Source organism: Myceligenerans cantabricum, from assembly GCF_054777735.1.
In genome coordinates this window covers 383,081-433,955 of the sequence record NZ_BAAHAJ010000008.1, presented here as the reverse complement: position 1 = coordinate 433,955, position 50,875 = coordinate 383,081, and the positions used below count along the sequence as shown (strand labels likewise).

Here is a 50,875-nt window from a genome sequence, read left to right as displayed (position 1 = left end):
TCTCAAACAACCGACGCACACATCCGAACCAACCGAAATCCCGGCGGCCCGCTCAGGGCGACTCGTCAAACTTACCAGATTCTCGTTGGCCTTTCCAAATCCGCTCCGGCCTCATCGGCCGAAGGAATCCGTACAGAATTCCACGATTTCTGGCACCCGATTTCAGGCAGCACAGGAATGACAACTCCTGAGATATCTGAAGGGGATTGGCTGCCTTCGGAACCGGCCGGCGTCACCACTTTCGTGACGCTGTCCGTGTCTCCCGAGAGACAACTTCCATAACCTACCAGCCTGGCAGCCCGTGCGCAAGTTCCCTGTTCAGGGCACAACTCACGACCCGCAGATCGATGGGCCCCACCAGTCTTCGAGGCGCACGAGGCTCCTGCTGAATCCTGAGTGAGTTTCCGCCCCGGGACCGGCCAGCCGCGTGCTCCGCGGTTCCTGTCCGTATCTCCCTGCCGGGCGAACGACGTGAACACTACACACACAGAGCCCGGCGCACAACTCCGGCCGACATGGTCCGGCGCACGCCGCCCCGTCACCGGCCAGTTGACCCGTCCGCGAGCGCGCCGGGGCCAGTGAACCGCCCCTATTCCACCGTCACGGACTTGGCCAGGTTCCGCGGCCGGTCGACGTCGTGCCCCAGCTTCAGGGCCGCGTGATAGGCCACCATCTGCAACGGGATGGTGAGCAGCAGCGGATCCAGCTCCCGCTCGTTGCGTGGCACGTCGATCCGTTCCGCGACCAGCTCACCCAGGTCCACGCCGTCGTGCGTCACCACGACGAGGGGGCCGCCGCGCGCCGCGATCTCGTGCAGGGCGCCGACGTTGCGGTCGGTGAGCTCGTCGTCGGGCACGATGGCCACGGTCGGTACGTCCGGCGAGATCAGTGCGAGCGGGCCGTGCTTCAGCTCGGACATCTGGTATGCCTCGGCGTGCCGGTAGCTGATCTCCTTGAGCTTCTGGGCGCCCTCGCGTGCGACCGGGTACCCGCGCACCCGGCCCACGAAGAACATGCTCTCCGCCTGGGCGAGCGACGCGGCGACGCCCACCAGCCGGTCCTCCCCGGCCAGCACCTCCTGGATCTGCCCCGGCAGCCGCTGCAGGCCGGCGACCAGCCGCTTGCCGTGGGCCACAGACAGGTCGCGCACCCGGCCCAGCTGCAGTGCGAGGAGCGCGAACCCGACGAACATCGTCGTCACGGCCTTGGTGGACGCGACCGCCGTCTCCGGCCCGGCGTGCAGGTAGATCCCGCCGTCGCACGCGCGCGCGATCGCCGAACCGACCACGTTCACCAGCCCGACCACGCGACCGCCCTTGCGCCGGATCTCCTCGACGGCGAGCAGCGTGTCGACCGTCTCCCCGGACTGGCTCACAGCCACGTACAGCGTGTCGGGGTCGATCACCGCGGCGCGATAGCGGAACTCGCTCGCCGCCTCGGCGTCGGCCGGCACGCGGGCCAGCTCCTCGATCAGCTGCGCGCCCATCTGGCCCGCGTAGTAGGCGGAACCACAGCCCAGGACCTTGACGCGCTGCACCGCGCGCAGCTCGCGCGCGTCCATCCCTAGCCCGCCGAGGTGCGCGGTGCCGAACCGCTCGTCGAGCCGGCCGCGGAGGGTCCGCTCCACGCTCGCGGGCTGCTCGAGCATCTCGGTGTACATCCGCGGCTCGTTCCCGGTCGCCCCGTGCTCGTAGGCGCTGGGGTCGACGTCGATCTCCCGGGCGGCCGTCTCGGTGCGCGACAGGTCCGCCCGGAACGTCGTGAAGCCCGCAGCCGTGATCGTCGCCAGCTCACCGTCGTTCAGGTGGGCGACCGTCGTGGTGTGCCGGACGAGCGCCGCCAGGTCCGAGGCGACGAACATCTCCTTCTCCCCCACGCCCACGAGCAGCGGGCTGCCGTTGCGCGCGACGACGACGCGGTCCGGGAAGTCCGCGTGCACCACGGCGAGCCCGTACGTGCCCTCGACCACCGCGAGCGCATCGACCACCTTGCCCTCGAGCGTCTCCGCCCCGGACCGTCCCACCAGGTGCGCGATCACCTCGGTGTCGGTGTCGCTGGCCAGCTCGACCCCGGCGTCCTCGAGGCGCCGGCGCAGGGTGGCGGCGTTGTCGAGGATCCCGTTGTGCACGACCGCGACCGTCCCGTCCGAGTCGGCGTGGGGGTGGGCGTTCGCGTCCGACGCCGGGCCGTGGGTGGCCCACCGCGTGTGCCCGATCCCGACGCGGCCGGTGAGGCGCTTCGGCATGGCCGAGACCAGGTCGTCGACCCGGCCGGCGCGCTTGACGACGCGCAGCCTGGAGCCGACGACCGCGACCCCGGCCGAGTCGTACCCACGATGCTCGAGGCGCGCGAGGCCCTCCGTGAGCAGCGGCGCAGCCTGCTGCTCGCCGACGTATCCGACGATTCCGCACATGGTTCTGCTCCTGACGTCTCTTCAGTCTCCGGGACGACCGGCGGTTCGGCACCCGGGCCTGGTGCCCGCGTCCGGCCCGCCGGCGCCGCCTTCCGCTCGCCCGTCTCAGCCGTAGATCGTGCGGCGCAGCTGGCGCTCGCTCAGTTCCGGCGCCGCCACGACGCGTCGCGACAGCTCGTCGGCGATCCGGGCGAAGATCTCGGGGTTCTTCGCGCCGTAGGTCCTGAGCTCGGCGTGCCGGCGTCGGATCAGGTCCTCCACCGGTTCGGCGTAGTACGCGACGACGTCGCCGATCACGCGGCCCGCCTCGGCGGGGGTCAGTCCGGTGGTCGCCGCCACGTGGGCGACGAGATCGGAAGGCGGCTCCATGTCGAAGACTCTGGCACCGAAGCTCGCGAGGCGCCAGTTCCTGCCCGATTTCGGGCAGGAACTGGCGCCTCGTACGGCGAGGCATGGCTACTTCGGGTCGTAGTGACCCGCCACGATGTCGTCGAGGAGCGTCGGGCCCTCCGGCTTCCAACCGAGGAGCTCGCGCGTGAGCTCGTTCGCGGCGGGGATGTCGGCACCGAGGAATCCCCCGACGAACGGGATCTCCTCGGCGAGCCGTTCGGCCGTGACGGACTCCGTCGGCAGCCCGAGGCGGCTCGCCAGCGCCTCGGCGATGTCCCGCACCAGCACGCCCTCCTCATCAACGGCGTGCAGGACCGATCCGGCGGGCGCGCTCTCCAGGCCGAGCCGCACCAGGCGGGCGGCGTCGGACCGGTGCACGGCGGGCCAGCGGTTCCGGCCGTCGCCGGGGTACGCGGCCGTGCCCCGCCGCTGGTAGGCGGCGGCGATGATCGCCACGAAGCCGTGGTCGCCCGCGGCGTGCACGCTCGGCGCGAACCGGGCGCTGACGACCCGTACGCCGCGCTCGGCATAGCCGAGCGCGAGGTTCTCGGCGCCGCCGCGGGGCGAGTCCAGCCCGGTGTCGGGGCTGGGGTCGCGCTCGGTCGAGGGCCGGTCCCGCGCGAGGCCGGCGACGCCGGAGGCGAGCACGAACGGCCGGTCCGACCCGGACAGCACCTCGCTGAAGGCCTGGACGGCGTCCCGCTCGGCCTGGGCCATGGCCCGCAGGTTCCCCCAGTCGTGCTTGTTGGCGAGGTGGACGACGCCGTCGGCGGCGTCGGCGGCCTCGCGAAGACCGCGGAGGTCGTCGAGGTCGCCGCGGCGGGCGGTGGCCCCGAGGCGTTCGACGGCGGCGGCCGAGCGGTCGGAGCGCGCGAGGCCGACGACGTCGTGCCCCGCGGAGACGAGTTCCGGGACGACAGCGCTGCCGATGAACCCGGAGGCCCCGGTGACGAAGACGCGCATGATGGTTTCCCTCTCTGAGCGGTGGGGGCCGGCGGGTGCACCGGCCGGGATGTCAGAGGCTGACATCATGACGCTAGCACTCATGTCAGCGACTGTCATCACAGTCCGGCCGGTTACGATGCCGCACATGGGACGCTGGAAGCCGGGCTCGGCCGATCGCCTGCAGCAGGCAGCGATCGACCTGTTCACCGAGAAGGGCTTCGACGCGACCACCGTCGCCGGGATCGCCGAGCGCGCCGGCGTCACCGAGCGGACGTTCTTCCGGCACTTCGCCGACAAGCGCGAGGTGCTGTTCGCCGGTCAGGAGCACCTGCAGCACGTCTTCGTGGAGGCCGTCACCGACGCTCCCGCCGACACGCCGGCCATGAGCCTCGCGGCGCGGGCGCTCGACGCCGGGGCCGCGGCCCTGCAGGAGACGCGCGGTCAGGACTACCCCCGCGCCCGGAACGCGATCATCACCGCCAACCGCGCCCTGCGGGAGCGCGAGCTGCTCAAGATGGCCGCGCTCTCGCGCGCGGTGACCGAGGCGATGGCCGCCCGGGGGATCGCGGACCTGTCCGCACGGCTCGCGGGCGACCTGGTCGCCTCCGTCTTCGCCGCGGCCTTCGAGCGCTGGGTCGCCCCCGGGGAGACCCGTGACCTCGCCACCCTCCAGCGCGCGAGCCTCGACGAGCTCTCGAGGCTCGCGCAGGACGGCTGACACGGCCGCTCGTGGCGGACCGTCGCCGGCCCGCCACGAGCGGCCGTCACTCCGCGGCGGCGACCGCCAGGGTCTTCTTGCCGCGGCGCAGCACGGCGTACCTGCCGTACAGGAGGTCCTCGGCCGCCAGCGCCTGGTCCTCGGCGGTGATCTTGACGTTGTTCACGTACGCACCACCCTCCTTCACCGCGCGGCGCGCCTCACCCTTGGAGGCGACGACCCCCGAGCCCGCGAGCAGGTCGGTGACCAGGTCTCCGGCCTTCGCGGTGACACGGGGCAGCTCGGCCACGGCGCCTGCGAGCGTCCGCTCGTCCAGGCCCGCCAGCTCGCCCCGTCCGAACAGCGCCTGGCTGGCCTCGATCACGGCGTCGGTCGCGGCCTTCCCGTGCACCAGGGTGGTGACGTCGCTCGCGAGCGTCTTCTGCGCCTCGCGCTTGAACGGCCGCTCCGCCACCTCCGCCTCCAGCGCCTCGATCTCTTCCCGGGACCGGAACGTGAACACCCTGAGGTAGTTCACGACGTCGGCGTCGGCCTGGTTGAGCCAGAACTGGTAGAAGGCGTACGGGCTGGTCATCTCCGGGTCGAGCCAGACGGAACCGCCCTCGGACTTGCCGAACTTGGTGCCGTCCGCCTTGGTGATCAGCGGCGTCGTCAACGCGTGGGCCGCGACGCCCTCCGCCTTGCGCAGGAGCTCCACGCCGGCCAGCAGGTTGCCCCACTGGTCGCTGCCGCCGAGCTGGAGCGTGACCCCGTGCCGCTGGTACAGCTCGCGGAAGTCCAGGCCCTGCAGCACCTGGTAGCTGAACTCGGTGTAGCTGATGCCCTCCTCGGAGCCCAGGCGCCGCGCGACGATCTCCTTGGACAGCATGGTGCCCATCCGGAAGTGCTTGCCGATGTCCCGCAGGAGCTCGATGGCGGTCATCGGCGCGGTCCAGTCCAGGTTGTTCACCATGGTGGCGCCGTCGTCGCCGTCGAAGTCGAGGAACGGCTCGATCTGCGAGCGGATCTTGTCGACCCAGCCGGCGACGACGTCGGGCGAGTTGAGGGTGCGTTCCCCGGAGTCCCGGGGGTCGCCGATGAGGCCGGTGGCGCCGCCGACGAGCAGGTGGGCCCGGTGCCCGGCGTCCTGCAGGCGCCGGGCGGTGAGGATCTGCACGAGGTTGCCGATGTGCAGGCTCGGGGCCGTGGGATCGAAGCCCACGTAGTAGGCGACCGGCCCCTCGGACAGCGCAGCTCGCAGCGCGGCCTCGTCGGTGACGTGCGATACCAGGCCTCGCCAGTGCAGCTCGTCGAGCACGTCGGTCACTTCTTGCTCCTTGATCGCGTTCGCGCGGCCCGGGCGGACCGCGCGTACATAGTCTGCCTGACGGCGCCCGGGTGCCGGCGCCCAGGTACCGGCCTCCACGGGGCGACAGGCCGTGGTCAGGTGCCGAGGACGAGACCGGCGGCGACGGTGAGCATGATGACGGCGATCGCGCCGTCGAGGACGCGCCAGGCGGCCGGGCGGGCGAGCACGTGGGACAGGCGGGCCGCGCCGAGGCCGATCGCGGCGAACCAGGCCCAGCTGGCGGCGATCGCGCCGGCCGCGAACCACCAGCGCAGGTCGCCGTAGGTGGAGCCGACGCCGCCCATGAGGACGAGCGTGTCGAGGTACACGTGGGGGTTCAGCCAGGTCAGGGCCAGCGTGGTGCCGGTGACGGCGAGCCGGCGGCTGGTGGACCGCGTCCGGACGGTGGTGGCCTGCGACGCCGTGGCGGGCGCCGGTCCGGGGCTCGCGGGGGGCTGCGCGTCGTCGTCGGGCAGGGTGAGGGCTTCCGTGCCGCGCAGCGCCCGGACGGCGGCCAGCAGCCCGTAGCCGAGGACGACGGCGGCGCCGAGCCAGCGCATGACCTCGACCAGCCACGGGACGGCCTGGATCGCGCCGCCCATGCCGCCGACCCCAGCGGCGATCAGCAGCATGTCGGACGTCGCGCACAGCACGATGACGAGCCCGACGCGGTCGCGCAGCGCGCCCTGGCGCAGGACGTACGCGTTCTGCGGGCCCACGGCGACGATGAGCGAGAGGCCGAACCCGAGTCCGGCCAGGAGTGCTGTGGTCATGGTGCCCAGCAGACCGCGAGCACGCGATGAAGTCCAGCGAATGTTTCTGCACCTGGTGTAGCAACGCTTAGGATCGAGGTCATGCGCTGGGATTCCGCACAGCTCGAGGCGCTGGCCGCCGTCGTCGGCGAGGGGTCGTTCGACGGCGCGGCCCGGGCGCTGCACGTGACGCCGTCGGCGGTGAGCCAGCGCATCCGCGCCCTGGAGAACGCCGCGGGCGGGGTGCTGGTGCGGCGGGCGCGACCGGTGACGCCGACCGAGCCCGGCGAGACGCTGCTGCGGCTGGCCCGGCAGACGGGCCTGCTCGCCGCCGAGGCGGCGGCCGAGCTGCACGCTGCCGGTCTGGGACCCGCTCCGGACCAGGTGGCGCCCGCCCGGGAAGGGGCCGGCCCCACCCCCGCCGCCCGGGTCGCGCCCCGGCCCGTCAGCGTGCCGGTCGCGGTCAACTCGGACTCCCTCGCCACCTGGGTGATGCCCGCGCTGGCGCGGGTGCCGGGCGTGGTGCTGGACATCTTCCGCGAGGACCAGGAGCGCACGGTCGACCTGCTGCCGCAGGGGCTCGTCATGGCGGCGATCACCGCCCAGGCCGAGCCGGTGCAGGGCTGCACGTCGCGGCCGCTCGGCGTGATGCCGTACCGGGCGATGGCGACGCGCGAGGTGATGCGGCGCTGGTTCTCGGACGGCGTGACGGCCGACGCGTTGTCGGGCGCTCCGATGCTCGTGTTCAACCGGCACGACGACCTGCAGGACCGGTGGCTGCGCGAGCACGCAGCCCGCACCGGCACGGCCGTCCCCGCTCCCCCGCGCACCTACGTCCCCAGCACGCCGGAGTACCTGCAGGCGATCCGCCTCGGGATGGGCTGGGGCATGGTGCAGGACCTGCGGTCCGGGCCCGTGCTGCGGGACGACGACGTCGTCCCCCTGGACCCGGACGCGCCGTCGGTGGACGTGCGCCTGCACCTGCAGCAGTGGCGGCTGCGCTCCACCACGCTCGACGCCGTCGCGGACGCGCTGCTCACGGCGGCGCGACGGGAGCTCGTGCAGGAGGTCGCCCCGGGGACGACCTAGCCCCGGGCGGGTGGTGGCCCACCCGGGGTGGCGGGTCAGCCCACCGCGGCGGCGCCCAGGTCCGGGTGGTCCGTGAAGAAGCCGTCCATGCCGGCGTCGAGGAAGGCGCCGATCTCGGCGGCCAGGTCGCCGTGCTCGGTCGGGTCGTCGGACGAGCGCAGGTCCGTGGGCAGGAACTGGTTCTCCGCGCGGAACGTCCAGCCGTGCACGTCGAGCCCGGCGGCGTGGGCGTCGGCGATCACCGGCGTCGGCGCGGCGAGGCGGCCCTCGTCGTCCCGCGGGATCAGGACGGCCTTGGCGGCGCCGATGCCGTCGGCGTACTCGGCGACGTCCGCGAGGCCCTCCGGGGTGACCAGGTCCGCGTAGGTGCGGTCGTCGCCACCGGCGGCCAGGTCGTACGGGGCGCCCGAGTCGGCGACGAGCTGCGCGAGCGGGACGTCGGACATGCCGGACAGCTCGATCAGGTTCCCGACCTCGAACGACTGGACGACGACCGGGGCGCCCGCGTGCGCGAAGCCGTTGCGGCGCAGCCCGGCCAACAGGGGCTCCTCGAGGGACAGGCCCACGGAGTCGAAGTACGTGGGGTGCTTCGTCTCCGGGTACACGCCCACCGGGGCGCCGTCGCAGGTGCGGCTGTTGCGGGCCAGGTCGAGCACCTCGTCGAACGTCGGGACCTGGTACAGGCCGTCGAAGGCCGTGCTGCCCGGGCGGTCCCGCGGCAGGCGCTCCGTGGCGCGGAGCGTGCGCAGCTCGGCGAGCGTGAGGTCCTCCGTGAACCAGCCCGTGACCTCGCGGCCGTCGATCACCTTGGTGGTGCGCCGGTCGGCGAGCTCGGGGTGGTCCGCGACGTCGGTGGTACCGCCGATCTCGTTCTCGTGGCGGGCCACCAGCACGCCGTCGGACGTCGCGACGAGGTCCGGCTCGATGTAGTCCGCGCATCGCAGGATCGCCTGCTCGTAGGACGCGAGCGTGTGCTCCGGCCGGTAGCCCGACGCCCCGCGGTGCCCGACGACGGTGACGTCGTCGCCCCCGACACGCCGGCGCTCCAGGTCCACGAGCACCATCTCGGTGTCGTCCGGCTCGCCCGCCACGCGCGAGTCGTTGAACGGGTAGTTGTTGTCGTTGCCGATCAGCAGGGTGTCGTCGTCGACGAACAGGACCGTCTCGAACGACTGCACCGGGAGGCTGAACGTCTCGCCCAGCCCGTACCCCTCGCCGGCGTCGATGCCACGCGGGTTGGCCACCTTCAGCGCGTCCAGCACGAGCTCCTTGCGCACGAAGCCCTCGGCGTCGGACCGGCGCAGGTCGATCTCGTAGACACGCTTGACGACCGACTCGGCACCCTGGAAGTCGTCGCGCTCGACGACGAGCATCGTGTGCCTCCCCGTCATGAAGGAGTCGCCGATCACGTCGGCCTCACGGTCCGTCTCGTACGCCCAGCGGCGGCCGGTGTACTCGCCGGTGCGGGTGTCGAACTGGTGGATCCAGCGACGGCGCGGCTCGTCGTCGTCCACCAGGGCGCCCTCGACCACCGGGTAGAGGTAGCGGCCGTGCTTGCCGGCCGTCATCGCCTCGAAGCCGCGCGACGCGGGGACGTTCGGCGCCTCGCCGTCCTCCAGGTACGGGCTCTGCGGAGAGCGTCCGCCCGGAAACTCGACGGGCGGCTCCAGCAGCGTGCCGTCCGCGGCGAAGTGCAGCAGGAACGGGCCGAACTCCTCACCCACCCAGAGGGTGCCGTCCGCGGCGCGGACCACGGACTCGATGTCGAGGTCCGCGCCGGTGAGCAGGCGGTCCCGGGTGCCCTCGGCGACGATCTCGAAGTCCAGGACCTCGCGCGCGTCGTTGTAGGAGATGTGGTCCAGCACCTCGATCTCTCCGGTGCCCGCGCCGTCGGGCCCCGTGTCCCAGTCCGGCCGCACCAGGTAGCTGCGCAGCAGGAAGTCGGACGAGTTGGCCTTCGAGCCGAACCCGTTGTCCGGCTGGGCCCAGAAGGTGCCGTCCCCGTTGTCGATCATCGCGGAGAAGCCGGGGATCACCTGGCCGTCCCACGGGCCCTGGCGGCCGTTCGCCGCGCCGGCCGCGGCGCCGGACGGCGGTCCGTCGGCCAGGTGGTCGGCCGGGAGCGTGGCCCGGCCCGCGAGCGTGGGCGCCAGGAAGGTCTTCGTCGCGCCCGGCCTGCCGTGGCCGCCGCCCGGACCGCCGTGGCCGCTCGGCGTGCCCGCGTGGGCCGCGGTCGCGACGGGCAGCAGGAGCGCGGCGGCCGCGACGACCACCCCCGTCCGCGTGAGTACAGGTCGCCTCGTGGTCCTCATGCCAGCGAGCCAAGAGGAAGCAGCCTAAATCGCCGTGTACCAGGTGCGACGGCGTCATGAACTCTCAACGAGCGGCACGGTAGTCACTCACCGTCGGCTCGCCGTCGAGCCAGAAGCGCCACGGGTACCGGTCCCCACGGCCGCCGTCGCCGGAGACACCGACCCGCGGGCCCGTCCGGACCGTGTCCGACGACGGGCCACCGCGCAGCTCGACGGTGACGCGGCCTCCGGGCAGGGTGACGTCGCTGCCGTCGTCGGACCCGTCGATGCCCAGCGCGACCGTGAGACGGGCCGGGCCGCGAGCAAGGTCGGTGTCGGTGCGGGCGACACCCCGGGCCGTGCGGCGCTCGCGGGCGAGGCCGGCGCCGCGGGTCACCTCGGCCGCGCGCAGGAGCACGCCGGACGGCTTCCCCTCCGGGCCGCACACCAGGTTGGCGCAGTGGTGCAGGCCCAGGTGGCGGTACACGTACAGGTGGCCGGGCGGGCCGAACATCGTGCCGTTGCGGACGGTGCGGCCGCGGTAGGCGTGGGAGCCGGGGTCGGCCGCGCCGTCGTAGGCCTCGACCTCGGTGAGCCGCACGGTGACGGCACCGCTCGGGGCGCGGACGGTGAGTCGCGCCCCGAGCAGGTCCCGGGCGACGTCGAGCACGGGCCGGTCGAAGAAGTCACGCACAGAGAGGATTCTCTCGCGCGGCGCCGTGCCGCCGGGGACGCGTCAGGCGAAACCGAACAGCGGAGGGAAGGCCAGCACGACGACCGCCGCCCAGAGGCCGTAGACCGGCAGGTAGCGCGTCTGCCAGCGTTCCGTGGCCGCGAAGGTCCTGCTGCCGCGGACGAAGCCGAGGGTGAGGCGGCCCGCCCAGGCCAGGTGCACCAGCAGGATGAGGTTCAGGCCCAGGGCCGCGACCTTGTTCGCGGTGAACCCGAACTCCGCGATGCGCACCAGCATCGCGGTCAGGGCGACGGCGTCGACGGCGAGCGCCGCTGCGACGAGCACGAGCTGGAGCCAGTCGAAGATGCCGGGCGGGGCGAGCGGGTCGCGGGCGGAGATCGAGTAGAGCAGGAGAAACAGCACCAGCAGCAGCACGGCGTCCATGAGGATGAGCAGCTCGCGGTCGACGGAGTCGAAGGGGTCGCCGGCCACGAGGGCGACGAGCATGGCGACGAGCATGAGGGCCGCGAGCGGTGTGAAGACGCGGGCGAGGACGGGTGCGATGTTCTCCACGACGCTCTTCTTCGCCTCGACGAGCCAGGCGGCGACCAGGAGGGCGCCGGGGAGGGCGAACGGCAGGAGCCAGTGCTCCACGAAGGGGTCGAAGTTGACGCCGACGAGGCCGAGCACGCCGAACGTGAGGCCGATCAGGAGCATGCCGCCGAGCTGGATGAGCGCGAGGTAGACGAGGAGCTCGCCGGTGAAGCGGACGTAGTCCATGCGGCGGGCGTCGGACCGCCAGGAGCCGCCCGCGTAGACGACGCCGACCAGCAGCCACAGCACGATGGGGGCGTGCAGGGCGGCGAGCATGGCGGTCATGCCCGGTTCGGGGTACGGGTCGTTCGGGTCGCCGAGGTCGAACGGGTAGAGGTTGACGGCCAGGGCGAGCGCGCCGGCGGCGGCGACCAGGACCGCGGCGGTGGGCAGCGGGAGGGTGCGCTTCCAGGCGAAGTAGCCGGCGAGGAACGGCAGGACGACGAACGGCCCGTTCAGGAGCAGGATCGTTTCGTCCTCGACGCCGGTGAGCAGGAGCTTCAGCGCGATGCCGGCACCGATGGCCAGGGACAGGAGCAGGCCGAGCTCGCGGAACCGGCCGAACCGGGAGGGGGTGCCGTCGTCGGAGGGGTCGTCCGGCAGGAGCACGAGCTGCTTCCAGAGTCGGTCGGAGTGCTCGCGGGCGAACTCCCGGGAGACGTCGTCGAGGTTGCCCATGCGCTTGACGGCGACGAGGAACGCCTCGTCGTCGTCGAGGCCGCCCGCGTTGAGGTCGGTGACCTGTTCGCGCAGGTGGTCCTCCATCTCCTCGACGTCGGGCGAGACGATGGCGCGGCGGCGGCGGACGAAGCCGCGCCACTGGTCGATCTGGTCCTCGAGGCCGCTGCGGGCGGGGGCGTGCTGGGGGGTGTCGTTCATCATGCCCACCCTTCCGCGGTCCGGGGGCCGGCGAGGCCGGGGTGCCCGGTCACGCCGTCGGACAGGTCCTGCCACACCTGCTTGAGCGCGTCGGCGACGACGCTCCACTGTTCCTGGCGCTCGGCGAGCGCGTCGCGGCCTGCCTGGGTGATGGCGTAGTGCTTGCGGCGGCGGCCGTTGTCGGCGGTCCCCCAGGACGCCTCGATGAGGTCCTGCCGCTCGAGGCGGTGCAGGAGGGGGTAGAGCATGCCGTCGGTCCACCGCATGCGGCCGCCGGACAGCTCGGTGACGCGTTTGAGGATCGCGTACCCGTAGGACTCGCCGTCGGCGAGGATGCCGAGGACGAGCGGGGTCGCCGATGCGGCGACCAGGTCCTTGTCGATGTGCACTCAGATCTCCGATGCCTAGGACTGCTAGGGGTTGGAACCCTAGCAGAGCAAGGCATTGTTGATCTAGGTGTTGTGGGCGTGGCGAGCCGCGGGCTCGCAGGGTTCAGTCGGCGAGAGGCGTGCCGAAGCCGTCCAGGCGCAGGTCGGCCCGGGAGCGGGTCTGCTCCCGGGCGAAGTGCTCGGCCTCGTCCCTCATCCAGCGCAGCCAGTGCTCGCGGGCCGCCTCGCCGTCGCGGGCGAGACCGCGGCGGAGGCGTTCGTCGTCGTCGGCCTCGACCCAGACCCGCAGGACGCCGCCGGGGAAGGTGTCGACCTGACGGGCGGCGGCGCCGCAGCCCTCGACGAGGAGGTGGGCCGACGGCGGGACCTCGTGCCACTCCGCCCAGGCCGCGCGGTCCCAGTCGTAGCGCCGGTACCGGGCCCGCTCCCCCGCCGTGAGGGGTTCGAGCACCCACGTGCGCAGCTTCTCCGCGCCGCCCCCGGGGCCGGCCTCCCAGCCCTCGTACAGGTCGTCCAGGTGCACGACGGGGGCCTCGAGCGCGTCCGCGAGCTGGGCCGCGAGCGTCGTCTTGCCGGATCCGGCCGGTCCGTCGACGCAGACCAGACGTGCGTCGACGGACCGGATCCGGTCCAGGAGGCATCCCAGGACGCCGGGCGGGACGGTCATGCGTCGGCCGGGAGGCCCGCCGGGTCGGGGAGCTCGTCCAGGGGCTGGGCCCAGAGGCGGAACTCGGTGGAGCGTTCCTTGGCCTGCTCGATCTGTTCGGTGACGCGGGCCGGGGCCGTGCCGCCGACGGCGTCGCGCGAGGCGAGGGAGCCTTCGACGGTGAGCACGGTCCGGACCTCCGGAGCGAGGTGCTCCGAGAGCTTCGCGAGATCGTCGTCGGACAGGTCCCACAGCTCGATGCCGCGGCCCTCGCACTCCCGGACGCAGGCTCCAGCGACCTCGTGCGCGACCCGGAACGGGACGCCCTGTCGCACGAGCCACTCCGCGATGTCGGTGGCCAGCGCGAACCCCTGCGGGGCGAGGTCGGCCATCCGGTCGGTGTGGAACGTGAGGGTGGAGACCATGCCGGTGAACGCCGGCAGCAGGACGGTGAGCGTCTCGACCTGGTCGAAGACCGGCTCCTTGTCCTCCTGCAGGTCGCGGTTGTAGGCGAGCGGGAGGCCCTTGAGCGTGGCCAGCAGGCCGGTCAGGTCGCCGAGCACGCGGCCCGCCTTGCCGCGGGCGAGCTCGGCGATGTCCGGGTTCTTCTTCTGCGGCATGATGCTCGACCCGGTGGACCACGCGTCGTCCAGGCGCACGAACCCGAACTCCTTCGTGTTCCAGAGGATGATCTCCTCGGACAGCCGGGACAGGTCCACGGCGATCATCGCGGACACGAACGCGAACTCGGCGACGACGTCGCGCGCGGCGGTGCCGTCGATCGAGTTCTCCACCGGGCCGTCGAAGCCGAGGTCGGCGGCCACGGCCGCCGGGTCGAGCCCGAGCGACGAGCCCGCGAGCGCACCGGACCCGTACGGGGAGCGGGCGGCGCGCACGTCCCAGTCGATGAGCCGGTCGACGTCGCGCAGCAGCGGCCAGGCGTGCGCCAGCAGGTGGTGGGCCAGCAGCACGGGCTGGGCGTGCTGCAGGTGGGTACGGCCGGGCATGGGGGCCTCGCCGGCCGCCACGGACTGCTCGATGAGCGCGTCGACGAGGTCGAGCACCTGGGCGGCGATCACGCGGGCGTGGTCCCGCAGGTACATGCGTACCTGGGTGGCGATCTGGTCGTTCCGGGACCGGCCGGCGCGCAGCTTGCCGCCGAGGTCCTGGCCCGCCCGCTCGATGAGGCCGCGTTCGAGGGCGGTGTGCACGTCCTCGTCGTCGGGGGCGGGGAGGAACACGCCGGACTCGACGTCGGCGAGCAGGGCGTCGAGCGCCTCGTCCATGCCGGCGAGCTCGCCGGCGGACAGGAGCCCGGCGGCGTGCAGCACGCGGGCGTGCGCCCGGGAACCGGCGATGTCGTAGCCGGCGAGCTTCCAGTCGAAGTGGGTCGACCGGGACAGGGTGGCGAGCTCCGGGGCGGGGCCGCCGGAGAACCGGCCGCCCCACAGGGCGACCGGCCGGCCGGTGGCGGGTGCGTCGTCGGCCGGAGGGGCGACGTCACTCATCCGAGGTCCTCCCCGTTGCCGAACTTCTCGTCGCGGGCGGCGGCCTGCTTGGCGGCGAGGCCGAAGATCTCGATGAAGCCCTTGGCGTGCGACTGGTCGAAGGTGTCGCCCTCGTCGTAGGTGGCGAGGCCGAAGTCGTACAGCGACGAGTCGGACCGGCGTCCGGTGACGGTGGCGCGGCCGCCGTGCAGGGACATGCGGACGTCGCCGGTCACGTACTTCTGCGTGTCCTGGATGAACGTGTCGAGGGACTTCTTCAGCGGGCTGAACCACATGCCGTCGTACACGAGCTCGGTCCAGCGCTGCTCGACCTGCCGCTTGAAGCGCATCTGCTCGCGCTCGACGGTGACGTGCTCCAGCTCCTGGTGGGCGGCGATCAGCGCCATGGCGCCGGGTGCCTCGTAGATCTCGCGGGACTTGATGCCCACGAGACGGTCCTCGACCATGTCGATCCGGCCGATGCCGTGCGCGCCGGCGCGGCGGTTCATCTCCTGGATCGCCTGCAGCGGCGTGACGGGCGTGCCGTCGATCGCGACCGGGAGCCCCTGGGCGAAGGTGATGGTGACCTCGTCGGCGACGGGCGGGAACGTCGGGTCGTCCGTGTAGGAGTACACGTCCTTGGTGGGCTCGTTCCAGATGTCCTCGAGGAACCCGGTCTCGACGGCCCGGCCCCACATGTTCTGGTCGATGGAGAACGGGTTGTTCTTCGTGGTGGCGATCGGCAGGTCGTGCTTCTCGGCGTAGTCGATCGCCTTCTCGCGGGTGAGGGCGAGGTCACGGACGGGCGCGATCGTCTTCAGGTCCGGCGCGAGGGAGGTCGTGGCGACCTCGAAGCGCACCTGGTCGTTGCCCTTGCCGGTACAGCCGTGCGCCACGGTGGTGGCGCCGAACTTGCGGGCGGCCCGGGCGAGGTGCTTGACGATGAGCGGCCGGGAGATCGCGGACACGAGCGGGTACCGGTCCTGGTAGAGGCCGTTGGCCTGCAGCGCGGGCATGCAGTACTCGGTGGCGAACTCCTCGCGCGCGTCGGCGACGTACGCCTCGACGGCGCCGCAGTCGAGCGCGCGCTTGCGGATGACGTTGAGGTCCTCCCCGCCCTGTCCGACGTCGGCCGCCATGGCGATCACCTCGGCCCCGGTGGCCTCGGCGATCCAGCCGATGGCGACGGAGGTGTCCAGGCCGCCCGAGTAGGCGAGTACGACGCGTTCGGTCATGGGTTTCTTCTCTTTCTCAGCTGTGGTGGTTCGATTCAAACAGACGGTGTTCCGGCGGACAGGGCGAGCAGGCGCTGGGCCAGGTCGGTGCCGCCGTCGGCGTCCCGGGCGATGACGAGGATCGTGTCGTCCCCGGCGATGGTGCCGAGCACCCCGGGGAACAGGGAGTGGTCGATCGCGGACGCCAGGTACTGCGCGGCGCCCGGCGGGGTGCGGAGCACCACCTGGTTGCCGGACGCCTCCGCCGAGACCAGGAGCTCCGTGGCCAGCCGCGCCAGGCGTGCCGCCAGGTACCCGGTGTCCTGGTCCGCCTGCACGCTGCGGTCCCCGCCCTCGCCCGGCACGGCGTAGACGAGAGACCCGTCGGCGCCGCGCACCCGCTCGGCACGGAGCTCGATGAGGTCGCGGGACAGCGTGCCCTGGGTGACCTTCACGCCGTGGGCCGCGAGCGCCCTGGCCAGGTCGGCCTGGGAGCGGATCGCGGTGTGCGTGATGATGTCCAGGATGCGTGCGTGCCGTGCGGCCTTCGTGGTCGGCACGGTCAGGGTGGCGTTCGGCAGGTCGCCGCCCCAGGCGCCGTCGGCCGACGGCGGTCGGCGGGCGTCGGTCATCGGCGGGCCCCTTCCTCCAGGAGCCAGGCGAGCAGCGCCTTCTGGGCGTGGAGGCGGTTCTCGGCCTCGTCCCAGACGACGCTCCGCGGGCCTTCGAGGACGTCGTCGGTGATCTCCTTGCCGCGGTAGGCGGGCAGGCAGTGAAGCACGATCGCGTCCGGGGCCGCGCCGGCGAGCAGGCCGGCGTTGACCTGGTACGGCTCGAAGACCGTCTCGCGACCGGCGGAGTCGTCACCCATGGACACCCAGGTGTCGGTGGCGACGACGTCGGCACCCGCCACCGCGGCGGCCGGGTCGGCGACCGACGTCACCGACCCGCCCGTGGCGTCGGCGATCTTCGCGGCACGGGCGAGCAGGTCCGCACCGGGGCGGAAGCCCTCCGGCCCACCGACGCGCACGTGCAGGCCCGCGGTGGCGCCACCGAGCAGGTAGGAGGCGGCCATGTTGTTCGCGGCGTCGCCCACGTACGCGAGGGTGGTGCCGGGCAGAGCCGCCACTCCCCCGCGATGCTGGGCGACCGTGACCAGGTCGGCCAGGATCTGGCACGGGTGGTAGGCGTCGGTCAGGGCGTTCACGACGGGCACGCCCGCGTGCGCGGCCATGGCCTCGATCCGGTCCTGCCCGTAGGTGCGCCACACGATCGCCGCGACCTGCCGGCCCAGCACGCGCGCCGTGTCCGCCACGGACTCCCGCTTGCCGATCTGGGCCAGGTTGCCGTCCACCACCATCGGATATCCGCCGAGGTCCGTGATGGCGCCGGTGAACGACACCTGCGTGCGGAGCGTCGGCTTGTCCGTGACGAAGGCCACGGAGCCGGGCACGTCACGCCGGCCCTCCAGCGGGCGGCGGGCGATCCGGTCGGCGCGCAGCGTCATGGCGAGCTCGAGGACCTCGCGCTGCTCCGCGGGCGTGAGGTCGTCGTCGGCCAGGAAGTGCCGGATCGGCATCAGGTCTCCTCGGGGGTGAGGTCGGGCAGGCCGGCGAAGAACGCGACGGCGTCGCGGGCCTGGTCGGCGGTCAGGACGAGCGGCGGGGCGAGCCGGACGGCATCGGGCGCGACGGCGTTCACGATGAACCCGGCGTCCAGCGCCCGCGCCACGACCTGCGGGGCCACAGGTTCCGCGAGCAGGACGGCCAGCAGCAGCCCGCGCCCGCGCACGCCCGCCACCATCGGGTTGCCGCAGCCCTCGATCTCGCGGCGCAACAGCTCGCCGGTCTCGCGCACGTGGGCGAGCAGGCCGTCGCGCTCGATGACACCGAGCGTCGCGAGGCACGCCGCCGCGGCCACCGGGTTGCCGCCGAACGTGGAGCCGTGCTGCCCCCGCCCGAGCAGGCGGGCCGGCTCCTCGCCGAACGCGATCACCGCGCCCACGGGGAAGCCGCCGCCCAGGCCCTTGGCGAGCGTCACGACGTCGGGGAGGTCGCCCGGCCCGGCGCCGGCACCCAGGACGTCCGGATGCTGGTAGGCGAACCACTCGCCCGTGCGGCCGATCCCCGTCTGCACCTCGTCCAGGACCAGCAGCGCACCGTGCTCCCGTGTGAGACGCCGCGCGAGCGCCAGGTATCCCGGCGGCAGCGGACGCACGCCCGCCTCGCCCTGCACCGGCTCCGCGACGAACGCCGCGACCTCGCCGCGCTCCGCCACCGCCTCCGGGGAGAACGCCTCCTCCAGCGCGGCCGCGTCGCCGAACGGCAGATGCTCCACCCCGCCCGGCAACGGCTCGAACGGCTCCCGGTAGGCCCGCTTGTGCGTCAGTGCCAGCGCACCCATCGACCGGCCGTGGAAGCCGCCCTCCAGCGCGAGGACGCGGGTGCGGTGGCCGTCGGCCTCCCCCGGGTACCCGGCCGCCGACCCCGACACCGGCACCCGGCGCGTCATCTTGAACGCCGCCTCCAGCGCCTCCGTGCCCGAGTTCGTGAAGAACACCCGCGACCCCTCCGGCGCACCGGCGAGCGCGAGCAGCCGCTCCGCCAGCGAGATCTGCGCCGGCGTCCCGAAGAAGTTCGACGTGTGCCCCAGCGTGCCGAGCTGCGCACTGACCGCCGCCGTCAGCGTCGGGTGCGCGTGACCCAGCGCGTTCACCGCGATGCCCGCCAGCAGGTCCAGGTACCGCTTCCCGTCCGCGTCCCACACGTACGAGCCCTCACCGCGCACCAGCACACGCTGCGGCGGACCGAACGTGTCCATCACCGCACCCGTGTAGCGCTCCGTCCAGGCGGCACCCGTCAGGTCCCCCTGCCCGGCCGCACCGCGCCCCGCCGGGGCGACCGGCCGCGCGCCGGCGCCCGCCGTCGTCAGATCGTTCGTCTCGCTCATTCCGGCACCACCATCGTTCCGTTCCCGCGTGTCGTGAAGACTTCGAGCAGCACCGAGTGCGGCTGCCGGCCGTCGATCACCGTGGCACGCGGCACACCACCGTCCACGGCCCGCAGGCAGGCCTCCATCTTCGGGATCATGCCCGCCGCCAGGCTCGGCAGCAGGGCACGCAGAGCCGACGCCGTGACCTGCTCCACCAGCGAGCCCTTGTCCGGCCACGCCGTGTACAGGCCCTCCACGTCCGTCAGCACGATCAGCTTCTTCGCGCCCAGCGCGACCGCGAGGGCGCTCGCGGCAGTGTCGGCGTTGACGTTGAGCACCTGGGTGGGGTCGGTGACGTCGGGTGCGATGGTGGAGACCACGGGGATGCGGCCCGCGTCGAGCAGATCCTGCACCGCCCGCGGGTCCACCTGCACGACGTCGCCGACCAGGCCGACGTCCACGGGCACGCCGTCGACCGTGGCGTGCCGGCGCGCGGCGCCGAGCAGGCCGCCGTCCTCGCCGCTCAGGCCGACGGCGTTCGGGCCGTGCGCGTTGATGAGCCCGACCAGCTCGCGCGAGACCTGGCCGGTGAGCACCATGCGCACCACCTCCATGGTCTCGGGCGTGGTGACCCGCAGGCCGCCCTGGAACGCGGACTCGATGCCGAGGCGGTCGAGCATGGCGGTGATCTGCGGACCCCCGCCGTGCACGACGACCGGCTTGAGCCCCACCTGCCGCAGGAACACCATGTCCTGCGCGAACGCGGCCTTCAGGTCGTCGCGCACCATGGCGTTGCCGCCGTACTTGATCACCACGAGGGCACCGGCGAACTCCTGCAGCCACGGCAGGGCCTCGACCAGGACCTCGGCCTTCTGGTCCGGCGTGAGCGCGGCGACGACGTCACTGGTCATGAGGTGTACGCGCTGTTCTCTTCGACGTAGGCGTGCGTGAGGTCGTTGGTCCAGAGGGTGACCTCGGCCTCACCGGCGTGCAGGTCGATGTCGATCCGGGCCTCTCGGGACGCTGCCAGGTCGACCTTGTCCGGGGACTCGTGCGCGCCACCCGCTTGGCACACTTTAATGCCGTTGACGGAGACGTCGAGCGCTGCGGGGTCGAAGGGCGCGACCTCCTCCGGGACCGTGCCGACCTGGGACAGGATGCGGCCCCAGTTGGGGTCGTTGCCGAAGATCGCCGCCTTGAACAGGTTGGAGCGTGACACCGCCCGCGCGACCGCGAGCGCCGCGTCCTGCGTGGTCGCGTTCCGCACGGTGACGGCGATGTCGTGGGCGGCGCCCTCGGCGTCGGCGACGAGCTGGCGGGCCAGGTCGCCGCAGACCTCCGTGACGGCGGCCGCGAACGCGTCGCGGCCCGGGGCGGTGCCCGCCGCGCCGGAGGCCATGAGGACGACCGTGTCGGAGGTGGACTGGCAGCCGTCGGAGTCGACGCGGTCGAACGTGGTGCGGGTGGCCTCCCGCAGCACGGCGTCCAGGTCCAGGCCGCTCGCGTCCGCGTCCGTGGTGATGACGCACAGCATCGTGGCCAGCGCGGGGGCGAGCATCCCGGCCCCCTTGGCCATGCCGCCCACGGTGACGGTGCCGCCGGGTGTCTCGACGGTGCGGGTCGCGGTCTTGGGCACCGTGTCGGTGGTCATGATGGCGGCGGCGGCGGACAGCCCGCCTGCCGCGTCGCCGGACAGCGACCCGGTTACCACGGGGACACCGGCCAGCAGCCGCTCGCGCGCCAGGGGCACCCCGATCACGCCGGTGGAGGCGACGAGCACGTCGATCGCGCCGATACCGAGGTTCGCGGCGACCGCCTCGGCGGTGGCGTGGGAGTCCTGGAACCCGCCGGGCCCGGTGCAGACGTTGGCGGAGCCGGAGTTGAGCACGACGGCGCGCGCCGCGCCGTCCTTGACCGCCTGGCGCGACCACATGACCGGGGCGCCGACCACGCGGTTGGACGTGAAGACGGCGGCGGCGGCGTCCTGCGGGCCGTCGTTGACGACCAGCGCGAGGTCCGGCGTGCCGGACGCCTTGAGCCCGGCGGTGATGCCGGCAGCCCGGAAGCCCTGGGCGGCTGTGACGCTCACGGTGCTCCTCCTGTGGTGGTGACGGCCGGCGTCCCGGCGGGACGGGTCGGCCCGGTGGTGGCTCTGGTCCCGGTGGTCACGGCGCGACCCCCTCGGTGGGGAGACCTGTGGTCTCGGCCAGCCCGAGCGCGATGTTCATCGCCTGCACGGCCTGCCCGGCGGTGCCCTTGACCAGGTTGTCGATCGCGGTGACGGTGACGACGCGCCCCGCCGCCTCGTCGACCACGACCTGGACCAGGGCCGTGTTGGCGCCCTGGGTCATGGCGGTGCTGGGCCACTGCCCCTCGGGCAGCAGGTGGACGAACGGCTCGTCGTCGTACGCGGCCAACCACGCTTCGCGGACCGCCTGCGCCGCGGTGGCGGGATCGACCCCGGCGGCCAGCGGCGCGGTGGCGGTGGCGAGGATGCCGCGCGCCATCGGGACGAGGGTGGGCGTGAGGCTGAGCCGCACGCCGGGCGCGCCGGCGTGGCGCAGGTTCTGGATGATCTCCGGGACGTGACGGTGCGTGCCGCCGACCGCGTACGGCTGGGCGGACCCGAGGGCCTCGCTGGCCAGGAGGTGCGGCCGGAGGCTCTTGCCGGCGCCGGAGTAGCCGTTGGCCAGGACGGCCACGACGTCGGACGCCTCGACGAGGCCGGCGGCGATGCCGGGCTGCAGGCCGAGCGTGACCGCGGTGACGTTGCAGCCGGGCACGGCGACGCGGGTGGCGCCCCGGAGGAGGTCGCGCTGCCGGGCCGGCCCGCCGGACGGCGCGGCACCGTTCGCGAGGATGAGCTCGGGCAGGCCGTAGGGCCAGGAACCGGCGTGCTCGCTGCCGTAGAACTGCTGCCACGCGCCGGCGTCGGTCAGGCGGTGGTCCGCGCCGAGGTCGAGCACGAGCGTGCCCTCGGGCAGCCGCGCCGCGATCTCGCCGGACGCGCCGTGCGGCAGCGCGAGCACGACGACGTCGTGCCCGGCGAGCGCCTCGGGCGTGGTGGGCTCGATGGTCCGGTGTGCGAGCGAGCGCAGGTGCGGCTGGTGCTCGCCGAGCGCGGAGCCGGCGGAGGTGTGCGCGGTCACCGCACCCACCTCGGCGAGCGGGTGGGACACGAGGAGCCGCAGCATCTCGCCGCCCGCGTACCCGGACGCGCCCGCGACGGCGACGCGGAAGGTGGAGGACATATTCGAGAGTCTACATACTTATACGGCCGCTGTGTCAACCGCGATCCGGCGCCGCGGGCACCGGTGGACGCCCGCCCGGTGGCCGCCCTGCGGACAGGTGCCGGACAGGCGCGCCGAGAGGCGATACCATCGCCATATGACGATTGATCGGGCCGTGGCACCGGCCCCTCCGCCCGAGGCCCCCGAAGCCGGCACCGTGGACCCGCTCACCGCCGCCGCGTGCCTCTTCCACGGCTTCTCGGACCCGTCCCGCCTGACGATCCTGCAGCACCTGACGCTCGGCGAGCATCGCGTGGTCGACCTGACCCAGCACCTCGGCCTCGCGCAGTCCACCGTCTCCAAGCACCTGGCCTGCCTGCGGGACTGCGGGCTCGTCGAGGCCCGGCCGGAGGGCCGGGCTTCCGTCTACTCGCTCACCCACTCCGCGGCGATGCTCGACCTGCTGGCGGCCGCCGAGCGCCTGCTCGCCCTCACCGGAGCGGCCGTCACCCTCTGCCCGGTCCACGGCGTCGACGGCAGCGCGCGCGCCGGCGGGGACCCGCGATGACCGGCCCCGACGTGACCAGCCAGGACACGCCCACCCGGGAGACGCGGCGACTCACCCGCCGCGGGCTGCGGCTGGCGCAGCTCACCGTCGCCTACAACGTGGTCGAGGGCGTGGTCGCGATCTCCGCGGGCGTCGCGGCCGGGCTGGTGTCCGTCATCGGGTTCGGCATCGACTCCGGCATCGAGTCGGCCGCCGCGGTCCTGGTCGGGCTCCGGCTCGCCGCCCGCCTGCGGGACGGCGCCGCGGACGAGCGCCGCGAGCGCCGGACGCTGCGCCTCGTGGCCGTGACCTTCTTCCTCCTGGCCGGCTACGTGACGTTCGAGGGGGTCCGGAGCCTGGTGACCGGGGACGTCCCGGCCTCCTCGCCGCTGGCGGTCGCCGTCCTCGTGGCGTCGCTGGTCGTGATGCCGCTCCTGGCGGCCGCCAAGCACCGCGTCGGCACGGCACTGCGCGACCCGCTGATCCTGGCCGACGCGGCCGAGACCCGCATCTGCGTGCTCCTGTCGGTGTCGACGCTGCTGGGCCTCGTCGCCTTCGCGCTCACGGGCGCGGCCTGGATCGACCCGGTGGCGGGGTTCGTCATCGCCGGCTTCGCGGTCCACGAGGGCCGGGAGGCGTGGGAGGGCGAGCTCGTCGAGGATGGCACCGATGGCTGAGCACGCACACGACCACGCGCACGGCGCGGACCCTGCCGCCCCTGGCAACCGGCGCCGGCTCGCGGTCGCGTTCGGCGTCGGCGCGGCGGTCCTCGTCGCCCAGGCCGTGGGTGCCTGGGTCACCGGCAGCCTCGCGCTGCTGGTCGACACCGCGCACGTGCTGACCGACGTCGCCGGCCTGGGCATCGCGCTCGTCGCGGCCACGCTCGCGCTGCGGCCGCCCACCGCGCAGCGCACCTGGGGATTCCGCCGCGCCGAGGTGCTCGCCGCCCTCGCGCAGGCCGCCGTGCTGCTCGCCGTCGGCGTCTACGCGCTGGTCGAAGGTGTGCTGCGGCTGTTCGAGCCCACCGAGGTGCCCGGCGTCGAGCTGCTCGTCTTCGGCGCCGTCGGGCTCGCCGGGAACCTCGTGGGGCTCGCGGTGCTGGCCGGGGCGCGCTCGGCGTCGTTCAACCTGCGCGCCGCGTTTCTGGAGGTGCTGAACGACGCGCTGGGCTCCGTGGGCGTCATCGTGGCGGCCGTGGTGATCGCCACCACCGGCTGGCAGCGGGCCGACGCCGTGGCCGGGCTCGCGATCGCCGCGCTCATCCTGCCGCGCGCCGTGCGGCTGCTGCTGGAGACCGCCTCCGTGCTCCTGGAGTCCACGCCTCCCGGGCTCGACCTGGAGGCCGTGCGGACCCGCCTGCTCGCTGTCGACCACGTCGCGGAGGTGCACGACCTGCACGCCTCGCTCGTCGCCACCGGCCTGCCGACGCTGTCGGCCCACGTCGTCGTGCACGACGCGTGCTTCCGGGAGGGCTGCGCGCCCCAGGTGCTGGACGCCCTGCAGCAGTGCGTCGCCACCGAGTTCGCGGTGCGCGTCGAGCACTCGACGTTCCAGCTCGAACCCGCCGGGCACGTCGGCCACGAGACGGCGCGGCACGCGTAGGCAGCGCGGTCGTCAGTCCAGCGGCAGGAACATCACGTGCAGCCCGACCTCGCCATGGGCGGGCGAGCGGAACGCGCCCGGCACCGTGCCGACGATCTCGAACCCGAGCCGCTGCCACAGGTGCACGGCCGGCGCGTTGGACGCGACCACCGCGTTGAACTGGATGCCGCGGTACCCCCGCTCGCGGTGCCACGCGATGACGTGCTCGCCCAGCGCACGGGCCACGCCCCGGCCCCGCGCGGCCTCAGCGACCATGAACGACGCGGTGCCGACGTGGTCGCCGTGGCCCGGTCGGTTCGGGCCCATCTTGGCCGTGCCGAGCACCTCGCCGTCGTCCTCGAGCACGACGACGGCGCCCGGCGGCGGCTCCAGCCAGTAGCCGCGCGCCTGCTCCTCGGTGATGTCGAGCGGGTACGTGTACGTCTCCCCCTCGCGGCACACGGCCTCGATGATCGGCCTGACCACGGGCCAGTCGGTGTCGGCGAACGGGCGGACGATGCGGGTCACGCACCGTACGGTACCCACCCGCGTCGTAGGGTCGCAGCATGCGCGCAGTCATGGCCCGCGAGGCGGGCGGTCCCGAGGTCCTGTCCTACGACGAGGTTCCCGACCCGACGCCCGGACCGGGCCAGCTCCTGGTCCGGGTCGCGGCGGCCGGCGTCAACTTCATCGACACCTACCGCCGGTCCGGCACGTACCCGACGAGATTCCCGCACGTCGTGGGGGCCGAGGGGGCCGGGACGGTCGAGGCCGCCGGGGACGACGTCACCGGGTTCGCCGTCGGCGACCGGGTCGCCTGGGCGGAGGGCCCGGGCTCGTACGCGGAGCTCGCCGTCGTCGAGGCCGCGCAGGCGGTCCCCGTGCCCGGCGGGCTCGACCTCGAGACCGCCGCCGCGCTCCCCCTGCAGGGTATGACGGCGCACTACCTGGTCACCTCGACCTTCCAGGTGGGACCGGGGCACGACATCCTGCTGCACGCCGGCGCCGGCGGTGTCGGGCTGCTGGCCACGCAGCTCGCCGTCGCGCGCGGCGGCCGGGTCCTCACCACGGTCTCGACGCCCCGGAAGGCCGCGCTGTCGGCCGAGGCGGGCGCCGCGCACACCATCGACTACGCGACGATGTCCGACGTCACGACCGAGCTGCCCGCCGTCGTCCGCGACCTGACCGGCGGCGAGGGCGTGCACGTCGTGTACGACGGGGTGGGCCGGGCGACCTTCGACGCGTCGCTGGACTCGCTGCGGCCGCGCGGGACGCTCGTGCTGTTCGGCGGGGCGTCCGGCCAGGTACCGCCCCTGGACCCGCAGGTGCTGAACCGGAAGGGGTCGCTGTTCCTCACCCGTCCCACGCTCGCGCACCACCTGGCCACCCGCGGCGAGCTGGAGTGGCGCGCCGCGGAGGTGCTGGGCCGGGCGGCGTCGGGCGAGCTCGACGTGCGGGTCGGGTCGCGGTTCCCGCTGGCCGACGCCGCCGAGGCGCACCGCGCGCTCGAGGGCCGCGCGACGACGGGAAAGGTGCTGCTCGTGCCATGAGGCCGGCGCGAGGTGCTCGACCTCGGGCGTGCTTGAGACGTCCGGGTCGAGACCGCCCGCCCGGCGTACCGATGAGTTCCCGCACCCGCCGTCGTCGGAAGAGCATGAGCCACACGAGCGCCCCTGTCGCCGAGCCGCCGGCCGAGCCCGCGACGGCCGGCTGGAAGAAGAACGTCACCCTGTTCCTCGTGGGGCAGACCGTGTCGCTGCTCGGGTCGATGATCGTGATGTTCGCGGTCATGTGGCACCTGACCATCGAGACCAGATCAGGGTCCGTCCTGATGCTGAGCATCGTGTTCGGGATGCTGCCGCAGGCCTTCGTGTCGATCTTCGGGGGCGTGTGGGCCGACCGCCACCACCGCAAGCTCCTCATCATGGGGTCCGACCTCGTGATCGCGCTGGCGACGCTCGCCCTGGCGCTGCTCATGCTGTCCGGCGTCGACTCGTTGTGGGTGATCTACGCCGCGCTGGCGGTGCGGTCCGTGTTCGCCGGCATCCAGACGCCGGCCGTGAGCGCGATGATCCCGCAGATCACCCCGCCGGGGCAGCTCATGCGCGTGAACGGGATGTTCCAGTCCGTCCAGTCCGGGATGATGCTGGTCGCCCCCGCTGCGGCGGCCGCGATCTACGCGAACTTCGACATCGTGACCGTCTTCTTCCTGGACGTGGTCACGGCACTGCTCGGCGTGGGGATGCTCGCCCTGGTCGCGGTGCCCCGGCTGACGCGGGCGGAGTCCGGCACGGCACCCGTGAGCTACTTCGGCGACCTCGTCGCGGGCGTGCGGTACGTCCGCGCGCACGCGCCGGTCCGCTGGCTGATGACGCTGTTCGGGCTGACCATGTTCCTCGTCGGGGCGCCGAGCTTCCTCACTCCGCTGATGGTCGCCCGCACCTTCGGCGACGAGGTCTGGAAGCTGACCGCCAACGAGCTGTTCTGGGGGACGGGCATGCTGGTGGGCGGCCTGCTCATGGCGGTGGTCGGGCCGCGGATCACGCACCGGGTGCGGCTGCTCGTCGGGTCGGTCGTCGCGACCGGGATCCTGGTCTTCGGGCTGGGGCTGTCCACCAACATGTGGGTGTTCTTCGGGATCGGCCTGCTGATCGGCGTCATGTTCGCGGCCCAGAGCACCCCCTCCATGACGATCATCCAGGAACGCGTGGAGCCCGAGATGCAGGGGCGCGTGTTCGGGTTCCTCGGGATCGTCATGACCGTGGCGATGCCGCTGTCCATGGTGGTGTTCGGCCCGCTCGCGGACCGGTTCTCCGTGGAGTCCCTGCTGATCGTGGCGGGCCTGCTGCTGTTCGTGGTGGTCGCGACGATCCTCGCCGTACCGTCGGCACGGCGCTCGCTGGCGCGCATCGACGTGGCGCCGGAGACGGAGGAGGAGCCCGGCGCCGACTCCGCACCGGAGCCGGACCCCGTCGGAGCGGCCACGCACCGCACGCGGTGACGGCACGGCGCGCGGGCCCGCACGGTCGGCGACGGCCGTCCGGCCGGTGAGGTCCGGCCGGATGGCCGATACCGCGACGACGAACGCGAGCGAAGACTCGGGGGCATGCCCTCCACGACCGCCCGTCCCGCCGCCCGCGTCCGTCCGCGATCCCGCCCCGCCGACTGGCTCGTCCCGTCCGGCCTCGTGCTGCTGTCCCTCGTCCCCGTGCTGGCCGGGAGCATGCGCGTCGCCGAGCTCGCGGGCGACCCCGCCGTCACCGCGGAGAACGCCCGGTTCGTCGAGATGCCCGCGCCCGTCCTCGTGCACATCGTGGCCGTCACGATCTACGCGCTGCTCGGCGCGCTCCAGTTCTCCCCCGGATTCCGGCGCCGGCACCACGGCTGGCACCGGGCCGCCGGCACGGTCCTCGTCCCGGCCGGGTTCGCGACCGCCCTGTCCGGCCTGTGGATGACGGCGTTCTACGACCTGCCCGCCAAGGACACGGCAGTGGTCAACGGCGTCCGCTACCTGGTCGGGGTCGTCATGATCGTCGGGCTCGCCCTGGCCGTGCGTGCGCTGCTGCGGCACGACTACGCCACGCACGGCGCCTGGATGACCCGCGCCTACGCGCTGGCCCAGGGCGCCGGGACGCAGGCCGTGATCCTCGGCACCTGGCTCGTCGTCGCCGACCCGCAGCCGGACGACCCCACGATGCCGCTCGTCAACACGATCCTCATGACCCTGGCCTGGGTCATCAACGCCCTGGTGGCGGAACGGGCCGTCCGCCGGCGTCGCCGCACCGCGAGGATCGCCCGATGACTACGATCGCCGGTATGCGGACCACCGACGGCACGGCGCTCCGGCGCCCGCTCGGTGCCGCTCTCGGGCGGCCCGCGGCTCCGGGCGCCGAGCCGCCCGCGGCGCGCGACTGGATCGTGGTCGGCTTCGCGGCCGCCGGCGTCGTCGCCGAGGCGCTGATCCGCACGGACCTCGTGTGGCCGGTCGCGTCCGCGCTCGCCGCGCTCGCCGCCCTGGCCACGCTCCCCTGGCGGCGCGTGCACCCGCTCGCCGTCGCCGTGTGGACGGTGGGCATCGGCGGGGCGCACGACGTCGCCGACATCGTCGCCGGGCACGGATCCACCTCGATGTACTCGGCCGTGGTCCTGGTCCTCGCACCGTACGCGCTCGTCCGCTGGGGCTCGGGTCTCGCGATCCTCGGGGGAGTGCCCCTGATCGCCGGCGGCGTCGCGCTGTCCGTCGTCGCGGGGGTCGGCGGCGCCGACGACGCCGTCGGGGGCGGCACCGTGCTGCTCCTTGTCCTGCTCGTCGCCGAGGTGGTGCGACAGCGGTCGATCGGGCGGTCGCGCGAGCTGGACCGGGTCCGGGCCCGCGAGCGGGAGACGATCGCGCGCGACCTGCACGACACCGTCGCCCACCACCTGTCCGCGGTCGCGGTCCGGGCACAGGCCGGCCAGGTCGGCGCCGCCGCGCCGGCCGGCTCCGACGTGGCGGTCGAGGCGCTGCGTCTCGTCGAGGCCGAGGCCCGCCGCGCCCTCGGCGAGATGCGCGCCCTGGTCGGCGTGCTGCGCAGCGAGACCCCGCAGGACCTCACGAGCGGCCTGGAGCGCCTCCGCGGCCTCGCCGACCCGGGACCGCCCCCGGTCAGGCTGAGCCTGGGCGACGAGGTCGGCACGCTTCCGACGGCCACCGGCACCGCGGTCTTCCGCATCGCCCAGGAGTCGGTCGCCAACGCCCGCCGTCACGCCCGCGGCCTCACCGCGGTCACCGTCACGCTGGTACGCCGCGGGGACGTCGTCGACCTGACCGTGCACGACGACGGTGTGCCGCCCGGGAACGTCCTGCGCGGGCCCGGCCGGGAGACGACGTCCGGCACGGGGTTCGGGCTGGCCGGGATGAACGAGCGGGCCCGCGCGCTCGGCGGCACGCTGGAGGCAGGGCCGGACGGCGAGCGGGGCTGGAGCGTGCACGCGGTGCTGCCTGCCCCGGCGGGAGCGGCCGCCGGCGACGGCAGGGAAGCACGATGACCGTTCGCGTCCTCGTCGCCGACGACCAGGAGATCGTGCGCACCGGCCTGTGCACGATCCTGGACGCACAGCCGGGCATCGAGGTGGTGGCCGACGTCGGGGACGGGGACCGGGCCGTGCGCGAGGCGCGGCGGCTGCTGCCGGACGTCTGCCTGCTCGACCTGCGCATGCCGGTGCTCGACGGGGTCTCGGCGACGCGCCTGCTCGCCGGGCCGGAGGTGGCCGACCCGATGGCCGTCGTCGTCATCACCACCTTCGACCTGGACGAGAACGTGCACGCCGCCCTGCGCGCCGGAGCACGCGGGTTCCTGCTCAAGGACGCCGGGCCGGCGCTGCTCGCCCAGGCGGTGCACGCTGCCGCCGACGGGGACGCCCTGATCGATCCGGCGGTCACGGTCCGGCTGCTCACGCACTTCGCCCGGGCCGTGCCGGGCGTCACCCCGCCCGCCGACCCGCTCACGGAACGCGAGAAGGCGGTGCTGCGCCTGGTCGCCACAGGCCGGACCAACGGCGAGATCTGCGACGAGCTGCACCTCGGGCTCAGCACGATCAAGACGCACCTGGCGGCGATCATGGCCAAGACCGGTACGCGCAACCGGGTGGAGGTCGCGCGGTGGGCCTACGAGTCCGGTCTCGCCCCCTCCCGTCGCCCCTGACTCACCACGAGCATGTATCTTGATATCAAGATACTCGATGCCGAGAAAAGGAGTTCGCGATGGACGACTGGTCCCCCGCCAGGTACCTGCAGTTCACCGACGAGCGCTCCCGCCCGTTCGCGGAGCTCGTCGGACGCGTCCCCGGTGACGCCGGCACCGTCGTCGACCTCGGCTGCGGGCCGGGGCACCTGACCGGGGTGCTCCGCGAACGGTGGCCGGACGCGCAGGTGACCGGCGTGGACTCGTCCGCCGCCATGATCGCGACGGCGCGCGAGAGCGACCCGGGCACCGACTACGTGCTCGGCGACGCCCGCGACTTCGCCGGGGGCCGCCTCCGGTCGCCGGACGGCACGGCGCTCGCCCCGGCCGACGTCGTGGTCTCCCACGCGATGCTCCAGTGGGTGCCCGGGCACCGCGACCTCCTGCCCGCCCTGCGCGACTCCGCACGGCGGGCCTTCGCGTTCCAGGTGCCCGGCAACCACGACGCGCCGTCGCACGCGCTGCTGCGCGAGGTCGCCGCGCGGGAACCCTACGCGGCCGCGCTCGGCGGCCCGGTGGAGCGCCGCGCCACCGCCGACCCGGCGGAGTACCTGGAGCTCCTCGCCGGGCCGGGCTGGTCCGTCGACGCGTGGGAGACGACCTACGTCCACGTCCTGCAGGGCCCGGACCCGGTGCTGCGCTGGATCTCCGCCACCGGCGCCCAGCCGGTGCTCCACGCGCTCGAGGCCACCGACCCGGCGCTGCGCGAGCGGTTCGAGGAGGACTTCGGCGCCGCGCTGCGCGAGGCGTACCCCGAACGGGCCTACGGCACGCCGCTGGAGTTCCGCCGGGTCTTCGCCGTCGCCGCACGCAGACAGCCGTAAGGCCTGGCGGCACCGGCGCGCGCTGCCTAGGCTGGCGAGCATGACCGACCGACCCGTCCGCATCGGAGTTCAGCTCCAACCGCAGCACGCCGACTACTCCCAGATCCGCGACGCGGTCCTGCGCGCCGAGGACCTGGGCGTCGACATCATCTTCAACTGGGACCACTTCTTCCCGCTCTCCGGCGATCCCGACGGCAAGCACTTCGAGTGCTGGACCATGCTCGGCGCCTGGGCGGAGCAGACCGAGCGTGTCGAGCTCGGCGCCCTCGTCACCTGCAACTCCTACCGCAACCCCGACCTGCTGGCCGACATGGCGCGCACCGTCGACCACATCTCGGGCGGCCGCCTGATCCTCGGGATCGGCGCCGGCTGGTTCGGACGAGACTACGAGCAGTTCGGCTACGAGTTCGGCACCGCCGGCACCCGCATCGCGAGCCTGGCCGAGGCGATGCCGCGCATCACCGCGCGGCTCGCGGCCGGGAACCCGGCGCCCACGCGGGACATCCCGATCATGATCGGTGGAGGCGGCGAGCGCAAGACGCTCCGCGTCGTGGCCGAGCACGCCGACATCTGGCACTCCTTCGGCAACGCCGACGTCCTGGCCCGCAAGTCCGCGATCCTGGACGAGCACGGGGCCGCCGTCGGGCGCGACACGACGCGGCTCGTCGAACGGTCGACGGCCGTGAACGGCGACCCGGCCGTGCTCGGCGGGCCGCTGCTCGCGGCCGGGGCCACGCTGCTCACGGTCGGCGTGTCCGGCCCCGACTACGACCTGGCACCCGTCGAGCAGTGGGTCCGCTGGCGCGACTCGAGGAGCGACGGCTGATGGCCTACACCACGTCCGCCGAGGTCGCGGCGCCGCCCGAGGCGGTCTGGCGCGTGCTGTCCGACGTCGAGAGCATGCCGGGCTGGACGTCCTCGATGGAGTCCGTCCGGATCGTCGACGGCCCGAACCCGCCGGGCGTCGGCACCGCCGTGCGCGTCGAGCAGCCGGGCATGCCGCTGGCCGTCTGGACGGTCGACGAGTGGGACCCGCCGCGCAAGTTCGGCTGGACCAGCGCCGTGCCGGGCGTCCGCACCCAGGCCGAGCACGTGGTGGAGCCGGCGGGCGAGGGCCGGACCCGGGTGACGCTGACGATCACCCAGGTCGGCGCGCTCGCCGCGCTGATCGGCGCGCTGACCAGGACCCGCACGCGCCGGCTCGTCGACACGGAGCTGGCCGGCCTGACGGCCCGCGCCGAGGCGGAGGCCCGCGAGGCGTGAGGCGCGCGACGCGTCAGAAGCCCGAGTCCGTCGCGTACATCCAGCGGTGGCCCGGGTACTCGCCCGCGGGGTGCTGCCCTGAGCGGGTCAGCGGCCGGTGAGCAGGTCGCTCAGCGGGTCCTGCGGCCCGGCGGGGACGACGCGCAGCCGGCGACGGGCCGTGTCGGGCACCCCGTGATGCTCCGCGGCGGCGAGCGCACGGAGCGACGCGGGCGTGTCGTGCGTGGCGCGGACGAGCCAGCCCGAGCAGGCGTCCAGGTCCCCGGCCGCGATCGCGTCGACGAGGTCCGTGACGCGCGAGGGCGGCGTCCAGTCGGTGCGGTCCGCGTGGATCGCCAGGGCCGTCGACATCTCGGTCCTCACCGTGCCGGGCGCGAGCTCGACGACGCGCAGCCCGCGGTCGAAGCCCTCGGCGTGCAGGGCGGCGCCCAGGCGGACGAGGGCCGTCTTGCTGGCGTTGTAGGCCGAGTGCCCGAGCGGGCTCTCGTGCGTGCTCGCGCCGGAGGCGAGGTCGACGACGCGGCCGCCGCCACGCGCGAGCATCCCGGGCACGACGTAGCGGTTCAGCAGGAAGACCCCGCGCACGTTGGCTTCGAAGGTGGCCCACCAGTCGTCGGGGTCGGCCTCCCACACCGGTGCCTCGGACTCGAGCCGGCCGGCGTTGTTCACCAGCAGGTCGACGGACCCCAGGCCGCCGTCGGCGGCCGGTGCCTCGATGTGCGCGACGGCGTCGCGCACGTCGTCCTGCGAGGTGACGTCGGCCCGGACGACGACGGCGGCCCGGCCGAGGTCGCGGATGTGTTCCGCGACCTCGGCCAGGCGGCGCTCGTCCCGCGCGAGCAGGGCCACGTCGAGCCCCGCGCGCGCCAGCCCGAGCGCGATCTCGCGGCCGATGCCCCGCGACGCGCCCGTGACGAGGGCGGTCCGCGCCGGCGGGACGGCACCGTTCCCGCTGCTCCGGTCAGGCACGCAGGGCCGCCCCGGTCCGCTCCGCGGCGGCGACGATCGACTCACGCACGCCGCGCACCTCGTCGGCGGACAGCGTGCGGTCCGCCGCGCGCAGCCGCACCGCGTAGGCGAGCGACTTCTTGCCCTGGCCGAGCTGCTCGCCGGTGAAGACGTCGAACAGGCTGACGTCCTCCAGCAGGTGCCCCCCGCCGGTGACGATCGCCTCGCGGACTTCCGCGGCGGGCGTGCCGGCGTCGACCACGAAGGCGAAGTCCTCCTTGGCGGCCGGGAACGCGGAGACGGGGGTCGCGGTCACCGGTTCGCCGGGGGCCGCGGCGACGAGCGCCGACAGGTCGACCTCGAAGGCCACCGCCCGGGCGGGCAGCCCGAACGCCTCGACGACCTTGGGGTGCAGCTCGCCGGCGTGGCCGACCAGCCGGGTCCGCCCGGCGGGGCCGGTGGCCTCGAGCCGCGCGCAGCGGCCCGGGTGCCATGGCATGTGCTCCGTGTCCGCCGTGACCGTCACCTCGACGCCCGCCCGCGCGGCGACCAGGCGTGCCGCGCCGAGCGCGTCGGCCCAGTCTGCGGGACGGCCCGTGCCCCACCAGCCCGGGGCCTCACGGTTGCCCGTGAGAACGCCCGCGATCCGGCGCGGCTGGTCGGGCGTCGCGGCGGCGAGCGCGTCCAGGTCGGCGTCCGAAGGGCGCGCGCCACCCGGCAGGACGGGGGCCGCCGGAGCGCCGGGCGCCGGGCGCGTCACGAGCCCGGTCTCGAACACCGCCAGGTCCGACAGGCCGCGCGACACGTTGCGGCGCACCGTCTCCAGCAACGTGACCAGGAGGTTGGTCCGCAGGTAGGGGCGGTCTTCGGCCAGCGGGTTCGCGAGCCGGACCGAGGTGCGCCGTGCGTCGTCGGCGGGCAGGCCGAGGGCGTCGTGGTCGGCCGCTCCGACGAACGGGTAGCTGAGCACCTCCACGAACCCGGTCTCGGCCAGCGCACGCGCGACGGTGCGGCGGGTGCGCTGCTCGGCGGTCAGGCCGCGCCCGCCGGGCGCGGCGGGCAGCACCGACGGGATCGCGTCGTACCCGCGGATACGCACGACCTCCTCGACCAGGTCGGCCGGGCCGGTCAGGTCGGGACGCCAGGACGGCGGCGTGACGGCGAAGGTCTCCGCGGACCCGGCCTCCGCGTCCGTCAGGGTCACCGTGCAGCCGACCTCCTCGAGGGTCGAGCGCACCTGCTCGGGCGTGTACCCGACGCCCGACAGCCGCGTCGGCTCGGTGGCCCGCAGCACGACCGGGGTCCGCGCACCGGCAACGACACCGGCGTCACCCACGGCCGGGTCGGCGGTGCCGCCGCCGTGCTCGACCAGCAGCTCCACGACGCGCTGGGCCGCGACCGCGGGCAGCAGCGGGTCGACGCCGCGCTCGAACCGCTTGGCGGCCTCGCTCGGGAGCTTGTGGCGGCGTGAGGTGCGTGCCACCGTGATCGGGTCGAAGTGCGCAGCCTCCACGAGGACGTCGGTCGTCGCGGCGCTGACCTCGGTCGACTCGCCGCCCATGACCCCGGCGAGCCCGAGCACGCGGGACGCGACGGCACCTCCGGGCGAGTCGGTGATGAGCAGGTCCTCGGCGTCCAGGGAGCGCTCGACGTCGTCCAGGGTGGTGAGCTTCTCCCCCGGCCCTGCGCGGCGCACCACGATCGGCGCGGCGACCCGCGCGAGGTCGTAGGCGTGCAGCGGCTGCCCGAGGTCGAGCATCACGTAGTTCGTGACGTCCACGGCGAGGGAGATGGAACGCATCCCGGAGCTCTCCAGCCGGCTCCGCATCCACTCCGGAGACGGGGCGGCGGGGTCGATCCCGCGCACGACGCGCGTCACGAACCGGTCGCAGCCGGCCCGGCCGTCGATCGGGGCAGCGTCGTCCAGGCGCACCTCGAAACCGTCCGGCGTGGCGGCCGGCTCCGCGCCCGAGAGCGCACCGCGGTCCGTGAACGCCGCGCCCGTCGAGTGCGCGTACTCACGCGCCACACCGCGGTAGCTGAACGCGTACCCGCGGTCCGGGGTGACGTTGATCTCGAGCACCTCGTCGCCGAGGCCGAGCAGCGCGACCGCGTCCTGGCCGGGGGCCAGGTCCGCCTCGGCGAAGCCCCGGTCGCGCGGCAGCACGATGATGCCGCCCGCGTCCCCGCCGAGGCCGAGCTCGGCCGGGGAGCAGATCATGCCGTCGGACACGTGGCCGTACGTCTTGCGCGCGGCGATCTCGAACCCGCCGGGCAACGTGGTGCCGGGCAGCGAGACGACCACCAGGTCCCCGGGGCCGAAGTTGTGCGCACCGCAGACGATGCCGCGCGGAACGGTGGGCTTGCCGGCGTCGTCCTCGAGGTTGTGCGGGCCGACGTCGACCTGGCACCAGTTGATCGTCTTGCCGTTCTTCTGGGGCTCCGGGTGCTGCTCGAGCACCTTGCCCACCACCAGCGGGCCGGTGACGGCCGCGGGGTGGATCTCCTCTTCCTCCAGGCCGACCTGCACCAGGGCCTCGGCGAGCTGCTCGGCGGTGAGGCCGGCGGGCAGCTCGACGTGGTCGGCGAGCCAGTCCTTCACGATGCGAGGCACGTCAGATCTCCGTCCCGAACTGGGTGGAGAAGCGGACGTCGCCCTCCACGATGTCGTGCATGTCAGCGATGCCGTGGCGCAGCATGAGCGTGCGCTCGATGCCCATGCCGAAGGCGAACCCGGAGTACTCCTCCGGGTCGATCCCGGCCGAGCGGAGCACGTCGGGGTTGACCATGCCGCAGCCGCCCCACTCGATCCAGCCCGCGCCGCCCTTCTTCTGCGGGAACCACAGGTCCATCTCGGCGCTCGGCTCGGTGAACGGGAAGAAGCTCGGGCGCAGGCGGGTCCTGGCCTCCGGGCCGAACATGGCGCGCGCGAACGCGTCGAGCGTGCCCACGAGGTTCGCCATCGTCAGCCCCCTGTCCACCGCGAGCCCCTCCACCTGGTGGAACACCGGCGTGTGCGTCTGGTCGAGCGCGTCGGTACGGAACACCTTGCCGGGGCAGGCGATGTACAGCGGCACTCCGCGCTCGAGCATCGTGTGGGCCTGCACGGGCGAGGTGTGCGTCCGCAGCACGAGGTTCGACGGCTCGCCGGAGGACGACGCCCCGCCGGCACCGGCGGTCTCCGTGCCACGGACGTAGAACGTGTCCTGCATCTGGCGGGCCGGGTGGTCCGGGCCGAAGTTCAGCGCGTCGAAGTTGAACCACTCGGACTCGACCTCGGGCCCGTCGGCGATCTCCCAGCCGAGGCCGGTGAAGAAGTCGGCGATGCGCTCCTGGATCAGCTCGATCGGGTGCCGGGAGCCGACGGTGGCGCGGGCGGCCGGGAGGGTGACGTCGACCGCCTCCTCCACGAGCACGCGCTCGTCGCGCTCGGTCTCGAGCTCTGCCTGCCGGGCGGCGACGGCCTTGTTGACGCGGCCGCGGCGCGGGCCGATCAGCTTGCCCGCCTTCGCCTTGTCAGGGCCGGGCAGCGCCCCGATGGCGCGGTTCGCGAGCGCGAGCGCGCTGCGGTCTCCGGTGTGGGTGGTGCGGACAGCCTTGAGCTCGTCGAGGTCTGCGGCCTTCGCGATCTCGGCGAGGGCCTGCTCGACGGCCGCGTCGAGCGCGGCCTCGTCGAGCGGGTCGACGGCGGCCTGAACGTCGGGCGTGGACATGCTTGCCTTCCTGGCGGGGTCGGGAGCCGCGGGCACCGACCCGGTCCGGGTGAGCGCCGCGCACGGCATGTGCAGTCTAGATGCCCGCCAGGGCCCGGGGCGCTCCATCCACAGGGAGGAGCAGCGCGAGGATCAGCGCGCGCGAGAGGCGCGCTCGACCAGGCCCGTGACGGGCCTGGTAAATCGGTGATCACGCCCCTGCATGCCGGCCATCCTGGCACACCGCCGCCACGTCCGTCACCCCGGTATCCGACGCTGCGCGCTTGGCACACTTTTTCGCGCGGGCACGAGGTCAGCCCCGCAGCTCGAACCGTTCCAGCACCGTGTACCCCGGCCCGCCGTGCGCCCCCTCGCCCGGCCGGGACTCCACCAGCGCGAACGACTCCACCGTCCAGGGCGGCCCGGCGTACACCGACAGCGCGTGCGCGGCCGGCTCCAGCGCCGACCGCGCGGCGGCGAACGGATCCCGTCCGCCGCCGGCCCCGTCACGGCCGCGCCTGCCCCAGCGGTCCCGGCCGCGCGGCGGCCGCACCTGACCGGCACGGGTCCGCGCCACGGTGAGGTGCGGGCGGTGCGGCTTGACGTCGTCGGGGACCTCGCGCGGGGACGCGCCCAGGCAGTCGGCGGCGAGGTCCCGCAGGTGCCCCACCTCGCCGTCGACCCCGATCCACAGCACCCGGCTGCCGAACGACCCGGCGCCGCGCAGGCGCAGGTCGAAGGAGCCGTGCTTGCCGGCGACGGCGGCGACCTCCTCGCACAGGTCCTCCACGGCGCCCTCCGGCACGTCCGCGTAGAACGCCAGCGTGATGTGCCGGTTCTCGCGCGGCACCCAGCGTGGGGTCGCGCCCGTGCTGGTCACGCCCTGGACGGCGAGATCGAGATGGTCAAGGACACCCTCGGGCGGAAAGACCGCCGTGAACAACCGCACCGGACGATTCTAGGCGTGCACGACGTCGGGCTCACCGGAAATTTCCCGCGACGTGCGGGGGACGTCACCTCCGCCGGGCGAGGGGAACCGCAGGAGCGGTGCCCGGCCTCAGCGCTGCGCGCGCGAGCTGGCGTACAGGCACAGCGTCGCCGCCGTGGCCAGGTTCAGGGACTCCGCCCTGCCCCGGATGGGGACGCGGACGACGGCGTCCGCCAGCGCGCGGTCGGCCTCCGGCAGGCCCCACGCCTCGTTCCCGAACAGCCAGGCGGTCGGAGCCGCCAGGTCCAAGTCCGGCGCGCCGTCCCGCGACGCGGCACCCGCCGGGTCTCGCTCCGGGGCGTGCGCCCCGGGCCGGCCGCCTCGCCCGGCGGCGTCCTGCAGGTCGTCGAGGTCGAGCTCGCCCGCGCCGTCGGCCGCGAGGACCTGGCAGCCCAGGTCCCGCACGCGCGCCACGACGTCGGCCGGCGACAGCCCCGTCAGGACGGGCAGGTGGAACAGCGAGCCCGCCGTCGAGCGGACCACCTTCGGGTTGTGCACGTCCACGCTGTCGCCCGCCAGGACGACGGCGTCGGCCCCCGCGGCGTCGGCGGCGCGGATCACCGTCCCGGCGTTGCCGGGGTCACGGACGTTCGAGAGCACCGCGACCAGCCTCGCGCCCGTCAGCGCGGCGCCCGGGTCGGGGGCCTGCGTGCGCAGCACCGCCAGCACGCCCTGCGCGTCCGGGCTCATCGCGTTCAGCACCTCGCTCGTCGCGACGTGGACGCGGAGCGTGCCGGTGGTCGTCCCGGTGCGGGCCGCGCGGCCGGCGGCGTCGTCCCGCGCCGCATCCACGATCTCCGGGTAGCGCCCCACGGCGGCCGGCGTCAGGTAGACGTCCCGCACGGTGCCGTCGGTCGCCCAGCGCACCGCCTCGCGCACTCCCTGCGGGCCCTCCACCAGGAACAGGCCGCGCCGGACACGCGCCGAACGCCCGGACAGTGCCCGCACCTGCCTGACCCGATCCGCTCGCGGGTTCGCGAGGGTCACGTCGAGCGTGGGGGGCGCCGTCCGGGCGTCCGGGTGGTTCTTCGTCAACCTCAGGCCGCAGCCGGGGCGTTGACGTCCGCCGGGAGGGCGTCCTTCGCGACCTTGACGAGCGCGTTGAACGCGGCCACGTCGTTCACCGCGAGCTCGGCGAGCATGCGGCGGTCGACCTCGACACCGGCGATCTTCAGCCCCTGGATGAGGCGGTTGTAGGTGAGACCCTGCGCGCGGGAGGCAGCGTTGATGCGCTGGATCCACAGCTTGCGGAAGTCACCCTTGCGCGCCTTGCGGTCGCGGTAGCTGTAGACCAGCGAGTGGGTGACCTGCTCCTTCGCCTTACGGTAGAGGCGCGAGCGCTGGCCGCGGTAACCGCTGGCCCGCTCGAGGGTCGTACGACGCTTCTTCTGGGCGTTGACCGCCCGCTTCACGCGTGCCACGTGATGCTCCTTGGTGTTCTTCGGGCTTGGAAGTGGTTCTGCGACGCCGCTGTGGCGGCGCCAGGTGGATCACTTGCCGAGCAGCCTCTTGATCTGCTTGACGTCGGCCTGCGCGACCGGCTGGTCCTGCGCGAGACGACGGGTGCGCTTGGTCGACTTGTGCTCCAGCAGGTGGCGGCGGTTCGCCTGCTCCCGCATGAGCTTGCCGCTGCCGGTGATCCGGAACCGCTTCTTGGCACCGGAGTGCGTCTTGTTCTTCGGCATGACTGCCGTCTCTCCTCATGTCGGCCAGGATCGGGCCCGGCACTGCGTACCGGGCCCGATGGAGCGGTCCCGGTGTCGGTGTGGTCTGTTGGTTGTCCCTCAGCCCTTGCGCGGCGCGCGCGGCTTCGGGGCCGCCTTCGGCGCGGCAGGCTTGGGCGCCGCCGCGGGCTTCGCGGCAGGCTTGGGTGCCGCCGCGGGCTTGGCGGCCGCGGGCTTGGCCGTGGCAGGCTTCGCGGCCGCGGGCCTCGGCGCCGTCTCAGGCTTCGGCTCGGGCGCCGACCTGGGTGCGGTCTCCGGCTTCGCCGTCGCGGGGGCCTTGCTCGGCTCCGGCGCCTTGCTCGGCTCCGGCGCCTTGGCCGGCTCGGGGGCCTTGGCCGGCTCCGGGGCCTGCGTCGTGGTGTCCGGCGCCGGGGCGGCGGCAGCGGGTGCCGACGTGGCCGCCGGCCTCTCGGACGCGGCCGCGACCTTCGCCGGTGCCGTCCCGGTGGGCTCGTCGGCGGACTCGGACGGCTCGACCGAGTCCGCAGCCTCGGCGGCTTCCGCCGCACGGCGCGCCTGGGACTTGCTCAGCTTCTCGTGACCGCGCACCTTGGCGGGTCGCTCGACCTTGGCCGCCTCGGCCTTCTTCTTGACCGGGCCGATCACCATCGTCATGTTGCGGCCGTCCTGCTTCGGCATGGACTCGACGAAGCCGAGCTCGACGACGTCGTCCGCGAGACGCTCCAGCAGGCGCCGGCCCATCTCGGGGCGCGACTGCTCGCGGCCGCGGAACATGATCATGACCTTGACCTTGTCGCCAGCCGAGAGGAAGCGCTCGACGTGGCCCTTCTTGGTGGCGTAGTCGTGCGGGTCGATCTTCAGACGGAAACGGATCTCCTTGAGGATCGTGTTCGTCTGGTTCCGCCGCGCCTCACGCGCCTTCATGTCGGACTCGTACTTGAACTTGCCGAAGTCCATGAGCTTGGCGACGGGCGGCCGGCTGTTCGGGGCGACCTCGACGAGGTCGAGGTCAGCGTCCTGGGCAAGCTTCAGGGCGACTGCCGTGGCAACTACGCCGACCTGTTCCCCGCCCGGGCCGATGAGCCGGACCTCGGGAACACGGATCCGGTCGTTGATGCGAGGCTCGCTGATGGTGATGCTCCTAGGGAGTTGCAGGTAGACCATCAGGAACGAGAAGGGCCCCCGCCCTGAGCACAAGGAGGAGGCCACCGTAGGTAGGGTCCTCCGCACGATTCACGAGCGGCACGACCCGACCGGAACCCGGACACTGTCGGCGCGTGGCGCACGGTCGCGACTCGGGTGGGATGGAATCCGCTTGAGCACCCGGAGCGCGAGTCTCCGGGTCGGTCAGCGACAAGATTAACATGCGCGGCGCTGGCTCTCCCACCCGGCCGGCGTGTGACGTGCGGCGCGGAGCCTCCGCCGAGCGGGCTACCGTCGTGGGAAGCGCAGCGTGCGCACCTCGAACGGGTTCAGGTCGAGGCCGACGACGGTCCCGGGCGCGTCCCCCGCCGCGCTCGGCCGCGTCCGCGCCGCACCCGTGACCACGGCGTCGGCGTCCTCCTCCAGCAGGCTCACCGCGCGCGGCCCGCCCACCGCGGCCCGCACCGTCACGCTCGCCGACGCCCGCCTGCCCAGCGCCTCGTGCACCCGCACGACCAGGTCGCCGGAGCGGTCGTCGGCAAGCTTGACCGCCGTGACCACGACCCCTTCCCGCGAGGACGTCACGAGCGGGTCGAACCCGCCGGCGCCGTGCACCACACGGGCCGGCGCGTTCATCAGCTCGCCCTCGCGGGTGGCGACCAGCGGGTCCGCGCCGATCACGAGGCCGTACCGGTGGGTCTGGGTGCCCTGGTCCGTGGCCGGGTCCGGGAAGCGCGGCGCCCGCAGCAGCGACAGCCGCACCGTCGTGGTGACCCGCGCGCCGCCGTCCCCCTCGGCGACGTCGCGGATGACGTCGTGGCCGTAGACGGAGTCGTTCACGAGCGCGACGCCCCAGCCCGGCTCGTCCGCGAGCACCCAGCGGTGCATCGACACCTCGAACCTCGCCGCCTCCCACGAGGTGTTCGTGTGCGTGGGACGCCGGTGGAAGCCGAACTGCGTCTCCGCCGCGCAGGTGTCGGCGCGCACGTCGAGCGGGAAGGCGACCTTGAGGAGCTTCTCCGTCTCGCGCCAGTCGGTCGTCATGGCGACCTCGAGCGTCCGGCTGCCCGGCATCAGGGTGAGGTGCTGGACGGCCGAGGACGCACCGAACGAGCGGCGGACCTCCAGCCCGGCGGCGCCCGCCGGGAGGGCGTGGACGGCGAGCGGGACGACGGCGTCGGCCGTCGTCAGGTCGGTGACGGAGCGCCGGTAGAACCGGTCCACATCCCACGCGTCCCACGCGTTCGGGAAGTCCTGGTGGAGCTGCAGGAGGTTGGCGACCCTGCCCGGGGCGACCGCGTCGCGGGCCGTGGCCAGGTCGACCGCGGAGGTCACGTGCCCGTCGCGGTCGACCCGGATCCGGACCAGGTCGTTGGCCAGCGTCCAGCCGCCGCCGGCCGTGAGGGTCACCGCGCCCGGGGCCGGGGCCGCGCCGTCGCCGGGCAGCACCGCCCCGCCGTGGGCGGGCACGTCGTCGCGCGTGAACGCCGCCGGGTTCACGCGCACCCGCCGTTCGCCGGGCTCGACCAGCGCCCGCAGGGCTCCGTCGATCACCGCGCCCGCGCGTTCGGCGATGCGCGCGTGCTGCGCCACCGCCTCACGGTGCACCCACGCGATCGAGGTGCCGGGCAGGATGTCGTGGAACTGCAGCAGGAGGGTCTCCTGCCACAGCGCGTCGAGCTCGTCGTACGGGTAGTCGTACGGGGCGCCGGGGCCGGCGCGCAGCGCCGCCGTCGTCGCCCACGTCTCGGCCTCCAGCAGGAGCCGCTCGCTGCGCCGGTTGCCCTGCTTGGTCCCGTGCTGGCTGGTGAGGGTGGCACGGTGCAGCTCGAGGTAGAGCTCGCCCACCCACACCGGGGCGTCGGGGTCGCGCGCGACCTCGTCGTGCGCCCGGCGGAAGAAGTCGTCCGGGTGCTCCCAGCGGACCCGCGCCGACCCCTCCAGGTCGGCCAGGCGGCGGGCGACGCCGATCATCTCGCGGGTGGTCCCGCCGCCCCCGTCCCCCCAGCCCACGGGAGCGACCGAGCCGGACGCCCGGCGCGCGTCGCGGAACTGCCGGCTCGCCCTGGCCACCTCCTCGCCCGACAGGCGCGAGGTGTACGTGTCCATCGGCGGGAAGTGCGTCAGCACGCGGGACGCGTCGATGCCCTCCCACCAGAAGGTGTGGTGCGGGAACACGTTGACCTGGTTCCAGGAGATCTTCTGCGTGAAGAACCAGTCGAACCCCGCGCGGCGCACGAGCTGCGGCAGCGCGGGGCTGTAGCCGAACGAGTCCGGCAGCCACACCCCCGCGCTCCGCGTGCCGAGCTCGCGCTCGAAGAACCGCTGCCCCTGGGAGAACTGCCGCACGAGCGCCTCGCCCGTGGGCATGACCGTGTCCGACTCGACCCACATCCCGCCCAGCGGCAGGAACCGGCCCGCCGCCACGGCGTCCCTGACCCGCGCCCACACCTCGGGCCGGTGCTCCTGGAGCCAGGCGTACTGCTGCGCCGACGACATGCCGTACCGGAAGTCGTCGGTCCGGTCGATCAGGTCGGTCATGGAAGACGCCGTCCGGGCGACCTTCCGGATCGTCTCGCGCACCGGCCACAGCCACGCCGAGTCGATGTGGGCGTGGCCCACCGCGCTGAGCACGTGCGCGCTGGCCTCGGCGGGCGCGGCGAGCGCCGGGGCCAGCGCCGCGCGGGCGGCTGCCGCGGTCTCCGCGACGTGCTGCAGGTCCAGGACGTCGAGCGCGTCGTCGAGCGCCTGGAGGATCCGGGCGCGGCGCGGTCCGGCGGGCAGCTCGGCCTGCAGCTCCAGCAGCACCTCGACGTCGAGGGACAGCTCGAGCACCTCGGGGTGGAGCACGGCCAGGTCCATGCGCCGGGTCGTGTACAGCCTCCGGTCCGAGGAGGTCGTCACGTCACCCTCCCGCGTCGGCAGGAACGGGTGATAGTCCAGCAGCAGCGGGTTGGACGCCGCCTCGACGAACAGGTCGACCTCCTCGCCGCCCGTGGCGCAGTCGGTGACCGGCACGTACTGGTTGCGCGGGTTGAGGGACTTCGCGGGCGCGCCGTCGGGCCGGTACACCAGCCCTTCGCACTGGAAGCCCGTCAGGTGGGGGTCGAACCCGAGGTCGACGACCGCCTCCACCGGGCTGCCGGCCCAGCCGGGCGGGACCGTGCCGCGCAGCCGGAACCAGGTGGTGCCCCAGGCGGCGCCCCACGGGGTCCCGACCTCGTACGGCTCCAGGTCCAGCCGGAGGCCGACGGCGGGCGGGACGGGCTCCGCGACGGCGCCGTCGTCGTCCCTCAGCTCGCAGGCCGTGACCGTCAGCGGGACGGCGGCGCCGTGGGTCGCGGGCCGGATGCGCTCGGCCAGCACGCGCCGCGCCCGGCCGGTCGTGAGCGAGACGTCGTCGTGCACCAGTGTCCTTCCCCGTCGCGGGCGGCGCCGTCGCCGTGGCGCTGCCGTCTGCCACCGCGCCGCTGCGTGTCTGTCGCGGCACCGCTGTGGTGAGGCTACTGCCTCCCGGATGGAAGGATGGGGCCATGAGCAGCACGAGCGAGCACTCCGCCGACGACGCGACCCGCGACATCGCCGACGTCGCCGCGGTCGAGGTCATCACCACCGCCGCGGTCCACCTGATGAGCGCCGCCGCCGTGAAGTGCGGGCTCGCCGAGGGCGACGAGACGAGCGAGCACCTGGACCTCGACGAGGCCCGCAAGCTCATCACCGCGCTGGCCGCCCTCGTCACGGCGTCGGCCCCCGACATCGGCAACCAGCACGCCCGATCGCTGCGCGACGGGCTGCGCTCGCTCCAGCTGGCGTTCCGCGAGGCCTCGGTGGTCCCGGACGCGCCCGGGGAAGGGCCCGGCGAGAAGTACACCGGCTCCGTCGTCTGACCAGCCCGCGACCGAGGTAGGACCATGAGCACACCGCCCGCCCCGCCGACGCCCGCCCCCGTGCCTCCGCCACCCCCGCCGCCCGCGGCACCCGGGGCGTCCGCGGCCGCCGGAAAGACGCACCGCACGGGCCTCGCGTGGCTCACGGTGGCGCTCGTGCTGGCCGTCGTGCTGGCCGCCTACCTCTGGGTGACCACCACGCAGTGGCAGCGCAACGCGGAGGAGTGGAAGGGAGAGGCGCTGCGGTACGGCGCCGACGTCGCGACGCTGAACCAGCAGCTCGACGGCGCGAACGCGGAGCTGTCCTCCGCGCGCGACCAGCTCGCCGCCGCGACGGGCCGGATCAGCGAGCTGGCGAACGAGAAGGCGCAGCTCGGCGACGAGAACGTGGCGTCGCGGCAGCACCTCGACTACCAGGCCCGGGTCAGCGAGGCGGCCGCGAAGGTGGCCGTCTCCCTCGGCCAGTGCGTGGACGCGCAGGAACAGCTCATCGGCTACCTCGAGGACGCCGGCGCCTACGACGCCGCCGACCTGAGCCGATTCCAGGACCAGGTGGGCGCCCTGTGCGCGAAGGCCAGCGACGCCAACACGTCCCTGCAAGAGGAGCTCGAGTCGTGAGTGCTGCGGGCGTCCGGGGCGTCGTGGTCGCCGCCCTGGTCGCGGTCGTCTCCGCGGGCTGCGGCGTGCTGCCGCCGCTGCCCGAGCCCGTGCCGGAGGACATCGTGCCGTCGCGGGCGGCGGGCCTCGAACCCGCGGCGGGCAGCGACTCGCTCTCGCCGGACGGGTTCGACGCGGTGCAGCGCATGGCCGTGCGGGTGCGCAACGTGGGCTGCGAGGAGCTGTCGACCGGGTCGGGCTTCGCGATCGACGAGCACACGCTCATCACGAACGAGCACGTGGTCACCAACAGTGACAACCTCCAGGTGAGCACCTACGACGGCCGCGACATCGACGTCGGCACGGCCGCCACCGCCGCCGGGCTGGCGGACCTCGCGATCGTCCGCACCCGCGACGCCCTGCCCTCGTACCCCGAGCTCGCCACGGACGACCCCGGGCAGGGCGACGACGTGACGATCGTCGGCTACCCGGAGGGCGGGGAGCTGACCATCTCCTCGGGCCGCGTGATCGGCTCGACGCGGGACCCGCTGAACGCCAACCTCGGCGAGGTCCTCGTCACGGATGCCAAGGTCGAACCAGGATCCTCCGGATCCGCCGCCCTGGACAGCCAGGGACGGGTGATCGGCGTCGTCTACGCCAAGACGGCCGACGACGACAGCCTGCTCGTCCCGATCTCGACGGTGCGGGACATGCTGGCCGACGCCGCGGAGTTCGACGCCGTCACCGCCTGCGGGTGAGCTACCGCGCCGCGCCGATGCGCAGCTCGAGCGAGTCCACGCGCCCCGAGATCACGTCGGACGCGCCGAGCCGGGCGTTGACCTGCCCCAGCACCGCGTCCAGCCCGGCCCGGTCGAGGCCGGGGTCGAGGGCGAGCACCACGGCGACCTCCGCCTTGCGGCCCGGCTCGGCGTGCGCCCGCACCACGTGCTGCACCGGCGCCGCGGCCACCGTCACCGCCTCGGCGACCTCGCGCTCCACGACGAGCCCGTCCTGCGTGGACTCGAGCGCGGGACGCCAGCGCTCCCCCTGGGCCATCGCCCACACGGCGGGCCGGGGCACCTGCACGGTCACCGGCCCGGCAGGGTCGACGACGAGCAGCGACCAGTCCTCGTTCACCGCGGACAGCGCCGCGCGCGGGGCCTCGACCGGCACCGGGCGGGCGTCGGCGCGCCACGCGGACATCGCGGCGACCGACGTGAACACCGGCAGCGCCCGCCGGCCGTCCGGTGCCTGGAGCGCCACCACGCCCGACGACGCCTCCTTGTCCACCTGCAGCGTCTGCCCGTCCGTGCCCGTCACGTCCTCGCCCACGGCGAGCTCGGCCAGCACCGGCACGAGCACGCGCGTGCTCACGAGCCGGGCCACGACGTCGGCCAGCGGCACCACGCCGGTGGAGTAGCCTGCCAGGAGGCCGGCCAGCTCCTCGTCGGTGGTGCCGTCGTCGCCGGCGAACTGGCTGGTGGGCTGGATCGAGCGCCCGCCGGTACCCGTGTCGTCGCCGGCGGTCATGGCCGGCCCGCCACGTCGAGCGCCTCGGGGAGGGTGAAAGCGCGCGCGTACAGCGCCTTGCCCACCACCGCGCCCTCGATCGCCTTCCCGCCCGGGGTCCGCAGGGTCCGCAGCGCGCTCAGGTCGTCCAGCGACGAGATCCCGCCCGAGGCCACGACCTGTGCCGGCGTGCGCTCCGCCACCTCGGCGAGCAGGTCCAGGTTCGGGCCGCGCAGCGTGCCGTCCTTCGTCACGTCGGTCACGACGTAGCGCGCACAGCCCGCCTCGTCGAGGCGGGCGAGCACCTCGTACAGGTCGCCGCCGTCGCGCGTCCAGCCGCGCGCGGCGAGCGTCGTTCCGCGCACGTCCAGCCCGACCGCGACCCGGTCGCCGTGCTCCGCGATCACCTTCGCGGTCCACGCGGGGTCCTCCAGCGCGGCCGTACCGAGGTTGACCCGGCGCGCACCCGTCGCGAGCGCCTGGTCGAGGGAGACGTCGTCGCGGATCCCGCCCGACAGCTCGACCTGCACGTCCAGCCGCCCGACGACGTCGGCCAGCAGCTCCGCGTTCGAGCCGCGCCCGAAGGCGGCGTCGAGGTCCACCAGGTGGATCCACTCCGCTCCCCCGGTCTGCCAGTCCAGCGCCGCCGACAGCGGGTCGCCGTAGGAGGTCTCGGAGCCGGCCTCGCCCTGCACGAGGCGGACGGCCCGGCCGTCCGCGACGTCCACGGCAGGCAGCAGCACCAGTCGGTCGGTCATCGTGTTCCTCTTTCTCGTTGATGGACGACGGCGGCCGCGGGGTGCCGGTCGCCGACACCCGGCGCGCTCAACCGAGCCCGCGGACCCAGTTCTCCAGGAGCGCGGCGCCGGCGTCCCCGGACTTCTCGGGGTGGAACTGCGTGGCGGCCAGCGGGCCGTCCTCGACGGCGGCGACGAACCGCGTGCCGTGCTCGGGCGTGCCCGCGTGCGCCCAGGTGACCAGGGGCGGGCGGAAGCGCGGGTCGGCGGCCTCGTCGTGCCCCTGGACGAAGGTTTGCGCCGCGTACGAGTGCACGAAGTAGAAGCGCTCGTGCCCGACGCCGTCGAACAGCCGGGAGCCTTCGGGGGCCTCGACCCGCGCCCAGCCCATGTGCGGCACGACGGGGGCGTCGAGCCGCTCGACGGTCCCGGCCCACTCCCCCATGCCCTCGGTGCGCTCGCCGTGCTCCACGCCGGCGTCGAACAGGATCTGCATGCCGACGCAGATGCCGAGCACGGGCCGCCCGCCCGAGGCGCGGCGGCCGATCACCTCGTGGCCGCGCACCTCCTTCAGCCCTGCCATGCAGGCGGCGAACGCGCCGACACCGGGGACCACGAGGCCGTCCGCGTCCTGGGCGGCCTGCCGGTCGGCGGTGAGCGTCACCTCGGCGCCCACCCGTTCCAGCGCCCGCGTGGCGGACCGCACGTTGCCGAAGCCGTAGTCGAGGACGACGACGCGCGCGCCCATCAGTCGTCGTCCTTCTTGGCGGGCCTGCCGCGGCTCGCCCTGCGGGCCTTGCGCGCGGCGGAGGAGAGCATGCGCATCGCCCGCATCCTGCCGATCGAGTCGGAGGAGACGACGCCCTCGAGGTCCGCGACCTTCGCGAAGCCGGTCAGCACGTCCTCGACCTGCTCCGGTGCCCCGCCCAGCAGCAGCGCCGGGGAGATCTCGTCCCCGCGCTCGCCGTCGGCCCAGCGCACGCACGTGAGCTGTTCGCCCTTGCGGGTCACCTGCACCAGCGGGACCCCGCGCACGATCTGGGACAGGGCGGCCGCGGCCTCGTCAGGCCGGCTTCCCGAGGGGTCGCGCAGCACCGCGAGCGCCCCGACCTCTGTCGGCACGGCGTCGAGCTCGAGGCCCGCGAGCGCCGCGGCGGCGGCGAGGGGCTCCGCGGCCGCGATCTGGGTGACGAGCACGGCCATGTCCGGTTCGGTCGGCCGGGTCAGCTCGGACAGGTCGTCAGGCACCTCGACGTCCAGGTCGCCGAGCGAGCTCAGGTCGTCGGGGATCTCCGGCAGGTCGGGGAGCTCCGGCGGGTTCTCACCGGGCTCCCCCTCGTGGTCGCCTGCGGGGCGGGGTGTGTCGGTCATGGACGTTACAGCGCACCCTTCGTGGACGGGATGCCCTCGACGCGAGGGTCGCGGGCGACGGCGGCGCGCAGGGCGCGCGCCAGGGCCTTGAACTGGGCTTCGACGATGTGGTGGGGGTCGCGGCCGGCGAGCACCCGCACGTGCAGGGTGAGGTGCGCGTGGTGCGCGAGCGACTCGAGGACGTGGCGGGTGAGGCTGCCGGTGAAGTGGCCGCCGATCAGGTGGTACTCCTGGCCTGCGGGCTCGCCGTCGTGCACGAGGTACGGGCGTCCGGACACGTCGACGACGGCGAGCGCGAGCGCCTCGTCCAGGGGCACCGTGGCGTCGCCGTACCGGGCGATGCCCTGCTTGTCGCCGAGCGCCCGGCGCAGCGCCTGCCCGAGGCAGATCGCGACGTCCTCGACGGTGTGGTGCGCGTCGACGTGCGTGTCGCCGTCGGCGTGCACGGTGAGGTCGATCAGCGCGTGCTTGCCGAGCGCGGTGAGCATGTGGTCGTAGAAGGGCACGCCGGTGGCGATGTCGGTCCGTCCGGTGCCGTCGAGGTCGAGCTCGACGGTGACCTTGGACTCGGAGGTGGCGCGCTCGACGCGGGCGGTGCGCGCGGGCACCGCGCCGTCGGACTGGGTCATGCGGTCTCCTCGGTCACGTGCGTGCGGGTGGTGGTCACGTCGGTGAGGGCTGCGCGGAACGCGGCGTTCTCCTCGGGTGTGCCGACGGACACGCGCAGCCAGCCGTCCGGGCCGGTCTCGCGGATCAGGACGCCGCGGTCCAGCAGGCCCTGCCAGACGGCGTGGCGGTCGGTGAAGGTACCGAACAGGACGAAGTTGGCGTCGGAGTCGGCGACGTCGAACGGCGTGCCGTCCGGGGTGCGCTGCTCGCGGAGCCAGGAGGCGAGGTCGTCCCGGTCCCGGCGCAGCTCGTCGACCTGCGCCATGAGGGTGCCGCGGTGCTGGAGCGCCGCGCGCGCGACCGCCTGCGTGACGGCCGACAGGTGGTACGGCAGGCGGACGACGCGCAGCGCGTCCACCAGGGCCGGCTGCGCGGCGAGGTAGCCGACCCGGGCTCCGGCGAGCGCGAACGCCTTGGACATGGTGCGGCTGACCGCGAGGTTGGGGTGGCGGTCCAGGAGGCTGACGGCGCTGGGCGTGCCGGCGCGGCGGAACTCGGCGTAGGCCTCGTCCACGACGACGACGGCGGGCGTGACCGGGTCGACGGCGGACGCGGCCTCCAGGATCGCCTCCACGGTGCTCAGCGGCAGCGCGGTGCCCGTCGGGTTGTTGGGGCTGGCCAGCAGGATCACGGACGGGCGGTGCTCGGCGACCGCGGCGGCGGCCCGGTCCGGGTCGATGGTGAAGTCGTCCTGGCGGCGGGCGGTGACCCAGCGTGTGTGGGTGTCGCGGGCGTACTCCGGGTACATGGAGTAGGTGGGTGCGAAGGACAGCGCGGTGCGGGCGGGCCCGCCGAACGCCTGCAGCAGGTGGAGCATGATCTCGTTGGAGCCGTTGGCCGCCCAGACGGCGAAGGGCTCCATCCCGACGCCGGTCTCCAGCGCGAGATAGTCGGCGAGGTCGCGTCGCAGGGCGCTGAGGTCCCGGTCCGGGTAGCGGTTCAGCCCCTGGGCCGCGCGGGCGACCTCGCGGGAGATGGTCCGCACGACGTCCGCGGACGGCGCGTAGGGGTTCTCGTTGACGTTGAGCAGCACCGGGACGTCGAGCTGCGGGGCGCCGTACGGCTGCTCGTGCGCGAGCTCGGGCCGGATCGGCAGGCCGCTGAACGGGGCGGGCTCGCCGGGCGCGGCGGGCTCGCCCGAGCGGGTCTCGGTGCTGGATGCGATCACCGGGCCAGTCTACGGAAGGGGACCGGCACGGCCGTCCGGAGTCCGCCCTGCGGGCGGCCCCCGGACGGCGGGAGAGTCCCGCCGTGCCGACGGTCCGGGGACGCTACGACGAGACGACCACGTCGTCACCGTCGACGGTGACCGGCACCTCGGGGAGCGGCTCGGGCGCGGGGCCCGAGAGTACCGCCGCGTCGGTGAGCGCGTAGTGCGACTGGTGGCACGGACACGCGAGGTCCCCGTCCCCGGGCGTGACCGTGCAGCCCTGGTGGGTGCAGATCGCGCTGAACGCGTGCACCTCGCCCTCGACGGGCTGGGTGACCAGGACGTCCTCGCCGTCGATCGTGGCGGCCACGGCGCCGCCGACAGGGACGTCCGCGAGCGCGACCACGACGCCGCCCGCGCCCTGGCCGGCCCCGTCCTCCCCCGCGGGGTCGCCCTCTCCTGCCGGCTCGTCCGCGCCTCCCGAGCAGGCGACGAGGGCGGTGCCGCCCACGAGGACCCCGGACGCGACGCCCGCTCCGCGCAGGATCTCGCGTCGCGTCGCGACGGGCGCTGTCTCGGGGAGCGCGGGCGTG

At 74.0% G+C, this 50,875-nt stretch carries 52 protein-coding genes (1 of these 52 only partly in view); 17 read left to right on the top strand and 35 right to left on the bottom strand.

The genetic code is table 11. The features are described from left to right. A partial coding sequence (locus ACYU96_RS09155; protein ID WP_460751929.1) for a hypothetical protein occupies positions 1-282 on the top strand: 282 nt, incomplete at its 5' end. Between the two features lie 307 nt (positions 283-589). On the opposite strand, the gene glmS is transcribed toward ACYU96_RS09155, so the two are convergent. The 3 genes from glmS to ACYU96_RS09140 form a co-directional block, all read right to left on the bottom strand. Beyond that, positions 590-2,413: a glutamine--fructose-6-phosphate transaminase (isomerizing) gene (gene glmS, locus ACYU96_RS09150; protein WP_460751926.1), complete on the bottom strand. Its 1,824-nt coding sequence runs from the start codon at positions 2,411-2,413 to the stop codon at positions 590-592. A gap of 105 nt (positions 2,414-2,518) precedes the next feature. Continuing rightward, positions 2,519-2,782, bottom strand: coding sequence for a hypothetical protein (locus ACYU96_RS09145; protein WP_460751923.1), 264 nt, complete (start codon positions 2,780-2,782; stop codon positions 2,519-2,521). Positions 2,783-2,869: 87 nt separating this feature from the next. Beyond that, positions 2,870-3,766 (bottom strand): SDR family oxidoreductase, encoded by an 897-nt coding sequence (locus ACYU96_RS09140; protein ID WP_460751921.1) that lies wholly within the window; start codon positions 3,764-3,766, stop codon positions 2,870-2,872. A gap of 127 nt (positions 3,767-3,893) precedes the next feature. Between ACYU96_RS09140 and ACYU96_RS09135 the strand changes: the two genes are divergently transcribed. Then, on the top strand, positions 3,894-4,466 hold the full coding sequence (locus ACYU96_RS09135) for a TetR family transcriptional regulator (protein WP_460751919.1): 573 nt from the start codon (positions 3,894-3,896) through the stop codon (positions 4,464-4,466). Positions 4,467-4,512: 46 nt separating this feature from the next. On the opposite strand, the gene tyrS is transcribed toward ACYU96_RS09135, so the two are convergent. Both tyrS and ACYU96_RS09125 read right to left on the bottom strand, forming a co-directional pair. After that, on the bottom strand, positions 4,513-5,772 hold the full coding sequence (gene tyrS / locus ACYU96_RS09130) for a tyrosine--tRNA ligase (protein WP_460751916.1): 1,260 nt from the start codon (positions 5,770-5,772) through the stop codon (positions 4,513-4,515). A 116-nt stretch (positions 5,773-5,888) separates the two neighbouring features. After that, entirely contained in the window at positions 5,889-6,566 is a 678-nt protein-coding gene (locus ACYU96_RS09125) for a LysE/ArgO family amino acid transporter (protein WP_460751914.1), read from the bottom strand. Positions 6,567-6,647: 81 nt separating this feature from the next. On the opposite strand from ACYU96_RS09125, the gene ACYU96_RS09120 reads away from it, so the two are divergent. Then, complete coding sequence (locus ACYU96_RS09120; protein WP_460751911.1) at positions 6,648-7,634, top strand: ArgP/LysG family DNA-binding transcriptional regulator; 987 nt, start codon at positions 6,648-6,650, stop codon at positions 7,632-7,634. Between the two features lie 35 nt (positions 7,635-7,669). Here the strand turns inward: ACYU96_RS09120 and ACYU96_RS09115 are convergent, their stop codons facing one another. From ACYU96_RS09115 to argC, 13 genes are all read right to left on the bottom strand, one after another. Continuing rightward, on the bottom strand, positions 7,670-9,946 hold the full coding sequence (locus ACYU96_RS09115; RefSeq protein WP_460751908.1) for an esterase-like activity of phytase family protein: 2,277 nt from the start codon (positions 9,944-9,946) through the stop codon (positions 7,670-7,672). 64 nt (positions 9,947-10,010) lie between these two features. Then, complete coding sequence (locus ACYU96_RS09110; protein WP_460751905.1) at positions 10,011-10,619, bottom strand: DNA-3-methyladenine glycosylase; 609 nt, start codon at positions 10,617-10,619, stop codon at positions 10,011-10,013. A gap of 42 nt (positions 10,620-10,661) precedes the next feature. Continuing rightward, a complete protein-coding gene (locus ACYU96_RS09105) occupies positions 10,662-12,071 on the bottom strand; it encodes a permease prefix domain 1-containing protein (protein ID WP_460751903.1) in 1,410 nt (469 codons plus the stop codon). Beyond that, positions 12,071-12,460, bottom strand: a complete 390-nt coding sequence (locus ACYU96_RS09100) for a PadR family transcriptional regulator (RefSeq protein WP_460751901.1) — start codon at positions 12,458-12,460, stop codon at positions 12,071-12,073. Before ACYU96_RS09100 ends, ACYU96_RS09105 begins: the two co-directional genes overlap by 1 nt. A gap of 103 nt (positions 12,461-12,563) precedes the next feature. Continuing rightward, positions 12,564-13,127 (bottom strand): AAA family ATPase, encoded by a 564-nt coding sequence (locus ACYU96_RS09095; protein WP_460751898.1) that lies wholly within the window; start codon positions 13,125-13,127, stop codon positions 12,564-12,566. Continuing rightward, positions 13,124-14,614 (bottom strand): argininosuccinate lyase, encoded by a 1,491-nt coding sequence (gene argH, locus ACYU96_RS09090; RefSeq protein ID WP_460751896.1) that lies wholly within the window; start codon positions 14,612-14,614, stop codon positions 13,124-13,126. Before argH ends, ACYU96_RS09095 begins: the two co-directional genes overlap by 4 nt. After that, positions 14,611-15,828 (bottom strand): argininosuccinate synthase, encoded by a 1,218-nt coding sequence (locus tag ACYU96_RS09085; protein ID WP_460751893.1) that lies wholly within the window; start codon positions 15,826-15,828, stop codon positions 14,611-14,613. Before ACYU96_RS09085 ends, argH begins: the two co-directional genes overlap by 4 nt. Positions 15,829-15,863: 35 nt before the next feature. Then, on the bottom strand, positions 15,864-16,439 hold the full coding sequence (locus tag ACYU96_RS09080) for an arginine repressor (protein WP_460751890.1): 576 nt from the start codon (positions 16,437-16,439) through the stop codon (positions 15,864-15,866). Further along, positions 16,436-17,386 (bottom strand): ornithine carbamoyltransferase, encoded by a 951-nt coding sequence (argF, locus tag ACYU96_RS09075; RefSeq protein ID WP_460751887.1) that lies wholly within the window; start codon positions 17,384-17,386, stop codon positions 16,436-16,438. Before argF ends, ACYU96_RS09080 begins: the two co-directional genes overlap by 4 nt. Then, positions 17,386-18,756 (bottom strand): acetylornithine transaminase, encoded by a 1,371-nt coding sequence (locus ACYU96_RS09070; protein WP_460751885.1) that lies wholly within the window; start codon positions 18,754-18,756, stop codon positions 17,386-17,388. Before ACYU96_RS09070 ends, argF begins: the two co-directional genes overlap by 1 nt. Then, positions 18,753-19,649 (bottom strand): acetylglutamate kinase, encoded by an 897-nt coding sequence (gene argB, locus ACYU96_RS09065; RefSeq protein WP_460751882.1) that lies wholly within the window; start codon positions 19,647-19,649, stop codon positions 18,753-18,755. The genes ACYU96_RS09070 and argB overlap by 4 nt, the downstream gene beginning before the upstream one ends. Further along, a complete protein-coding gene (gene argJ, locus ACYU96_RS09060; RefSeq protein WP_460751879.1) occupies positions 19,646-20,827 on the bottom strand; it encodes a bifunctional glutamate N-acetyltransferase/amino-acid acetyltransferase ArgJ in 1,182 nt (393 codons plus the stop codon). The genes argB and argJ overlap by 4 nt, the downstream gene beginning before the upstream one ends. 76 nt (positions 20,828-20,903) lie before the next feature. Continuing rightward, on the bottom strand, positions 20,904-21,989 hold the full coding sequence (gene argC / locus ACYU96_RS09055) for an N-acetyl-gamma-glutamyl-phosphate reductase (RefSeq protein WP_460751876.1): 1,086 nt from the start codon (positions 21,987-21,989) through the stop codon (positions 20,904-20,906). Between the two features lie 136 nt (positions 21,990-22,125). Between argC and ACYU96_RS09050 the strand changes: the two genes are divergently transcribed. From ACYU96_RS09050 to ACYU96_RS09040, 3 genes are read left to right on the top strand one after another with little or no spacing between them, the layout of a single operon-like run. Beyond that, positions 22,126-22,536: an ArsR/SmtB family transcription factor gene (locus ACYU96_RS09050; protein WP_460751873.1), complete on the top strand. Its 411-nt coding sequence runs from the start codon at positions 22,126-22,128 to the stop codon at positions 22,534-22,536. Then, positions 22,533-23,192, top strand: coding sequence for a cation transporter (locus ACYU96_RS09045; protein ID WP_460751870.1), 660 nt, complete (start codon positions 22,533-22,535; stop codon positions 23,190-23,192). Before ACYU96_RS09050 ends, ACYU96_RS09045 begins: the two co-directional genes overlap by 4 nt. Beyond that, positions 23,185-24,117 (top strand): cation diffusion facilitator family transporter, encoded by a 933-nt coding sequence (locus ACYU96_RS09040; protein ID WP_460751867.1) that lies wholly within the window; start codon positions 23,185-23,187, stop codon positions 24,115-24,117. Before ACYU96_RS09045 ends, ACYU96_RS09040 begins: the two co-directional genes overlap by 8 nt. 12 nt (positions 24,118-24,129) lie before the next feature. Here the strand turns inward: ACYU96_RS09040 and ACYU96_RS09035 are convergent, their stop codons facing one another. Then, the gene (locus ACYU96_RS09035; RefSeq protein WP_460751864.1) at positions 24,130-24,624 is read right to left on the bottom strand and encodes a GNAT family N-acetyltransferase; all 495 of its coding nucleotides are present in this window, start codon (positions 24,622-24,624) and stop codon (positions 24,130-24,132) included. Between the two features lie 38 nt (positions 24,625-24,662). On the opposite strand from ACYU96_RS09035, the gene ACYU96_RS09030 reads away from it, so the two are divergent. The 8 genes from ACYU96_RS09030 (at position 24,663) to ACYU96_RS08995 (ending at position 31,906) form a co-directional block, all read left to right on the top strand. Next, positions 24,663-25,646: a quinone oxidoreductase family protein gene (locus ACYU96_RS09030; protein ID WP_460751861.1), complete on the top strand. Its 984-nt coding sequence runs from the start codon at positions 24,663-24,665 to the stop codon at positions 25,644-25,646. A gap of 104 nt (positions 25,647-25,750) precedes the next feature. After that, complete coding sequence (locus tag ACYU96_RS09025; RefSeq protein WP_460751859.1) at positions 25,751-27,097, top strand: MFS transporter; 1,347 nt, start codon at positions 25,751-25,753, stop codon at positions 27,095-27,097. 105 nt (positions 27,098-27,202) lie between these two features. After that, entirely contained in the window at positions 27,203-27,898 is a 696-nt protein-coding gene (locus tag ACYU96_RS09020) for a DUF2306 domain-containing protein (protein ID WP_460751856.1), read from the top strand. Further along, positions 27,895-29,124: a sensor histidine kinase gene (locus ACYU96_RS09015; protein ID WP_460751853.1), complete on the top strand. Its 1,230-nt coding sequence runs from the start codon at positions 27,895-27,897 to the stop codon at positions 29,122-29,124. Before ACYU96_RS09020 ends, ACYU96_RS09015 begins: the two co-directional genes overlap by 4 nt. Then, entirely contained in the window at positions 29,121-29,780 is a 660-nt protein-coding gene (locus ACYU96_RS09010; RefSeq protein WP_460751851.1) for a response regulator, read from the top strand. The genes ACYU96_RS09015 and ACYU96_RS09010 overlap by 4 nt, the downstream gene beginning before the upstream one ends. A gap of 59 nt (positions 29,781-29,839) precedes the next feature. Beyond that, the gene (locus ACYU96_RS09005) at positions 29,840-30,643 is read left to right on the top strand and encodes a methyltransferase domain-containing protein (RefSeq protein WP_460751848.1); all 804 of its coding nucleotides are present in this window, start codon (positions 29,840-29,842) and stop codon (positions 30,641-30,643) included. Positions 30,644-30,683: 40 nt separating this feature from the next. Next, positions 30,684-31,469, top strand: a complete 786-nt coding sequence (locus tag ACYU96_RS09000) for an LLM class F420-dependent oxidoreductase (protein WP_460751845.1) — start codon at positions 30,684-30,686, stop codon at positions 31,467-31,469. Beyond that, complete coding sequence (locus tag ACYU96_RS08995; protein WP_460751842.1) at positions 31,469-31,906, top strand: SRPBCC family protein; 438 nt, start codon at positions 31,469-31,471, stop codon at positions 31,904-31,906. Before ACYU96_RS09000 ends, ACYU96_RS08995 begins: the two co-directional genes overlap by 1 nt. An 87-nt stretch (positions 31,907-31,993) precedes the next feature. Here ACYU96_RS08995 and ACYU96_RS08990 read toward each other — a convergent pair whose 3' ends face one another. The 9 genes from ACYU96_RS08990 to ACYU96_RS08950 all read right to left on the bottom strand — a co-directional run bounded on the left by ACYU96_RS08990 (position 31,994) and on the right by ACYU96_RS08950 (position 43,770). Further along, complete coding sequence (locus ACYU96_RS08990; protein WP_460751839.1) at positions 31,994-32,875, bottom strand: SDR family NAD(P)-dependent oxidoreductase; 882 nt, start codon at positions 32,873-32,875, stop codon at positions 31,994-31,996. Continuing rightward, positions 32,868-35,468: a phenylalanine--tRNA ligase subunit beta gene (gene pheT, locus ACYU96_RS08985; RefSeq protein WP_460751836.1), complete on the bottom strand. Its 2,601-nt coding sequence runs from the start codon at positions 35,466-35,468 to the stop codon at positions 32,868-32,870. Before pheT ends, ACYU96_RS08990 begins: the two co-directional genes overlap by 8 nt. 1 nt (position 35,469) lies before the next feature. Beyond that, the gene (pheS, locus tag ACYU96_RS08980) at positions 35,470-36,567 is read right to left on the bottom strand and encodes a phenylalanine--tRNA ligase subunit alpha (protein ID WP_460751833.1); all 1,098 of its coding nucleotides are present in this window, start codon (positions 36,565-36,567) and stop codon (positions 35,470-35,472) included. Between the two features lie 292 nt (positions 36,568-36,859). Next, positions 36,860-37,495: an RNA 2',3'-cyclic phosphodiesterase gene (gene thpR / locus ACYU96_RS08975; protein WP_460751832.1), complete on the bottom strand. Its 636-nt coding sequence runs from the start codon at positions 37,493-37,495 to the stop codon at positions 36,860-36,862. Positions 37,496-37,603: 108 nt separating this feature from the next. Further along, positions 37,604-38,482, bottom strand: coding sequence for a TrmH family RNA methyltransferase (locus ACYU96_RS08970; protein WP_460751829.1), 879 nt, complete (start codon positions 38,480-38,482; stop codon positions 37,604-37,606). 89 nt (positions 38,483-38,571) lie between these two features. Beyond that, a complete protein-coding gene (gene rplT / locus ACYU96_RS08965; RefSeq protein WP_460751827.1) occupies positions 38,572-38,955 on the bottom strand; it encodes a 50S ribosomal protein L20 in 384 nt (127 codons plus the stop codon). 69 nt (positions 38,956-39,024) lie between these two features. Next, a complete protein-coding gene (gene rpmI / locus ACYU96_RS08960; protein WP_460751824.1) occupies positions 39,025-39,219 on the bottom strand; it encodes a 50S ribosomal protein L35 in 195 nt (64 codons plus the stop codon). 99 nt (positions 39,220-39,318) lie between these two features. Next, a complete protein-coding gene (infC, locus tag ACYU96_RS08955; RefSeq protein ID WP_460751822.1) occupies positions 39,319-40,428 on the bottom strand; it encodes a translation initiation factor IF-3 in 1,110 nt (369 codons plus the stop codon). A 222-nt stretch (positions 40,429-40,650) separates the two neighbouring features. Beyond that, a complete protein-coding gene (locus ACYU96_RS08950; RefSeq protein WP_460751819.1) occupies positions 40,651-43,770 on the bottom strand; it encodes an alpha-mannosidase in 3,120 nt (1,039 codons plus the stop codon). A gap of 125 nt (positions 43,771-43,895) precedes the next feature. Here ACYU96_RS08950 and ACYU96_RS08945 point away from each other — a divergent pair, with 125 nt between their 5' ends. From ACYU96_RS08945 to ACYU96_RS08935, 3 genes are read left to right on the top strand one after another with little or no spacing between them, the layout of a single operon-like run. Then, positions 43,896-44,249, top strand: coding sequence for a DUF1844 domain-containing protein (locus ACYU96_RS08945; protein WP_460751817.1), 354 nt, complete (start codon positions 43,896-43,898; stop codon positions 44,247-44,249). 24 nt (positions 44,250-44,273) lie between these two features. Next, positions 44,274-44,867: a hypothetical protein gene (locus ACYU96_RS08940; RefSeq protein ID WP_460751814.1), complete on the top strand. Its 594-nt coding sequence runs from the start codon at positions 44,274-44,276 to the stop codon at positions 44,865-44,867. Continuing rightward, positions 44,864-45,604, top strand: a complete 741-nt coding sequence (locus ACYU96_RS08935; RefSeq protein ID WP_460751811.1) for a S1 family peptidase — start codon at positions 44,864-44,866, stop codon at positions 45,602-45,604. The genes ACYU96_RS08940 and ACYU96_RS08935 overlap by 4 nt, the downstream gene beginning before the upstream one ends. A gap of 1 nt (position 45,605) precedes the next feature. On the opposite strand, the gene ACYU96_RS08930 is transcribed toward ACYU96_RS08935, so the two are convergent. The 7 genes from ACYU96_RS08930 to ACYU96_RS08900 all read right to left on the bottom strand — a co-directional run. Beyond that, a complete protein-coding gene (locus ACYU96_RS08930; RefSeq protein WP_460751808.1) occupies positions 45,606-46,376 on the bottom strand; it encodes an SseB family protein in 771 nt (256 codons plus the stop codon). After that, on the bottom strand, positions 46,373-47,113 hold the full coding sequence (priA, locus tag ACYU96_RS08925) for a bifunctional 1-(5-phosphoribosyl)-5-((5-phosphoribosylamino)methylideneamino)imidazole-4-carboxamide isomerase/phosphoribosylanthranilate isomerase PriA (protein ID WP_460751807.1): 741 nt from the start codon (positions 47,111-47,113) through the stop codon (positions 46,373-46,375). Before priA ends, ACYU96_RS08930 begins: the two co-directional genes overlap by 4 nt. Before the next feature lie 67 nt (positions 47,114-47,180). After that, positions 47,181-47,840: an imidazole glycerol phosphate synthase subunit HisH gene (hisH, locus tag ACYU96_RS08920; protein WP_460751805.1), complete on the bottom strand. Its 660-nt coding sequence runs from the start codon at positions 47,838-47,840 to the stop codon at positions 47,181-47,183. Further along, the gene (locus ACYU96_RS08915) at positions 47,840-48,463 is read right to left on the bottom strand and encodes a hypothetical protein (protein WP_460751802.1); all 624 of its coding nucleotides are present in this window, start codon (positions 48,461-48,463) and stop codon (positions 47,840-47,842) included. Before ACYU96_RS08915 ends, hisH begins: the two co-directional genes overlap by 1 nt. 5 nt (positions 48,464-48,468) lie before the next feature. Next, the gene (gene hisB / locus ACYU96_RS08910; RefSeq protein WP_460751799.1) at positions 48,469-49,092 is read right to left on the bottom strand and encodes an imidazoleglycerol-phosphate dehydratase HisB; all 624 of its coding nucleotides are present in this window, start codon (positions 49,090-49,092) and stop codon (positions 48,469-48,471) included. Beyond that, complete coding sequence (locus ACYU96_RS08905) at positions 49,089-50,228, bottom strand: histidinol-phosphate transaminase (protein WP_460751978.1); 1,140 nt, start codon at positions 50,226-50,228, stop codon at positions 49,089-49,091. Before ACYU96_RS08905 ends, hisB begins: the two co-directional genes overlap by 4 nt. A 175-nt stretch (positions 50,229-50,403) precedes the next feature. Next, positions 50,404-50,875: the 3' portion of a Rieske (2Fe-2S) protein gene (locus ACYU96_RS08900; RefSeq protein ID WP_460751797.1), read on the bottom strand. Its footprint extends 35 nt past the window's final position; 472 of the gene's 507 nt are visible here — the last part of the coding sequence; its start codon lies off the right edge, out of view — the gene reads right to left on this strand; its stop codon occupies positions 50,404-50,406.

Bases quoted from the DNA above. Each gene is read 5' to 3' on its own strand.
- glmS (WP_460751926.1), bottom strand. From the start codon at position 2,413: ATGTGCGGAATCGTCGGATACGTCGGCGAGCAGCAGGCTGCGCCGCTG.
- ACYU96_RS09145 (WP_460751923.1), bottom strand. From the start codon at position 2,782: ATGGAGCCGCCTTCCGATCTCGTCGCCCACGTGGCGGCGACCACCGGA.
- ACYU96_RS09140 (WP_460751921.1), bottom strand. From the start codon at position 3,766: ATGCGCGTCTTCGTCACCGGGGCCTCCGGGTTCATCGGCAGCGCTGTC.
- ACYU96_RS09135 (WP_460751919.1), top strand. From the start codon at position 3,894: ATGGGACGCTGGAAGCCGGGCTCGGCCGATCGCCTGCAGCAGGCAGCG.
- ACYU96_RS09125 (WP_460751914.1), bottom strand. From the start codon at position 6,566: ATGACCACAGCACTCCTGGCCGGACTCGGGTTCGGCCTCTCGCTCATC.
- ACYU96_RS09120 (WP_460751911.1), top strand. From the start codon at position 6,648: ATGCGCTGGGATTCCGCACAGCTCGAGGCGCTGGCCGCCGTCGTCGGC.
- ACYU96_RS09115 (WP_460751908.1), bottom strand. From the start codon at position 9,946: ATGAGGACCACGAGGCGACCTGTACTCACGCGGACGGGGGTGGTCGTC.
- ACYU96_RS09105 (WP_460751903.1), bottom strand. From the start codon at position 12,071: ATGAACGACACCCCCCAGCACGCCCCCGCCCGCAGCGGCCTCGAGGAC.
- ACYU96_RS09095 (WP_460751898.1), bottom strand. From the start codon at position 13,127: ATGACCGTCCCGCCCGGCGTCCTGGGATGCCTCCTGGACCGGATCCGG.
- argH (WP_460751896.1), bottom strand. From the start codon at position 14,614: ATGAGTGACGTCGCCCCTCCGGCCGACGACGCACCCGCCACCGGCCGG.
- ACYU96_RS09085 (WP_460751893.1), bottom strand. From the start codon at position 15,828: ATGACCGAACGCGTCGTACTCGCCTACTCGGGCGGCCTGGACACCTCC.
- ACYU96_RS09080 (WP_460751890.1), bottom strand. From the start codon at position 16,439: ATGACCGACGCCCGCCGACCGCCGTCGGCCGACGGCGCCTGGGGCGGC.
- argF (WP_460751887.1), bottom strand. From the start codon at position 17,386: ATGCCGATCCGGCACTTCCTGGCCGACGACGACCTCACGCCCGCGGAG.
- ACYU96_RS09070 (WP_460751885.1), bottom strand. From the start codon at position 18,756: ATGAGCGAGACGAACGATCTGACGACGGCGGGCGCCGGCGCGCGGCCG.
- argB (WP_460751882.1), bottom strand. From the start codon at position 19,649: ATGACCAGTGACGTCGTCGCCGCGCTCACGCCGGACCAGAAGGCCGAG.
- argC (WP_460751876.1), bottom strand. From the start codon at position 21,989: ATGTCCTCCACCTTCCGCGTCGCCGTCGCGGGCGCGTCCGGGTACGCG.
- ACYU96_RS09050 (WP_460751873.1), top strand. From the start codon at position 22,126: ATGACGATTGATCGGGCCGTGGCACCGGCCCCTCCGCCCGAGGCCCCC.
- ACYU96_RS09045 (WP_460751870.1), top strand. From the start codon at position 22,533: ATGACCGGCCCCGACGTGACCAGCCAGGACACGCCCACCCGGGAGACG.
- ACYU96_RS09040 (WP_460751867.1), top strand. From the start codon at position 23,185: ATGGCTGAGCACGCACACGACCACGCGCACGGCGCGGACCCTGCCGCC.
- ACYU96_RS09030 (WP_460751861.1), top strand. From the start codon at position 24,663: ATGCGCGCAGTCATGGCCCGCGAGGCGGGCGGTCCCGAGGTCCTGTCC.
- ACYU96_RS09025 (WP_460751859.1), top strand. From the start codon at position 25,751: ATGAGCCACACGAGCGCCCCTGTCGCCGAGCCGCCGGCCGAGCCCGCG.
- ACYU96_RS09020 (WP_460751856.1), top strand. From the start codon at position 27,203: ATGCCCTCCACGACCGCCCGTCCCGCCGCCCGCGTCCGTCCGCGATCC.
- ACYU96_RS09015 (WP_460751853.1), top strand. From the start codon at position 27,895: ATGACTACGATCGCCGGTATGCGGACCACCGACGGCACGGCGCTCCGG.
- ACYU96_RS09010 (WP_460751851.1), top strand. From the start codon at position 29,121: ATGACCGTTCGCGTCCTCGTCGCCGACGACCAGGAGATCGTGCGCACC.
- ACYU96_RS09005 (WP_460751848.1), top strand. From the start codon at position 29,840: ATGGACGACTGGTCCCCCGCCAGGTACCTGCAGTTCACCGACGAGCGC.
- ACYU96_RS09000 (WP_460751845.1), top strand. From the start codon at position 30,684: ATGACCGACCGACCCGTCCGCATCGGAGTTCAGCTCCAACCGCAGCAC.
- ACYU96_RS08995 (WP_460751842.1), top strand. From the start codon at position 31,469: ATGGCCTACACCACGTCCGCCGAGGTCGCGGCGCCGCCCGAGGCGGTC.
- pheS (WP_460751833.1), bottom strand. From the start codon at position 36,567: ATGTCCACGCCCGACGTTCAGGCCGCCGTCGACCCGCTCGACGAGGCC.
- rpmI (WP_460751824.1), bottom strand. From the start codon at position 39,219: ATGCCGAAGAACAAGACGCACTCCGGTGCCAAGAAGCGGTTCCGGATC.
- ACYU96_RS08945 (WP_460751817.1), top strand. From the start codon at position 43,896: ATGAGCAGCACGAGCGAGCACTCCGCCGACGACGCGACCCGCGACATC.
- ACYU96_RS08940 (WP_460751814.1), top strand. From the start codon at position 44,274: ATGAGCACACCGCCCGCCCCGCCGACGCCCGCCCCCGTGCCTCCGCCA.
- ACYU96_RS08930 (WP_460751808.1), bottom strand. From the start codon at position 46,376: ATGACCGCCGGCGACGACACGGGTACCGGCGGGCGCTCGATCCAGCCC.
- priA (WP_460751807.1), bottom strand. From the start codon at position 47,113: ATGACCGACCGACTGGTGCTGCTGCCTGCCGTGGACGTCGCGGACGGC.
- hisH (WP_460751805.1), bottom strand. From the start codon at position 47,840: ATGGGCGCGCGCGTCGTCGTCCTCGACTACGGCTTCGGCAACGTGCGG.
- ACYU96_RS08915 (WP_460751802.1), bottom strand. From the start codon at position 48,463: ATGACCGACACACCCCGCCCCGCAGGCGACCACGAGGGGGAGCCCGGT.
- hisB (WP_460751799.1), bottom strand. From the start codon at position 49,092: ATGACCCAGTCCGACGGCGCGGTGCCCGCGCGCACCGCCCGCGTCGAG.